38 protein-coding genes (1 of these 38 running past the window's edge) are annotated in these 57,671 nt (G+C 55.4%); 22 read left to right on the top strand and 16 right to left on the bottom strand.

Going from position 1 to position 57,671, the window contains the following annotated elements:
- The 5 genes from G438_RS0103710 to G438_RS0103690 form a co-directional block, all read left to right on the top strand.
- Window positions 1-284 carry the 3' portion of a response regulator transcription factor gene (locus G438_RS0103710; RefSeq protein WP_051259261.1) on the top strand. Its footprint begins 451 nt before the window's first position, so 284 of the gene's 735 nt are visible here — the last part of the coding sequence; its start codon lies off the left edge, out of view; its stop codon occupies window positions 282-284.
- Window positions 285-356: 72 nt separating this feature from the next.
- Window positions 357-1,988: a sensor histidine kinase gene (locus tag G438_RS10600; protein ID WP_165569223.1), complete on the top strand. Its 1,632-nt coding sequence runs from the start codon at window positions 357-359 to the stop codon at window positions 1,986-1,988.
- A 599-nt stretch (window positions 1,989-2,587) separates the two neighbouring features.
- Window positions 2,588-5,353, top strand: coding sequence for an MSCRAMM family protein (locus tag G438_RS0103700; protein WP_026460208.1), 2,766 nt, complete (start codon window positions 2,588-2,590; stop codon window positions 5,351-5,353).
- Between the two features lie 102 nt (window positions 5,354-5,455).
- On the top strand, window positions 5,456-7,066 hold the full coding sequence (locus G438_RS0103695) for a SpaH/EbpB family LPXTG-anchored major pilin (RefSeq protein ID WP_034285033.1): 1,611 nt from the start codon (window positions 5,456-5,458) through the stop codon (window positions 7,064-7,066).
- 537 nt (window positions 7,067-7,603) lie between these two features.
- Window positions 7,604-12,340, top strand: coding sequence for an SdrD B-like domain-containing protein (locus G438_RS0103690; RefSeq protein WP_026460206.1), 4,737 nt, complete (start codon window positions 7,604-7,606; stop codon window positions 12,338-12,340).
- 357 nt (window positions 12,341-12,697) lie between these two features.
- Here G438_RS0103690 and G438_RS10595 read toward each other — a convergent pair whose 3' ends face one another.
- Window positions 12,698-13,225, bottom strand: coding sequence for a GtrA family protein (locus G438_RS10595; protein WP_240470971.1), 528 nt, complete (start codon window positions 13,223-13,225; stop codon window positions 12,698-12,700).
- A gap of 266 nt (window positions 13,226-13,491) precedes the next feature.
- Window positions 13,492-14,655: a methyltransferase domain-containing protein gene (locus G438_RS0103680; protein ID WP_026460205.1), complete on the bottom strand. Its 1,164-nt coding sequence runs from the start codon at window positions 14,653-14,655 to the stop codon at window positions 13,492-13,494.
- Between the two features lie 360 nt (window positions 14,656-15,015).
- Between G438_RS0103680 and dnaK the strand changes: the two genes are divergently transcribed.
- Genes dnaK through G438_RS0103660 form a run of 4 tightly spaced genes read left to right on the top strand, consistent with a single transcriptional unit; the run spans window position 15,016 to window position 19,282 of the window.
- On the top strand, window positions 15,016-16,851 hold the full coding sequence (gene dnaK, locus G438_RS0103675) for a molecular chaperone DnaK (RefSeq protein WP_026460204.1): 1,836 nt from the start codon (window positions 15,016-15,018) through the stop codon (window positions 16,849-16,851).
- Window positions 16,848-17,633: a nucleotide exchange factor GrpE gene (locus G438_RS12620; RefSeq protein ID WP_051259258.1), complete on the top strand. Its 786-nt coding sequence runs from the start codon at window positions 16,848-16,850 to the stop codon at window positions 17,631-17,633. The genes dnaK and G438_RS12620 overlap by 4 nt, the downstream gene beginning before the upstream one ends.
- A gap of 37 nt (window positions 17,634-17,670) precedes the next feature.
- On the top strand, window positions 17,671-18,726 hold the full coding sequence (locus tag G438_RS0103665; protein WP_026460203.1) for a DnaJ C-terminal domain-containing protein: 1,056 nt from the start codon (window positions 17,671-17,673) through the stop codon (window positions 18,724-18,726).
- A gap of 1 nt (window position 18,727) precedes the next feature.
- Window positions 18,728-19,282 (top strand): heat shock protein transcriptional repressor HspR, encoded by a 555-nt coding sequence (locus G438_RS0103660; protein WP_026460202.1) that lies wholly within the window; start codon window positions 18,728-18,730, stop codon window positions 19,280-19,282.
- A gap of 622 nt (window positions 19,283-19,904) precedes the next feature.
- Here G438_RS0103660 and G438_RS12320 read toward each other — a convergent pair.
- Window positions 19,905-20,087 (bottom strand): hypothetical protein, encoded by a 183-nt coding sequence (locus G438_RS12320; RefSeq protein ID WP_131245749.1) that lies wholly within the window; start codon window positions 20,085-20,087, stop codon window positions 19,905-19,907.
- A gap of 193 nt (window positions 20,088-20,280) precedes the next feature.
- Between G438_RS12320 and G438_RS0103650 the strand changes: the two genes are divergently transcribed.
- The 8 genes from G438_RS0103650 (at window position 20,281) to G438_RS0103615 (ending at window position 35,282) form a co-directional block, all read left to right on the top strand.
- Window positions 20,281-20,604: a hypothetical protein gene (locus G438_RS0103650; RefSeq protein WP_026460201.1), complete on the top strand. Its 324-nt coding sequence runs from the start codon at window positions 20,281-20,283 to the stop codon at window positions 20,602-20,604.
- Window positions 20,604-22,064 (top strand): hypothetical protein, encoded by a 1,461-nt coding sequence (locus G438_RS11880; RefSeq protein WP_051259257.1) that lies wholly within the window; start codon window positions 20,604-20,606, stop codon window positions 22,062-22,064. Before G438_RS0103650 ends, G438_RS11880 begins: the two co-directional genes overlap by 1 nt.
- The gene (locus tag G438_RS0103640) at window positions 22,061-22,630 is read left to right on the top strand and encodes a hypothetical protein (RefSeq protein WP_051259256.1); all 570 of its coding nucleotides are present in this window, start codon (window positions 22,061-22,063) and stop codon (window positions 22,628-22,630) included. The genes G438_RS11880 and G438_RS0103640 overlap by 4 nt, the downstream gene beginning before the upstream one ends.
- A 239-nt stretch (window positions 22,631-22,869) precedes the next feature.
- Window positions 22,870-28,899: an Ig-like domain-containing protein gene (locus G438_RS10580; RefSeq protein WP_084403033.1), complete on the top strand. Its 6,030-nt coding sequence runs from the start codon at window positions 22,870-22,872 to the stop codon at window positions 28,897-28,899.
- A 39-nt stretch (window positions 28,900-28,938) separates the two neighbouring features.
- Window positions 28,939-29,904 (top strand): AAA family ATPase, encoded by a 966-nt coding sequence (locus G438_RS0103630; RefSeq protein ID WP_026460199.1) that lies wholly within the window; start codon window positions 28,939-28,941, stop codon window positions 29,902-29,904.
- Between the two features lie 37 nt (window positions 29,905-29,941).
- Window positions 29,942-31,159, top strand: coding sequence for a DUF58 domain-containing protein (locus G438_RS0103625; RefSeq protein ID WP_051259254.1), 1,218 nt, complete (start codon window positions 29,942-29,944; stop codon window positions 31,157-31,159).
- Window positions 31,159-33,645, top strand: coding sequence for a transglutaminase-like domain-containing protein (locus G438_RS10575; protein ID WP_051259253.1), 2,487 nt, complete (start codon window positions 31,159-31,161; stop codon window positions 33,643-33,645). Before G438_RS0103625 ends, G438_RS10575 begins: the two co-directional genes overlap by 1 nt.
- Entirely contained in the window at window positions 33,642-35,282 is a 1,641-nt protein-coding gene (locus G438_RS0103615; protein WP_026460197.1) for a serine/threonine-protein kinase, read from the top strand. Before G438_RS10575 ends, G438_RS0103615 begins: the two co-directional genes overlap by 4 nt.
- A gap of 58 nt (window positions 35,283-35,340) precedes the next feature.
- Here G438_RS0103615 and G438_RS0103610 read toward each other — a convergent pair whose 3' ends face one another.
- The 10 genes from G438_RS0103610 to eccD all read right to left on the bottom strand — a co-directional run bounded on the left by G438_RS0103610 (window position 35,341) and on the right by eccD (window position 46,448).
- Window positions 35,341-36,495, bottom strand: a complete 1,155-nt coding sequence (locus G438_RS0103610; protein WP_084403031.1) for an RDD family protein — start codon at window positions 36,493-36,495, stop codon at window positions 35,341-35,343.
- Between the two features lie 208 nt (window positions 36,496-36,703).
- The gene (locus G438_RS0103600) at window positions 36,704-37,207 is read right to left on the bottom strand and encodes a hypothetical protein (protein WP_026460195.1); all 504 of its coding nucleotides are present in this window, start codon (window positions 37,205-37,207) and stop codon (window positions 36,704-36,706) included.
- Window positions 37,204-38,607, bottom strand: coding sequence for a Tle-like phospholipase domain-containing protein (locus G438_RS11875; protein WP_026460194.1), 1,404 nt, complete (start codon window positions 38,605-38,607; stop codon window positions 37,204-37,206). The genes G438_RS0103600 and G438_RS11875 overlap by 4 nt, the downstream gene beginning before the upstream one ends.
- Window positions 38,594-38,905: a hypothetical protein gene (locus G438_RS0103590; RefSeq protein WP_131245747.1), complete on the bottom strand. Its 312-nt coding sequence runs from the start codon at window positions 38,903-38,905 to the stop codon at window positions 38,594-38,596. Before G438_RS0103590 ends, G438_RS11875 begins: the two co-directional genes overlap by 14 nt.
- Window positions 38,906-39,032: 127 nt before the next feature.
- A complete protein-coding gene (locus G438_RS10565) occupies window positions 39,033-40,487 on the bottom strand; it encodes a S8 family peptidase (protein ID WP_131245745.1) in 1,455 nt (484 codons plus the stop codon).
- A gap of 26 nt (window positions 40,488-40,513) precedes the next feature.
- Window positions 40,514-41,863 (bottom strand): hypothetical protein, encoded by a 1,350-nt coding sequence (locus tag G438_RS0103580; RefSeq protein WP_034285032.1) that lies wholly within the window; start codon window positions 41,861-41,863, stop codon window positions 40,514-40,516.
- A gap of 8 nt (window positions 41,864-41,871) precedes the next feature.
- On the bottom strand, window positions 41,872-42,303 hold the full coding sequence (locus G438_RS0103575) for a hypothetical protein (RefSeq protein ID WP_026460191.1): 432 nt from the start codon (window positions 42,301-42,303) through the stop codon (window positions 41,872-41,874).
- A gap of 184 nt (window positions 42,304-42,487) precedes the next feature.
- On the bottom strand, window positions 42,488-43,765 hold the full coding sequence (locus tag G438_RS10560; RefSeq protein WP_205618402.1) for a S8 family serine peptidase: 1,278 nt from the start codon (window positions 43,763-43,765) through the stop codon (window positions 42,488-42,490).
- Complete coding sequence (gene eccB / locus G438_RS0103565; RefSeq protein WP_026460190.1) at window positions 43,765-45,138, bottom strand: type VII secretion protein EccB; 1,374 nt, start codon at window positions 45,136-45,138, stop codon at window positions 43,765-43,767. The genes G438_RS10560 and eccB overlap by 1 nt, the downstream gene beginning before the upstream one ends.
- Window positions 45,138-46,448 (bottom strand): type VII secretion integral membrane protein EccD, encoded by a 1,311-nt coding sequence (eccD, locus tag G438_RS0103560; RefSeq protein WP_026460189.1) that lies wholly within the window; start codon window positions 46,446-46,448, stop codon window positions 45,138-45,140. The genes eccB and eccD overlap by 1 nt, the downstream gene beginning before the upstream one ends.
- A gap of 200 nt (window positions 46,449-46,648) precedes the next feature.
- On the opposite strand from eccD, the gene G438_RS0103555 reads away from it, so the two are divergent.
- Window positions 46,649-46,960 carry a WXG100 family type VII secretion target gene (locus G438_RS0103555; RefSeq protein ID WP_026460188.1) on the top strand — a complete coding sequence of 104 codons (312 nt, stop codon included), beginning with the start codon at window positions 46,649-46,651 and terminating at the stop codon, window positions 46,958-46,960.
- Window positions 46,961-46,983: 23 nt separating this feature from the next.
- Complete coding sequence (locus G438_RS0103550) at window positions 46,984-47,268, top strand: WXG100 family type VII secretion target (protein ID WP_026460187.1); 285 nt, start codon at window positions 46,984-46,986, stop codon at window positions 47,266-47,268.
- Between the two features lie 291 nt (window positions 47,269-47,559).
- On the opposite strand, the gene G438_RS0103545 is transcribed toward G438_RS0103550, so the two are convergent.
- Together G438_RS0103545 and G438_RS0103540 are read right to left on the bottom strand one after the other, a co-directional pair.
- Window positions 47,560-48,747, bottom strand: coding sequence for an FHA domain-containing protein (locus G438_RS0103545; RefSeq protein WP_026460186.1), 1,188 nt, complete (start codon window positions 48,745-48,747; stop codon window positions 47,560-47,562).
- The gene (locus G438_RS0103540; protein ID WP_026460185.1) at window positions 48,744-50,105 is read right to left on the bottom strand and encodes a hypothetical protein; all 1,362 of its coding nucleotides are present in this window, start codon (window positions 50,103-50,105) and stop codon (window positions 48,744-48,746) included. The genes G438_RS0103545 and G438_RS0103540 overlap by 4 nt, the downstream gene beginning before the upstream one ends.
- 156 nt (window positions 50,106-50,261) lie before the next feature.
- Here G438_RS0103540 and G438_RS0103535 point away from each other — a divergent pair, with 156 nt between their 5' ends.
- The 3 genes from G438_RS0103535 to G438_RS11870 all read left to right on the top strand — a co-directional run bounded on the left by G438_RS0103535 (window position 50,262) and on the right by G438_RS11870 (window position 56,566).
- The gene (locus G438_RS0103535) at window positions 50,262-54,263 is read left to right on the top strand and encodes a type VII secretion protein EccC (protein ID WP_026460184.1); all 4,002 of its coding nucleotides are present in this window, start codon (window positions 50,262-50,264) and stop codon (window positions 54,261-54,263) included.
- A gap of 146 nt (window positions 54,264-54,409) precedes the next feature.
- Entirely contained in the window at window positions 54,410-55,270 is an 861-nt protein-coding gene (locus G438_RS0103530; RefSeq protein ID WP_026460183.1) for a PP2C family protein-serine/threonine phosphatase, read from the top strand.
- A 15-nt stretch (window positions 55,271-55,285) separates the two neighbouring features.
- Window positions 55,286-56,566, top strand: coding sequence for an FHA domain-containing protein (locus tag G438_RS11870; RefSeq protein WP_051259250.1), 1,281 nt, complete (start codon window positions 55,286-55,288; stop codon window positions 56,564-56,566).
- Between the two features lie 31 nt (window positions 56,567-56,597).
- On the opposite strand, the gene G438_RS12440 is transcribed toward G438_RS11870, so the two are convergent.
- Window positions 56,598-57,671: hypothetical protein (locus G438_RS12440; protein WP_034285029.1), on the bottom strand; the 1,074-nt coding region annotated here is incomplete at its 5' end.

Below are 57,671 nucleotides of genomic sequence, written 5' to 3'. Positions count from 1 at the left end.
TCGTCCTTGACGAGGATTCACACGATGTCACTCGCGCCGGTGAAGCCATCGTGTTGACCAACACCGAATTTGAGGTGCTGCGCTACCTGATGGAAAACCCCAATGTTGTGCTCTCAAAGTCGCAGATCCTTGACCGCGTGTGGTCCTATGATTTTGGCGGACAAGCAAATGTGGTCGAGCTTTATATCTCGTACCTGCGCAAGAAGATTGAGGCAGATCGGCCAGCGATGATTCACACCGTTCGTGGCGCAGGGTATATTTTGCGGCCTGCGGCAGAAAAGTAATGGTCCAGCGCACGCCTTCGCTTGCGTCCTGCCAACATGTGCCCGTCATAGCAACAGATGAAAGGTGCCCTTGTGCCTGAGCCCAAAAATCGCCGCCGATGGACGCTGTCGGCGCGCTTATCCCTTTTTGTGGCGTTGATCGTCGCAACGGCACTGGCATTGATGGCGGCTGCGGCCACGGTTGCAATGGTGACGTGGATGATGCGCGAGGTTGATAGCAGTTTAGCTGAGCAGCTTCACCGTACTACTGAGCAGGTCGCACGTGGGGTGAGTGACCCGCTACAACAAGAAGTCAGTGAATACACGCAAGATGCGACGCTGCCCACCGACGATACCCAGTCTGAGGAGACCGCTGATAGCGACGGCCCGCCTCGTCCTCCCCACGGTCTGGAAGGTCCTGGGTCGAATGAAGGACAACTGCAGGTTGTTTCAAAAAATGGGCAAGTGAGTGCAGGTATTGTCTGGGGATTTGAAGTGGTATCTCTGGACGATGAGCAGGTGGAGAAGCTGACAGATATTAAGGCAGGGAAGCACCCTGTTACCGTCTCTATTGGCCAGTACGGACGCTTTCGTGTGCTGGCGGAACATGCAAGTGACGGCTCATTCATTGTGGTTGGTCAGTCGTTGAAACAAGTTGATGGCATTGCCCGGACCCTCTTGGCTGTCGAAGCAGGTGTGGCGCTGGTCATTATTGCGGCTGCGGCCTTTATTGGGCGCCGTTGGGTGAAACGGGAAATGAAGCCCCTGGGGGATGTCGCTGAGACTGCGCGTGAAATTAGTGACCTTGATTTGCAATCGACGGCGCAGATTGCGCCATTTGAACGAGTGTCGCATAAGGCATCCGAGGGTACTGAGGTAGGGGACGTCAGCCGAGCACTCAACGCGATGATTGACAACGTTGAAGGGGCCCTGCAGGCGCGCGCCGAATCAGAGCAACGGCTCCGCCAATTCGTTGCCGATGCCTCCCACGAATTGCGTACCCCTTTGGCGTCCATTGCGGGCTATACGCAGCTTTTGCAACGTGACTCAATTGATGCGCCGACCGCGCTGGCACGTATTGCCTCTGAGTCGTCGAGGATGTCGGGCCTCGTCGAAGACCTGTTATTGCTGGCCCGCTTGGACGCTGGTCGGGAACTTGCTGAAGACGCCATTGACGTAGTGCCGCTTGTGGTGGATGCCGTGATGGACGCACACGCAGCTGGTCCTGATCATCAGTGGATCCTTGATGTACCTGACGGGGAAGCGGCCACGCAGTGTATCGTGCGTGGAGACGAAGCTGCGCTGCGACAGGTGTTGGCGAATCTGGTCAACAATGCTCGGGTGCACACGGCTTCTGGTACGGCGGTCCGTGTGGGTGTACGCCTTGAGGCAGTGCGCGACAGTGATGTGGAGATTACGCAGAGCGGGCAGAGGCAGTGGCGAGCTGGCGTTGGACCGTCGGGTTCTGTGGTGCTTTCGGTGAGTGATGACGGCGAAGGCATCAGCGAGGAGTTACGCACCACCGTGTTTGATCGTTTTGTTCGCGGGGATACTTCGCGTACACGGGCAAATGGGAAAGGCTCATCTGGCCTTGGGCTCTCCATCGTTTCGTCGATTGCCGAGGCAATGGGCGGGCGTGTGGAAATGCGGACTGTATGTGCAGGCGAATTGAAGGAGCATCCCCAGGCACATGGCACGACATTTGAGGTGTATTTGCCGCGATAAATAATGCTCTTTTGCTGCTGTAAGTGGGATTCTCGGGTAGCGGTGTCGATTGTCGAGCAAAGGGTATTTAGTGGGGGCCTTGATGGCGAGGTGAGCTTCGCGTAGCAGTATCTTCATGGATAACTTGCCAGTAGGTGGCAATTTGTTTGCTTTTGACGGGTTTGAGAATAAAAAGAATGAAGAAGTGTCACGAGGTGCTGTATTTTCCGCCTTGCTGCAAGGGAGGTAGGTCAAAGGCGAAGGTAGTGAGGGCGGCATACTTCATTCGTCCAAATAGTGGAATTAATTAAAGTTAACGAAATTAGTTACCGGTTGGTAGGTGATTTGCGTCGTAGTATTCGGCAGGTTTTCAGCAAATATGCTTCCGGGGCTGTGTGGTTAACTTGACAGGAATGCAAGGCATAAAGCCAGGTGTCAGCCATGACTTGCGCAACAGTCCATCAAAACCCAGATAGATATGTCTTGAAATCGCTATGATTAAAACTGCTTGAACATAAGTAAATAAGTCAGCTTGTGGCAAATGCTTAGGTTTTGGCAAATAGCGTAAGTTAGATACTGGCCATCAGGTAAGTTTTGATGCTTGTCTGCAAGGAGGGATAATGCGTCCATTAGAACTTGGGCGCCGAAAGGGTGTCGTGGTGCGACATCGCTCGCTCGTTGCCCTGCTTTTACTTGCAGGTATATCAGGAAGTCTCGTCATGCCACTTCAGGCAGTGGCAAATGACGTAAGCCCTGAGCCTGTAGACGAGCCTATTGTTACGATAAACCAGCCGTCAGATGTACTGTCACAGGTGTCACCAGATGTTGAGGCATCGTCCACTGCCGACGATATGCAAGTAGTGGGCGTCGGTGATGACACTACTGCGGAAACTGCGCAGGAAATGGAAGCTGCCATCGCAGAAAATGCCCCGGAGATGACATCTTCCATGTCAACAGCTGACAGTGCCGAGACTCTTGCTCCTGAGACGGGAGGAACCACCTTTCGTTCAATGTCGGCGATGAACCTACGCAGCTCTGACGCGCTGAGCTGTGAAGACAATACGATGTATGGCTTAACGGCAAGCGGCAACATGAGGCGTCTGTCCATAGATCCTAACACCGGACAAGTAGGCGCTACCAGTGCGGATGTCTTTAGTTTTAATATCGATGCAATTGCAGAGGCTAGAACATCTTTCAATGGGCTTGCCATTGGAAATAACGGACAGCTTGCCTATGCCCTCACGCGGCGTCCACCCCTACCCGCAGGCTCAAATATTGCGCCCGAGCGTGCGCTACAGCTCTACATGTGGACATCAAGCACTAATCGTGTAGAACGACTGTGGGGAGCGTTTGATATTGGTAACTACGGTTCGAAAATACCGAATGCCTACCAAATTGTTGGTGGCGCAACAAATCCAGTGAAAGCGTCCCCGTACTATTTTGGTGGATTCTATGCTGAAGCAGGCAAGGAATACTTTGAACTCTTCCGTGTTGACACCGTGAACTTGAAGCGAATCGGCATTGTCGAAATCGGGCCAGTTAAATACGGCGCCGATGGGAAACGCCAAGGTCTAAACGGCGACATAGCCATGAACGCCCACGGTGACCTCTTTATCCTTTGGAATAATGGCAAAGGTGGCGACCAAGGTGTCGTTCCCGTTGCGGCGGCAGACTTAAATGCGGCTAATGGCAATGCCGTTATTCCTAGTGGTGAGTCACGCACCGAGAGAACTGAAGACCCTACGACTGACATCTATAACGGCATTGCCTTGGACTCTCGTGGTCGCGTGTACGTGCAAAACACGAGTAGCGCAACCAATCGATCCGTTATCAAAGCACTTGATCCGTTCACATATGAGCCGATTGCAAGAAGTTCAATCATTGATGAATATGTGGCAGCTCCGGGAGGCCTGTATAAGTCGGGAGATTTGGCATCCTGTGCTTCGCCGGTGACCATTGAGGTGAAGAAAAATATTGTTGGACGCGCTTTGCCGAGCGATCATTTCCAATATGGTATTAGTTTAGGTAACAAGAAACTGGCTACAGCAACCAGTGGAAATATCACAGGTATTCAACCGCAGGTAGCTGGTCCGCAGATCGTACTTTCAGGAACGACATATACCATCTGGGAAGCGGCGAACGATAGCAATACCAACATTAACGAGTACAAGTCCACGCTGACATGCGTGGTCCAAGACGGGACTAATACACCTGTAGAAACGATACGGCAGACACCGACACGCCATACATTGACTGTGCCATATGTCCGTCCCGGAACTGCCATCACCTGTACTTTCACTAATGAGCCTGCACTTGGGTCATTACGGTGGAATAAAGTGGAATCTGGAACAAATACACTGTTGCCCGGCAGTCAATGGCGTCTAAAAGACCAAAGCAATCCTTCCGCCGTCTACAGTGTCTCTGACAATGGAACTAATGATTCCGACCCTGCAGTTGGCAAGATCTTCGTTGAAGGCAAAATACCCCCAGGTACCTACACATTAGAAGAGATACAGGCCCCAGTGGGTTATGTTGCTGCACCAGAAAAGACGGGCATTGTCGTCACGCGCTCGTCGTATCACAACCCCATCAACCTAGGATCATTACCGAACCGTAAGATTAAAGCATCCGTTACCTGGAGGAAGGTCGGCGAAGCAAATGACGCATTAGCAGGGTCAATATGGACCTTCACGCCGACGAATCCTTCTGGGCCAGCACTTACCATCATGGACTGTACCCAAGCGCCCTGTGCGTCAACAGGATACGACACCGATGCGCGGCCCGGACATTTCACACTAGTCGACGTCATATTCGGCAGGTACACCCTGAGTGAACATACAGCCCCAACAGGGTACCTGCGTGATACGGCCATTCGAGACGTCAATGTGATGACCGATGGACAAACTATCGCATTGGGCAATATTCGCAACCTGAAAGCTGAAGGTGCCGTCACATGGCGAAAGACCGACAATCAAACGCCTGCTAATCTTCTCGGCGGCTCGGCATGGACCATCACACCTACGCAGCCGACAGGTACCGCGATCACCGTTGAAGATTGTATTGCTGCTCCCTGTAACGCAGCACTAAGGGACACCGACCCCACCAAGGGCGTCATACATGTGCGGGCACTGCCATTCGGCCGCTACACACTGGTCGAAGCGCGACCGCCCATTGGCTACAGTCTGTCATCCGAAACGAAAACCTTCGTCATTGATAGCCGCGACATCACAGTGAACGTAGGAAATATCGTTAACCATCCACGACAAGGAGTATCCATCCCTTTGACCGGCGGAATGGGTGCCGACTACTTCCTTGTCGCAGGTGCAGGCATAACTGCGCTGGCACTGCTGGTCGGGCATTGCGGAAGGAGGCGGATAACTTCCTGAGTAACTCAGGTTGACCTCAGATTCAATCCGTCTCTCACACGGGAATATAAAGGACAAGTACTGTAGCGTAACGCTGCATCTGAAAAGAAAGAGTGATCACATATGACCACCGTCACTCGCACACGCGCTGGGCGTCTGCTCGCCACCGCTGGTGCGCTTGCACTGGGTCTCACCACCGTCTTCGGGGGTGCTGCACTTGCGGTTGATCCGCACTACGGCGACATCAAGGTCAATGAACGAGGCACGATCCACGTTCACAAACACGAGCACCAGCCAGACGGCGCAAGTGCTACCTCAACACCAAAGGGTCCAGATAGCCTCACAACGGCAGGCGTTGATGGCGTAACATTTACTGCCTACAAGGTTAATGTCGACCTCACTACTGCCGCTGGGTGGGATAGCTTGGCTAAAGTTGCCAACAAGATTCCACTAGATGCATGTACATCCGGTAACCTCGGCCAGCAGGTGAACGCCACGCTGACCCCCGTTGGTACTCCTCAAGTCACGGCTGGTGGTGGTGAGGCGACTTTCTCTAATCTGGAGGTTGCCGCTTACCTGATCTGCGAAACGGCCACTCCTAATCATGTTGTGGATAAAGCAGCCCCCTTCGTCGTCACCATCCCATTCCCCGACACCATTTCCTCCGGTGGTAAATGGTTGTATGACGTACATGTCTACCCCAAGAACGCAGTGCAGACTGCGCCAACCAAAGCCGTTGAAGCGCCGGATGGTTTTGGTCTGGGGGCAAAAGTACAGTTCCCCGTGACCGCACTTTTGCCAAAACTCGCCGACAATTCGTACTACAAGTATTACTGGGTTCGTGACGTTCTGGACTCTCGCTTCAGCGAGGTGGCAGTCGAGTCAGTCAAGATTGGCGACGATGTACTGGTGCTCAACACTGACTACACAGTGACAGCTCAAAATAACGAACGGATCGTGAAGCTTACCGCTGCGGGTCTCATTAAAGCAAAGAACGGCAAGGGTAAGAACCTTGTGACGGTTTTCTCTGGTAAAGTCACTGGCGCGGTCGCTGAAGGCAAGATTCAAAACGGAGCGAGCATTGCCTCGGATACAAAACTCCTCGATACGCCACCGAATCCCGACACTCCACCGAACCCGGAAGAACCCCCAACAACTCCGCCGTATATCCCTACCAACAAGGTGGTCACCGCTTGGGGCGACGTCAAAGTGAAGAAGGTTGACGCGCACGATAACACCACAGGTCTGAATGGTGCACAATTCAAGGTGTACCTTGGGAAGCAAGAATTTGAGAATTGCACCAAGGAAAAGCACGCAGATAAAACCGACCCGGTCCAGGTGCTCGTTGGCAACCAGGTTGTTGACACTTTCACCTCAGTTAATGGCGTTGTCACCATCCCAGGTCTCTTCATCGACTCTGGTGTAGCCACTGGCACCGCCGACGCGGAGCCGCAGCACAATACCCGTTGCTACGTCCTTGAAGAAATTGCAGCCCCAACGGGGTACACGTTGCCTCAAGGCGACAATGCGCGTACGGCCCTGACGGTGAAGGTTGGCACCACGGATATTGCCATTGCACCGGATGCTCAAGTGACAAACACTAAGCAGTCGGTTCCAGCACTACCAATGACCGGTGCGAATGGGCAACTGCTCATGATGATCGCAGGCAGCGCTCTTGTGCTGTTCGCAATCGGCTCCGCCATGGTCACGCGACGTCGAGTCCATCGCAGCTAAATAGGCACGGGGGCAGATGTTCTTGGAACGTCTGCCCCTTGGTAAAGGGCCTGCATCAAAAGGTGTTTTCTGCACCGGAGATCCAACTGGAAGCCACATAAAATGGCGGATTTTTAAGGACTTTTGTTCTGAAAATCCGCCATTTTGGGTTTTGATACAGCCTTAATCGTCCAAAAGGGCCGAATATCTGGAAGAATCTGGCCAACATTGCGAAATATCACGACAACGAGAGTATTCGACTCAGGGGTGTTTTGGATTTGCTGTGCGTGTTGCCATGAGGTATCTGCGACGGTCTTCGACGAATGGGATGCTCCACCGCCGAATGTTGGGGACATGTCGTGTTAAGGGCATTGCGCAAAGATATCCGTGTGAAGTGTGCGTCATGTGCAAGAGGCATAGATATCAATACAGTATCCTGTTAGGATTACCTATGAAGTATCATGCTCATTTCTTTGAGGCGTTAGCGTTCATTGACTATTGAGTGAATCCCTGTTAGTGCACATATAGCGGCTTCTACGCCCGGCGAAAGAGGACTCCATGACTCCCAACGTCTTGTCTGGCCCCCTAAATTTGAGAAAGGGGGTTCTTGGTGTCCTCATCGCGGCCCTGTGTTTTGCTTTGGTCTTCATCGGGGCACGTCCAACCCTGGCTGACAATAATCCTAATATTGTGGTGAATAACGCGACCCTGGTAAAAACAGACGCCACCGGTTCCGGTGCTGTCGACGACCAGCTTTATGAATGGAATGTCGCGAAACTCGCATTTGACTGGAACGCGAGCAACGTTGCACCTATTACCAGCGGGATGTCGTTCAGCATTATTCTTCCTGACGCCTTCGATATTCGAGAAATCGGGCGTCAAGATGCGATGGTCGTTCCCGCGCCCAATGGTGTCTCCCATAACGTCGGTACCTGCGTGTCCGAACAGAAACAAATGGTGTGCACATTCAACGAAACTGCGGCTCAACTCTATGACAGTGGCTTTAGAGCCTTTCAAGGAAACGCTACAGTCCTACTGACCGCGATCGCTGCCACAACAACCTCAACGGTGCCTTTCAACCTCAACGGCGTTGTGACACAGGTACGTCTACCTGGTGGGCAACCGATTAGGCCCGAACCCTATGTTGGGTGGGAATTCGAAAAATGGGCCGAGCAGCTCACCCAGGGTGCGCGTACTGGTCAGTGGTCAATCGTGTGGGGTACGGATTATCTTGCACATTCCATACCTAGCGGAACCTTTATTGCTGACGGACATACACGCTCAACTCTCACTATTAAAGATGCGCTGGGGCCAGGCCAAACCTACGATGCGTCACGCCCATGGGATGCAACACTTATCCTCGGCAAGAGCGCTGCATCGCCTGCTCAATGGATCGTGCTCAGGGGTATCAACAACGTCTACAACTCGCCCGGCGAGAACTGGAGTCTTCAAATGACTCCGTCAGCCGACGGTACCAACGTTGATATCATCATCACCGGTGCCTTCCCTCCAAGCACCAATATGGTGGTTCGCGTGCCAGTTAAATTTGATACGCCAGTGCGCCCAGGCATCATCTACAGCAATACGGCTTCCGTGGTCGGTATTGATCAACAGATCACCCGTACCACCTTCTACACTGAAGCAGTGACGATCACCGTCCGTATGGAACGGGGCTTCGGTACATTCAATGTGGCCAAACTTGTTGATGGTAATGGGGCGTCATTGCTTCAAGATGGCACAACCTTCGACCTCGGTGTCGTATTCACCCTTCCACAGCATTTCACGCAATTCACGCCACAGTGGACACCACCGGCTGGTTTCGCAATGGATACGGATGGGGTGACAGGTCGAGGTGTAATGAAAATATCCCCTGGTAAAACTGCTTACTTCGACCCGATCGTTACGCTTCCTGTTGGAACCCGTGTTGCTGTAACGGAAGACCCGACTACGGTGTCACCCGCACCAAGCGGTACTGTCCAATGGGGAACACCTGAGATTGACAAAGTCAACTTCACCATTGGTGATCAACAGGTGACGACAGTAAATATCAAAAACACCGCTACAAAAGTCGCTGCTGTTTCCATCGGTGACTACGTCTGGGAAGACGTTAATGACGATGGTGTGCAAGATGCATCCGACCGCCCCATTAAGGACGTTACGCTCACCGTTTCGCGCAGCGATGGTAACACTGTCAATAATGCGGATGGAACGCCTCGACAAGACACCACAGAGACTACCAATGACCAGGGCAACTACCTGTTTTCTGGCCTGCAAATCCTGCCGCAGGGTGTGGACTACGTGGTCACCGTGACCCCGCCTGCGGGGATGCGTCCAGCGAAGGAAACCGCTGGTGCTGACACTGCCACGGACTCTTCGGCTGTTGCTGGCCATGCGACCGCATCGCCGCTTTTGACTGACGGTGCACAGGATCTCACCCTCGACTTCGGCTACGTACGTCACGCACCAAGTATTCAGGTCGAAAAGTACTCTGACGCGCTCGCCACAGGTGATGCCGACACGGCAGACGACGCAGTGGAACTCAAAGTCGACGAATCTAAGACCGTGACCTTTGAGGTCACCAATAATGGCAACGAAGATCTGCGGGAACTCACTTTCCGCGACGATACCGGTGACGGACCGAGCCTGACGAATCTGCGCTGCACCCTAGGAAGCACAGTTGTCACCGCCGCGAACGGTGTCGTTACTTTCGACCCCAATACGGTGCTGCCGGTTGGGCAAAGCTACACATGTACAGCTACCTTGCCCGGCATGCCAGCCAATAAGTCCCACGCTGACCAGGCTACGGTCACAGGTAAGGGCGTAGGTTCAGGCACGGTAGTAACCGACGACGACCCGTGGCATTCACGTACCCCAGGCTCTGTCACAGTGGGTGACTACGTATGGGAAGACGTCAACCGTGATGGCATCCAAGACGGCACCGATCGACCCATCGAAGGTGTTGTGCTCACGCTGACCAATTCAGCGGGCGCACAGGTAACGGACGTCAGGGGCAATCTTGTCGGACCTGCTACGACCGACGCCACAGGTAGGTACCTCTTCGAAAACCTGCCAACCTTTGGCCCGGACGACCACTACAAGGTGACGGTGACTGCTCCTGCTGGTTTCGTTGCCACCCAAGATGGGCAAGGAACCACCGCCACTGATTCTTCAGCTCAGGCGGGCTTTGCGACAACCACGGGCCTGGTTACTCATGGCGAAAAGGACCTCACGTTGGACTTCGGCTATGTGCGCGCGCAAGTTGCCGTAGGTGACTACGTGTGGGAAGACGTCAATGATGACGGTTTGCAGGACGCAACTGATCGCCCCATCAAAGACGTTACCCTCACCATTTCACGCACTGACGGAGCCACAGTGAAAAACGCTGATGGCACCAATGCTACGACAACAACGACCACTGGTACTGACGGTAAATACCTGTTCGCAGGCCTGGAGGTGCTGCCAGCCGGCACCCATTACGTTGTCACTGTGACCGCACCTGCTGGCTTTATTCCTGCGAAGGAAAATGCTGGCGCTGACGCGGCGAAGGATTCATCAGCTCAAGCTGGACGGGCCGAATCGAAGGATTTGATCGCCAACGGGGATGAAGATCTCACGTTGGACTTCGGGTACATCAAGGCTGCTCCTAGCATCTTGGTGGAGAAGTATTCCGATACCCTTGCCGTTGGTGATGCTGATACTGCTGATGCTGCGGTTCAACTTAAGGTTGAAGAATCTAAGACCGTTACCTTCGATGTGACCAATAATGGCAATGAAAGTCTGAAGGAACTTACTTTCTCAGATGCAACCACCACCGGTCCGACCCTTGCCGACCTCAAGTGCACACTGAAAGGCAACGAAGTTACCGCAACCAACGGCGTGGTCACCTTCGATGCTGCGACTGTCCTTGCAGTGGGAGAAAGCTATACGTGTACCGCCACACTCCAAGGTATGGCTGCAAATACTGTGCATGCTGATACTGTGACTGTTGGTGGTAAGGGTGTTGCTTCTGGCAAGCCTGTCACTGATGATGATCCATGGCATGCGAAGACTCCGGGTTCAGTTACCGTGGGTGACTACGTGTGGGAAGATCTTGACCGCGATGGCGTGCAAGATGATGGCGAGCCCGGTATTAAGGGTGTGACGTTGAGGATAGTTGGCCCTGGTGGTCAGCCTGTTACCGACGTCAAAGGTAACGCTGTAGGGCCGGTCTCCACTGATGATGATGGCAAGTATGTCTTCGCTCATCTGCCCATTTTGGGTGCGGGCGAGTCGTATACGGTTTCCGTCGTTGCTCCGCAAGGTTTCATTCCCACAACTGATACTCAAGGTGGTGACACTGCGAAGGATTCGTCGGCTGAGGCTGGTACGGTTGCTTCGACTGGTTTGAACCAACATGGTGACGAGGACCTTACCCTTGACTTCGGTTATGTGCGTCCACGTGTTTCGGTGGGTGACTATGTGTGGGAAGACCGTGACCGTGATGGTGTGCAGGATGATGACGAGCCTGGTATTAAGGGCGTGACGCTGACGATCGTTGGTCCTAATGATCAGGAGGTGCGCGATATTGCTGGGCAGCTTGTCGGTCCAACCACCACGGATGCCAATGGTAAGTACACCTTCGCTAATCTGCCGGTGTTGCCTGCTGGACAGCACTACACCGTGAACGTGACTGCTCCTGAGGGCTTCATTGCTACCACGGATGCTCAAGGCGGCGACACTGCGAAGGATTCCTCCGCCCAGGCTGGCAAGGCTGAGTCCACCGACCTGACCACTGACGGTGGCGAAGACCCAACGTTGGACTTCGGGTACATTCGTCCCAAGGTCAAAGTCGGCGACTACGTGTGGGAAGACACCAACAAGAATGGACGCCAAGATCCAGGCGAACCGGGTATCAAAGATGTCACGCTGAGCATCACTGACGTTGACGGTAACCTGATCAAGGATGTTGACGGCAATCCGGTGAACCCGGTGAAGACCGACGGCAATGGCTACTACGAGTTCCCGAACCTGGTGCCAGGCAAGTACAAGGTGACGGTGACGCCACCTGCGGGCTACGATGCGACGACACCCAAGCAAGGTGACGCCGCTGGGGATTCGTCAAGTGGATTTGAGGTCTCACGCGACCTTACCAACGACGGCGACGAAGACCTTACCCTCGACTTCGGCTACGTCAAGAAGGCACCATCGAAGGTCGCTAAGACCGGTACCGACGGTGTCACAATCGCAGGCTTTGGTATCGTGCTTCTCCTTGCTGGCGGAGCCACCATCGCCATCCGCCGACGCCTGAGCGCGTGACTATAGCGCCTGACCTCAGCGTCAAGTAACGGACAAGCCGCCCGCGGACAATCTCCGCGGGCGGCTTCGTGTCTACGTCACATCTTCAAATGCACACAATCGAGGGCGATTTCAGTGCCCGCAGCTAATATCACAAGCATTCCAGCTCGTACACAATTCATGCTGCACGCACTGGCTAGGTGGACTGTAATCGTGGCTGGGGGATCACCCCCTCAGCACACGAGGTGCCAGCGATCAGGCTACCGCTGCAACGGGGCCGGTGAGTAACCCCTCAGCGCACGAGGGGCAAACGATCAGCACGCGGGTGCCAGCGATCGCCGCACCGAGGACCAGTGATCAGCACGCGGGGAACACTGATTAGGCTGCCAGTACAACGGAGGCTGGGCGATGGAAGCGTCCTGCCACGGCCTCGGCGAAGGACGCAAGTTGTGAGCGTAGTGCCGCAAAAGCAGGTACGACATCGGCAGGGCTACCAAAGACAAAGAAGGTTTGCCCCAGGTAGTTCACCACGAAGAGCGACGTATTAGCAGTCAGACTTGCTAGCCATAACGGCAGGCCGACAGCAACCAGTGCCTGTATAGAAAGGTAGGACAGCATCATGACGCTTGATGCCATCACAGCGTATTTCAGGCCGGTGGACAACATCTTGCCTTGAGTTGCAAATACCTTCCGGTTCAGCAGGTAGTTCATCGTGCACGACGACACACGCGCAACCACAACGGGGAGGAACAGGCCGCCAACAGTAGCGTTCAGTCCAAGCAGGAGAGCGTAGTCCAGTCCGGTCGATGACAGTGACGAGGCGACGTACCGCAACGGTTGAGCGAAGCGTGTCACCAGAGCTATCAGCGTCGAGCGGACTGTGTTACGGGCTGCAGTGTTCTCCATGCCCATAACTATTGCGGCCACGGTTGTGGTGCCCTTATGCCAATGCTGTGCGTTAGCTGTGGAAGCTGAATATGAGGTGAAAAGGTCTATCCGTTGTCTTATGAGATATGCGTAGCGGTCACCGTGCGTAGTGGTCAGCGTGTGTGACCGTCAGCGTGCGTGACCGTTGGTGTGCGGGGTGTGCCGAGGCAATGTGACGGTTGCGGGGTAGGTGCCGGTGGGGTAGGGATGGCGGGAAATGCTGGAAAGCTGCCTGCCGTTGGGTATCACGCGCGATGTAATACGACAGCGACCTCCGCGTGGGAGGTATGAGGAAACATATCGAATAGGCGTGCCTGCGTTGCGCGATAGGCAGGCATTGCCTCTAAATCCTGCGCCAACGTCAAGGGGTTGCACGAAGAGTAGACCAGGCGAGGCACGGAGCTTTCGTTAATCCAGTTGGCAAGGTCACTTCCAATGCCGCGTCGCGGGGGATTAACGACCACGACATCGGGCTGGGCGAGGGCATCACGTGTGCGAGCCCACTCGGTAGCATCGGCAGCCAAAAAATCAGATCGCTTGCGTCCAATACCAGCGGCCTTGGCTGCTTCGCGTGCCGAGGCAATCGCCTCATGGCTGAGCTCCACGCCCGTGACGTATTCAAAGCCGCGCGCTGCACATGACAGGGCGAAACCGCCTACTCCACAGTACAAATCCCACATACTGTGCGGTGCCTCGCCACTGGGAAGAGCAAGGGCGGCCCATATGCTGACCTGCCGATACAACTCGCCAGCAACATGCGTATTCGTCTGGACAAATGATCGCGGACCCACCAGTAGTTCAACATCGCCCACCGAAAGTGGCACGGTTTTGCGTTTCGTCAGAATTATCTCATCAGGCCCTTCAAGGGTGGCTTCATGTCGAGGGTGAATATTTGCTGAGATGACCCTGGCTGAGGGGATTAACGTACGGATTAGTCCTAGCGCTGCCCGCACATCATTGAGACGCTCCCGACTGCGCAAGACAAATCGCAGCATCAACGCATCGTCGGTGCCAACGTTAATGTGGATATATTTCAATTCGCCACGTTTTTGAGTGATGTCATATGGTTGCAGGCGCAGCGCACGAATAATGCGTTTGAGTGCGGGAATAGCCGAATTAATGGCTGGGTGCTGGATGCGGCAGGTAGGCAGATCAACCCCCGCGCGTTCGTGATCCAGGGTCCCTAAGGTGGGGCGGCGTGGTGTGCCGCCCACAACTAGTTTCGCTTTGGTGCGAAAGGCCGTTTCGCTAGAGGTGGCAGGAGAAAGCCACTCGATTGCCGAGGCGTAGGGAAGTGCCGCTAACGCCTGCCGTGCGGCATCATCCTTCATCTGCACCTGTGTGTCCAGAGGAATATCTAGCCACGTGCACGAGCGGCATTCAGATCGCTCCCAGTGTTCGCAACGCATGGATTGATAGTGGCACAGATCGGGCGGTCTTGGCCATTAGGCCTCGTTGTCGTGGCTGTGTGCCCTAAAGTCAGCATCTTTGTGGTGTTGCGCCGCATGCCGCTATTGCGAGTGTGCGGGCAACCATAAGCGTATTTGCCAGTGTTAGTGCGGGGTGGCGTAAGAGTGGGGGCAGAGGATAAGTGCAGATCAAGTGGCTAACAGCTGAAAAAATTGAGCGTACTTGACTCAACTTTCGGCATTGAAGTTGCGCCTGTGTGGCACGGTGCGTAACATTGAGTCCATCAGACTCAAGTATGAATCGGTCCTCACCCGATTCTTCTCGCTCCGCCTCGTGCGGCGCACAGAAAGGAAACGTTTATGGCACGTGCAGTAGGTATTGACCTGGGTACCACCAACTCCGCAATCGCGGTACTCGAAGGTGGCGAACCCACGATTATCGCCAACGCAGAAGGTTTGCGTACCACCCCCTCAGTCGTGGCATTCTCCAAGACAGGCGAAGTACTCGTTGGCGAAATTGCAAAGCGTCAGGCTGTTACCAACGTTGACCGCACGATTTCTTCAGTCAAACGCCATATCGGCACCGACTGGACCGTCAAAATTGACGACAAAGACTACACCCCTCAGGAAATCTCCGCCCGTATCCTCACCAAACTCAAGCGGGACGCTGAAGAATACCTTGGTGAACCCGTGACCGACGCTGTCATTACCGTTCCCGCATACTTCAACGACGCTCAGCGTCAAGCAACAAAGGACGCCGGTCAAATTGCGGGCCTGAATGTCCAACGTATCGTCAATGAGCCAACCGCTGCGGCACTGGCCTACGGCCTCGAAAAAGGTAAAGAAGACGAACTCATCCTGGTTTTTGATCTCGGTGGCGGCACCTTCGATGTCTCGTTGCTGGAAATCGGTAAGGAAGATGACGGCTTCTCAACCATTCAGGTTCGCGCAACCGCAGGTGACAACCGCCTCGGTGGTGACGACTGGGATCAACGCATTGTTGACTGGCTGATTCAGCAAGTCAAGACTAAGACCGGTGCGGACCTGTCCAAAGATCCTGTCGCCTTGCAGCGCCTAAAGGAAGCCGCAGAGCAGGCCAAAAAGGAACTTTCCAGCGCAACAAGCACGAATATTTCCCTGCAGTACCTGTCAATGACGGCTGATGGCCCCATTCACCTCGATGAATCGCTGACTCGCGCCAAATTCGAAGAAATGACCTCCGACCTCATCGACCGCACCAAAAAGCCTTTCCATGATGTCATCCGTGACTCCGGTATTCAGGTTTCCGACATTGACCATGTCGTCCTGGTTGGCGGATCCACCCGTATGCCCGCAGTGACCGCTGTCGTTAAAGAACTCACCGGTGGCCGTGAACCCAATAAGGGCGTCAACCCCGACGAAGTCGTGGCAATCGGTGCTGCACTGCAGGCTGGTGTCATTAAGGGCGACCGCACAGATGTCCTCCTCATCGACGTCACACCACTGTCCCTGGGTATTGAAACCAAGGGCGGCATCATGACCAAGCTCATCGACCGCAACACCGCGATCCCGACCAAAGCCTCGGAAGTCTTCTCCACCGCGGAAGACGGACAGCCGTCAGTACTGATCCAAGTCTTCCAAGGTGAACGTGAATTCACCCGCGACAACAAGCCGCTGGGTACCTTCGAACTGTCCGGCATTGCGCCAGCTCCGCGTGGTATGCCGCAGATTGAAGTCACCTTCGATATTGACGCCAACGGCATCGTTCATGTCTCCGCAAAAGACCGCGGTACAGGTAAGGAACAATCTGTCACCATCACTGGTGGTTCGGCTCTGCCCAAGGAAGATATCGAACGCATGGTTCGCGAAGCTGAAGAGCACGCAGCCGAAGACAAGAAACGCCGTGAAGACGCAGAAACGCGCAACGGCGCCGAACAAGCAGCGTACTCCATCGAGAAGCTCCTCAAAGATAATGCCGACAAGGTGAGCGAAGATACCCGCGCTACCGTCCAGGCCGACGTCGACGCTGTCAAGGAAGCCCTTAAAGGTGACGACATTGAGGCAGTGAAAGCAGCTGTGGCCAAACTCAATGAGTCCAGCATGAAGGTCGGACAAGAGGTCTACCAGGCCCAGCAGGCTGAAGAAAACACTCAGACACCTGCAGCCGAAGATGAAGTCATTGACGCCGAGGTTGTGGACGAGGACGAAAAGAAGTGAGTCTCGACCACGCCGACTCGTCAACAGACCAGCCGCAGGACCTAAACGGCGCCGCCTCCACGGGCGGCGCCGCCGCGCCCGATGCTGGCGCTCACGGTGCATTTGACGAAACACAAGTAAACCCCAATAGCAGGGAATCTGCCTCGTCCAATACGCACTCCACCGCATGTGAAGACGTTGACGAGGCTACCCACGACGCGCGAGGCGATTACGCACAGGCCGCGCCAGAGGAGTCAGCCCACGCCGTGTCAGACGAAGCAACACAGGCCGAGCCAAGCGACGGTGACATCGACATGAGTGCCTTCGAGGACCAGTTAGGTGATTCAGACCTAGCTGCAGCCTTGGAAAAAATCGCCGAACTCGAAGACCAGGTGGCACGTACACGTGCGTCCCTGTATAACCTCGAACAGGAGTACGCCGGATACGTTCGACGTTCCAAGGAGGCAGCAGGGGCAACGCGTGACAGCGGTAAAACGGATGTCCTTGAAGCCCTTCTGCCGGTCTTAGACGACATACATGCAGCGCGAGAGGCTGGCGACCTTGAAGAAGGTCCCTTCGCTGCAATCGCGACCAAACTTGAAGACACACTCAATGTGCGTTTTGAATTGACACGCTTTGGGTCCGCGGGTGACGACTTCGACCCACAGTGCCACGAAGCGCTCATGGCCAACGTCAACCCTGAGGTTGACCGCCCGGTCATTGCCCAGGTCTTACAGCCGGGATACCGTCGGTCGGACAAGGTTTTGCGGGCCGTAAAAGTACTCGTCGACAACCCGGAGTGAACAACGAAAAGCAACACGCAAAAGGAGGTGACGCGCAATGAGCGGACAAGACTGGTTTGAAAAGGATTTCTACGCGATCCTTGGCGTGAGTAAAGACGCCGACAGCGCACAAATCCGCAAGGCTTACCGCAAACTTGCGCGCACCTGGCACCCCGACAAAAACCCGGGTGATACGCAAGCAGAAGAACGATTCAAAGAAATCGGTGAAGCCTACGCGGTCCTTTCGGACAAAGAGCAGCGCAAACAATACGATGCCATCCGTGCAATGGCAGGTGGTGGAGCGCGATTTGCAGCAGGCCCAGGTGGGGCAAGCGGCGGTTTCGAAGATATCTTCAGCTCAATGTTTGGCCAAGGACGCGCCAATGTGCGCTTCTCGACGTCAGGCAACGCAAGCGGCGCAGGCGGCCCCGGCCTTCATGATATTTTCTCAATGTTCGGTGGTGCGCAGGACTTCGCCGGCGCCTCGTCAAACCCCTTCGGGCAGAGCTACCGCGCAGGCACCTACGGTGGACAGCCCCATTACGGCGCGCATAGTGCCACCCCAGAACGAGGCGCCGACCAGAAAGCCAGCACCACGCTGAGTTTCAGGAAGGCGCTGTCGGGCGCCACCGTGCGTATGACCGTGGACGGTAAACAGATCTCGGCGCGCATCCCTGCCGGGGTCAAAGACGGTCAAACCGTGAAACTACCAGGCAAAGGCAAACCGGGCCGTAACGGGGGAGGGCCGGGCGATATTCTCCTCACCGTCCGGGTGCGCCCACACAAGCTCTACCGGCGCGACGGAAACCACCTGCGTTTTACTCTGCCGGTGACATTTGCCGAGGCGGCTCTGGGTGCGCAGGTAACTGTGCCACTTCTCGATGGCACCACCCAAATGGTGACGATCCCACAAGGGTCCTCCTCGGGCACTGAGGTGCGCGTACCCGGTGCGGGCGTGCACACCTCCAAGGGAACGGGCGACCTGATTGCTGAACTTCGCATTGAGGTCCCGCACTCGTTGACGGCCGAACAGGTTGCGGCAGTGAAAACCCTTGATGCAGCCCTGGGCCAGGTTGGTATCCGCGATGATCTCATGACGCAGGCGGAGAACTAGTATGGTGCGCAACCATCGACGTGGCGGCGCAGATGACGCAGGACTGACCTTCGTCATCTCCGTCGCTGCTGAACTCGCAGGTATGCACCCTCAGACGTTACGCCAATACGACCGTCTTGGCCTGGTAATTCCTCAACGCACCAAAGGGCGCGGACGACGCTATAGCGGGCGAGATATTCAGCGCCTCCGACAAATTCAGCGTTTAAGTCAGGACGAAGGCATCAATCTCGAAGGTATTAAACGCATCCTTGACCTTGAGCGACAAGTCGAGCACCTCGAAGCGGAATGCGCACTTATGCGCCGCCAACTCGATGAACTCGACGAACGTCAAAACCGTGTTTTCACTGCCTCCCCCACAGGTGAAGTCCATCCGGTGCGACGTGGCCAGCGCCTCGGCCTTCGCGATGCTGACGTGGCCCGAGGAGAAGTTGCTCTGTGGCGTGGCATCGCAACCACCTCACCCGTGTATGCGCCGCACCGCGTGCGTGCTGTCATTGAGGCAGGCCCTGCAGGTGTGCGTGTCCTTGAAGGCAGCGTTCGTATTATCGAGGCGTAGGCCCTTTGTTTTCCTGCGGCAGTGTAGCTGCATGTTGGCGATCGACGCCCCTGCACTAGGTAAAGATCAATGCTGCGCGTATGCTCTATCGGAGCTTTCTGCCCAGCTCTGTTTAGAAAATGCAGCCGACAACATCGCTGTGCAGGACGATGCTGTTGTCTAACGCGACAACGGCAAGCCGGGATTTGCGTTATTGAGAGTGTGAGTAGCCGACGATTCGGCTGAGCAACACGTCCTTGATGACACACAGATATTGTGAATTGCGGGCCCTGGTTGAGTGTTTGTGTCGCGTTTCTTGTCTAATTCTCTCCACCAGCCGTTAGCGGAGGCGATCGTCCGCTTGGCCTATCCGACAAGGCTTGATCGGCGGCGAGGATGCGATATTCAGCATTTTGGATCATTACGGCGAGCGTCAATCTGGGCGTTCGTCCAGTAGCCAGTGTGGGCTCGCTGGTGCTGATGGGGAACTTGATTCACCGACAGTAGTGCTGGTGTTGCAATCCCAATACCCGACATGAGCGTGACCCCGATGCGCTGCATGCCTGCTTGCAAACAAGCGGATATTTCATATTGGGGAGTTCTGCAGTCAGCATGCGCTGTGGCTCTTTATTTAGATCTCATTTTATGTTCGAGGACGTGGTTGAAGCGTTTGAGGGCACGCAACCCAGCAGATTTGGGATGCGGCAACGGCACTTAGGTGCTCAGCCTGCTCAGCTACATAATCCGAGCGGCGCACGTACGATGCGGTGATCTGGAAATACTGGGCGATCTGACGAATCGGCTCGCCACTAGTGCGAGCTATCATGACGACATCCTCGAGCCACTCTTTTAAGCAGGCCCTTGGAGTAATTAACACCGTTCCAGAACCCGACCGCGTGCGCTCACATCAGGTACCAGCACACTAGGCGACAGAGCCCTATGTCGTGTCGTTGTGTGCCAAGAAGATGACACGTATATTGTGTGAATAGACGCGCCGTGCGAACCGAAGGGAATCCTGAATGGACAATATCGATTGTGCACCAGAAGGATGGTTCAGTGTTTCCGAAAATCTCGATGTGATCGCCAGACGGTGCGGAGCGTTCGATTCGTTTCAACGCTGTAGAGTTCAACCTGATGCTTTCGGACAGGTTCTATCCCCAATTGTTGCGTCAGTTTATGACGACTTAGTCAGGGATGTTTGTGCAGGAAACAAAACCGTTGCATGCCGTATCGAGCGGGTTGCGGAGGCTTTGGAGGAAACGGCGCACGATTTTCTGCGAACTGAAGCTCAGATTTCTCGTCGGGCTGAAACAATGATCGCCAATATTGAGAGTTGTCAATAATGAATGATGTTGAGCGCGCGACGCAAGCACTTACTGATTTTGCAGAGAACGCACGTGTTTCTCATTGGGCTGAGAACGAAGATTTGAAACATTCGGGATATGTCAATACCAGTACTTATGGGGTGCCGGTGTGGTTATCAACGATGCTTTCACCGTTGTTGGAATTGGTCGAACGGTTGGATTTCGATCGGGCTTCAGTCGATGCGACGATTTTTGCTTGGCGGCGATTTGCTCAAGAACTTGAAGAGAACGCTGCTGACATTCGTACCTGTGTAGGTGTGCTTGATGGTGAGCAAGCTATGACTCTAACCGCATTTCGGAGTAGAACCAAGGAACTCTCCTCGCTCCTCACCGCGCACGCGCAGGCAGCGTATGGCGTGTCCGTGATTCTTGAAAAGCAGGCAAATATTGCGCAGGGGTTGCACAGTAATGCCAAAGCCGCCGTTGACGACGCGCTGGTTCATTTCACGCCACTGATATCGTCGGGAAACACGGTCCCAACTGTTGGAGAGCTAGCTCAGGTCACCAGTTGGGTAAGTGCGAAGACGACTCACATCCATACCCTCATTGAGAATGCCGCTGCGGCCTTCTCTTCCAGTGCGTACGTAATCAGCATGTATGGAGCTGCTATTGCTGGTTTGGGCGGTACACGCATTGCGGGACGCGCTTTGCTTGCTGACGCATGGAGGCGAGATTCACTTGGCGGTGCTCGTGACGGTCGAAAGGGCGCTGGTGAGCCGCAAGGCGAAGGGGAAACAGATAGTACTGGAGCGCCTTTTGGATTGGGTGAACCAGTTGCTGGTGAAGATGCGCCCATTCCAAAGATAACGCCCTGGAAGTACGGTGGTGATACACCTGAAGACGGTTCAGGGCCTCATGGGCAGTACTCTCCTACGATAGATGACCTACTGGTGCATGAGGTAGCATCGCAGGCAGCAAACGGTTTAAAGGCAGTGTGGCCTGATGCGTCAAAGAATCTGACGCATTTTCTTGGAAATAGTGGCAAACCGTTGGATGCTAATGTCGATCGGCTTCTAACTGAAGTACCGTCATTGCAGGGTAAAGTGGATGTGCGTCTGAATGCTGTTGCTGCTGATGCTGTCAAAGCAGCTCAAAATGCAGGAGCTAGTGGCCCTGTGACGTATCCGTTTACCACCGACTGGCAAAGCCACTATGCGCAGAAGTCGGAAAGTGAGAACTGGTACTACGCGACCGGTGGTTTTCAATACGCAGTCGCAGGTACGGTAACTGTTTATCCTCCCTCATCGCCTAACGGCGAGTGGTCTTCACGCTACGACTACCAGGTGCACATGGCTGACCGCTATAACTGGGATGGAAACAAAGGTGTGACTATCGGACCTGTGGCAGTGAGCGATGCGCAGCTGCAAGAATTGCACAGAGCGGGTATTGCGCAAGAATATGATCTGTCAGGCGTGTCAACCGTAAGGAGTGGGCCGTGAAGTTACGCGTGTTGATTACTGTGTTGATGGCTTCAGCATTGGTGGCGGCCTGTGGCCTCGTTTCAACAGATCGTGGTAACGACACCACTCATCCTGTTGCAGGTAACGCTGGGGCCGACGACGCTTCATCGCCAGTGACCAATGATGACTCGAAGGAGAGTGGAATTGTGGAGGAAGAATTGTTGGAGAATTTTCCCTACCCGGCGTCAGTAGCATATTTGGATAGTATTTTGGCCCTATCGCCAGGTGCCGACTTACCTGAGGGCGCCTACGACATTGAAGTACGTCCTGCGCTCAAATTTGCCGAATCGTATCCGGGAGGATGGGGGTACGTAATTTCGTTGAAGGCAGAGCCTGAGGCAATCGTTACCTACATCGAAAAACACACGGGTTTAGGAGCAGCGATAGATTCTTACGCCACTGTGACCCAAGAAGATACCCAGACACCTGATATTGATCTTTCTACGATTAGTCGCCCATGGAGTACCGGTTTTGGCAATGCCGAACTGATTGTGGAGCGCCCGTTAGGTCGTATGTGGATACAGATATTAGGAGCGCCCCGCTAGAAGAGTTACGCTGTTCCACTTGTGGCAGTGATGAAGACATCAAGAGGCACCCCGCCTACCGCGGTGTGTGGCTGGATATGACCGTGATCAGGTCGAATATCGCGTCGAAATGGACTAGGTCGTTTGCAGGTTGCATGCGGTGGATGTCAAAACTGTCTGTCAGGTAACAGCCTGAGCATGCCCTAGTCGACATGTGAGAAACTGACACTGCTGTAGTCCCCTCAGCCTCAGAGGTGTGAATGTCGTCTCGAAATAGTGTCGGGAAATACGCGATCAGGAGCCGCATACCGGCGGCTGTCATTCTGGTCGTGAGCCTGGTCATTTCTGTACTCGCGATCATTCACCAGGGTGTGACAACCACCGAGGTTGATGTTGATGACGGCGGCATTTGGGTGACCAATGGTTCAAAGCGTTTGGTCGGGCATCTTAACTACGATTCGCGGACACTTGATGCTGCGCTTCGGACCCAAACTACGGATTTTGATATTGGCCAGACCGCAGATGTCGTCACCCTTACCGATCGCACCACACACACTCTGGCACCCATTGACGTCGCACAGGTGACCGTCGAAGCAGCAACATCGCTGCCACAAGGTGCTGTGGTCCACCAAGGTGGACAACGCCTCGGCGTACTCGACACAGCCGAAGGAAATCTCTGGACTACGCAAGCAGATATGCCGTCGGCAATCTCATTTACCGACGAAGCTGCTGTTGCCACTGGACTTGACAGTGGTGTCGTAGTGACAGCGGTTGACGGGACCGTTTTCGCTGCTTCAGCACGCAACCAGCTGCTTACGTCTGTCACTATCGAAGGCACGCTTGAACGTGTCACTGAAACCTCGCTGGACAATGTTGATAGTGCAGCGACACTCGATGTTACTGCGGTGGGAAACCAACCGGTCATTTACAACCACACCGCCCATAGTCTGCGCTTACCTGACGGACGAGCGGTATCCCTGACCGAATACGACATTCCAAAAAACCTTGTTCTTCAAGAGGCTGGACCGAAGGCCGACACGGTGGCTTTGGCCAGTGATTCGGCGCTCATCCTGGTCCCACTCGATGGCTCCACGCCACAGATCATTGAAGCCAACACCACTTCGACGCCCGGCATTGCGGCACCCCCAGTTCGCCACAAGAGCTGCACCTATGCTGCGTGGGGACAGTCGGGATCGTATTTGCGTGCATGTGACAACACTGCGGACTCAGATTCTTTGCAAGTAGACTCACTGCAAAATGCGAGCGAACCCCGTTTCCGCACCAACCGTACCCGTATTGTTCTTAACGATGTACGAGGCGGAGCAGTCTGGCTTCCTGAAGAAAAAATGGTCCTCATGAATGACTGGGATCAAATTGAATCAGAGCTCGACAAGGACGAACAACTCGAAGACTCCCCAGATCTTACCGAGGAAATTGCTGACCCACAGCGTCGAGAACAAAATACGCCCCCAGAGGCTCAAGATGACACATTCGGGGTGCGTCCTGGACGAACGACCACACTGCCAGTACTGTCGAATGACAGTGATGCGGACGGCGACGTCCTGACAGCACGGAATATCTCTGACCCACATTTCGCTCAAGTTGTCCGAACGCGAGGTGGTCGTGCCCTCCAAATAACGGGTGTACCTGACCACGCGACAGGTTCCACCACATTCACCTACGAAGCATCCGACGGACAAGCAGTCGACACAGCAACGGTCACAGTCAATATCCACCCGTGGAGTGTCAACAGTGCACCAGAACAACTACGCGATGCATCCATCAAGATCGGCGCACAAGCACAGATCGAATATAACGTCATCACTGACTGGCTAGACCCAGATGGGGACCCTATTTTCCTCGCCAACGCCCAAGCGTCAGATGGCCTCGACGTGCAATTCCGCGAAGAAGGCACGCTCGTCATACGTGATCTTGGTGCGACGCCCGGCCCGCACGCCATCGCATTGGAAGTGTCCGATGGCAGACAAACAGGGTATGGAACGCTTACCGTCAATGTTCAACCTGCGGGCAATATTGCTCCGATCGCAAATGCCGACTTCGTCGTCGCCCGCGCAGGTGAAACACTCCTCATTGAGCCATTAGCTAACGACACAGACCCTAATGGCGACCCCATCGCCCTTGTTGCGGTATCGCCAGCTCCCCCTGGTTCCACACTCACACCTGATCTTGATTTGGACACGGTGACCTTTGGCGCGCAGGCGCCCGGGTCCTACCAATTCACGTACACGGTGACAGATGGTCCGGCGACCGCGGTCGGAATGATACGTGTCGATGTTGTGAACGCGGACGACCAGGCTACGCCTGTTGCAGAAGACGACCTGGTTGTCCTTCCTGCAGGGGGGTCAGCGCTCAGTGCTCCGCTGAATAACGACTCTGATCCAGCTGGTGGAGTACTTGTCGTACAAAGGATCGTGGTCCCACAAGATCTTGGACTCGAAGTGTCGCTGGTCGATCGGCATCTGCTTCGAATCACTGCACCTTCCGGCCTTGAAAATGCCGTGTCGTTCCAATACTGGGTGTCCAATGGGACGCATACAGCATCGGCCCTGGTAACGGTTGTGCCCACAAGTGCGCTCGATACGACCAAACCACCTGAACTTCAGCCCGACCATGCCCGCGTCCGTGTTGGCGACGTAGCCTCAGTAAATGTTCTCTCTAATGATCGGTCCCCAGCAGGCTTAGCACTCACGATTGATCCAGTCCTTCAATACACGCCTGACCCTGAAGTGGGTACGCCATTTGTTACCGGTAATCTTGTGCGCTTAGAGGCAGGTACGAAAGCAGGCACATTGCACGTGTCCTACGTTGTGCGCGACAGTGCAGGCAATATGGCCACTGCGCTCGTCACATTCCAAGTTGTGCCGCTACAAGAAACAAATGCTGCTCCACGCCCACAAGCACTCACCGCATGGGCTGTTGCAGGCGAATCCACGAAAATCCCAGTTCCGCTGAACAATATTGATCCCGACGGGGATTCAGTCAGCCTAGTAGGTATTGAACAGTCGCCAACCAAGGGCACTGTGACTCTGGGAGTTGACTGGCTTGAGTACACGCCTGCGACAGATGTGACGGGCACCGACGTCTTCACTTACATTGTGGAAGACCGCCTAGGAAAACAGGCTGTCGCCAGGGTACGCGTCGGCATCGCCGCTCCAGGAGAATATAACGCGTCTCCTATCGCGGTACCTGACACTGTTTTGGCGCGACCTGAACGTCGCCTCACGGTACCTGTCCTGGCTAATGACATTGACACTGACGGTGACCCCATTTCCTTGCTGCCTGAAGTTGAGACAAATACGCCAGAAATAGACGCGCGCGTCAATCACGCCAGTATCACAATGACCACACCCGCTCAGGCGGGCACGTACCTCGTGTCGTACACCGTGAGCGATGGAAGAGGCGGTCTGGGCACTGGAACACTCACTGTCAATGTTGCTCCAGATGCAGAGCTGCAGCCACCTGTAGCACGCGACGACATTGTCTCTCTTGCCGATCTGCCTCCCGAAGGTGGTGACGTCACCGTTTCAGTGTTGGCCAACGACACCGATCCCGACGGCGATGCGGGTGCTCTCGTCGTGTCAACCCACACTGATGACGTCAACGTTGTTGACAACAAACTGGTTATTGTCCCGCAAGCGCAGCGTCGCCTCGTCGTGTACACAGTGACAGACCCCGATGGATTGAGCGCATCGGCACTGGTATCCGTCGCAGGTATCGACCGCACAAACCCCACCATTGACGCCTCCAAGGTCCCACTGAAAATGCGCTCCGGCGAATCAATGACGATCGATATTGGCGAATATGTTGTGGTCAGGCAAGGACGCAGCCCACGCATCCTTGACGCAACCACTGTGCGTCGATCAGTTGGCATCGAACCAGATATTTCGGTGTCAGGCGACAGGAGTATTACCTTCACCGCAACACCCGAATGGTCGGGGAAAACCTCAGTGTCATTCGCTGTCAGCGATGGGCCTCGTGATGACGATTCGGCATTGTCGGCAGTGCTGACAATGCCCATTGAAGTAACGGCAACAGAAAACCAACCCCCGTCATTGCGACCCACCCCCATTAGCGTGGCACCCGGTGAAGAACCCGCCACCTTCGACTTGTCGTTAATGGTCACCGACCCTGACGGCGCAGACCCCCGCGACTTCACCTACGCTTTGGCAGGTTCTCCTCAGGGGATTGACGTGACGTTGAATGAGCACACGCTTGAGGTTTCGGCTGGTGTAGACCACCCGAAGGGGCCAGCGGGCAATGTGGTGATTTCTGTTGATGACGGGTCAGGTGCAGTGGAAACGCAGATCCCGATTACAGTCATCGCGTCAACGCGCCCACTTATCCAGACATCTGACGCCATTGTCGAGGCCGCGCAGGCGGGTGGTACACAACGGATCGATCTGACCCACTACACAATGAACCCATTCCCCGATGTGCCGGTGCGGATAATGGATGCCTCGGTTCAATTGGGTGAAGGCACAGTGGATCCGCAGGGTTCGACACTGAATATCACCCCGTCAGCAGCATTCCGTGGTGAGATGACGGTGGTGTATCGACTGATGGATGCCACCGGTGATCCAGCTCGTATCGTTCAAGGTAAGGTTCGTTTGGCGGTAAAAGACCGTCCTGACGCTCCGACGATTACGGATGTCACACCAACAGGTCCGGGGACCGCAGTCGTTACTTTCCGACAAGGGGCTGATAACGGTTCGACAATTACGGGCTACACCCTGACCGCTACGTCGAGCGGCGCCACCTTTGAATGTGTAACGACCACTTGTACCGCAACCGGCCTTGAAAACGGGAATCGCCATTCCTTTACCGTGGTGGCACACAATCGCATGGGCACATCTGACCCTTCACCTGCGTCAGCCCCTGTTCTTGTCGATGTGCAGCCAGGGGAACCAACCGGTGTGGTGGCAATACCGGGTGACACTCAAATGACCGTGACATGGCAGGCCGCAGAGACGAAGGGCTCAGCCATCACGAAGTATGTCCTATTCATCAACGGAGGATCTGGAGGCAGCCGCACTGTTGAGGTTGATGGGCGTACGACTACGCACGTGGTAAGTGGCCTTGAAAATGGTGTTCCTTATGAGGTGTCAATCCAGGCCCACAATCGCTCCGAACAGCCATCAGCAGTATCGCAACCAGCACGAACCGTGCCCTATGGCGTGCCTGCTGGTGTGTCGTGGATCGGAGTGTCCGCCACCCAAGGAAATGGCGCTCAGTCGACCGTCACATTGAACTGGGATTACCTCAGTTCTAACGGCCCGGCATTGACCACTGTCCATGTGACCGTGGCTGGACAAACCCGCACATATTCCTCCGATGTTTCAACCTTGCCCACGTCAGATTCCTTCACCATCGATGCCGGCGAAAGTGTCGATGCCACATTCGTGGTGACAAACGGCGGTGGTGCAACTTCGATACCGCAAACCTTCCAATTCCAAGCCCTCGGCACACCTGCCGCACTTACAGGTACTCCTCGTCTGACACCAACCGGCACACACGGCCAGTTGCGTGTCGCTGGAGTCTCACTGCGACCAGGGAATGGGTACTCAGCAAGTCAATTAGCCTTGCAATACAGTCTTGATCAGGCCACATGGTTACCGCTGCAGAGCTCAACGATTCAGGTGAACTCTGACCAACTCACGACCGTGTACTTCCGGCAAGCCTCGACGGCTGCTGGCAGCAATACTGCAAGCCCAGCGATAAGCGCCACCGCACAGCCAACAGGGCCAATGGGGGCGGTGAACGTTACTCTGGTTCCAGGCGAACGGAAAGTGAGTGCATCGTGGACCGCAGATCCGGGTGCCGATTTTGCAGGGATCGAACGTATCCAGGTTTACGTTAATGGCGCACTCTTCCACACTGCTCAAGGGCCAATAAGTGCCACAGGTTCAATTGACATACCCGCCCAGCCTGGAACACCACTCACTGTGAAGGTGACCGGTACCAACAGGTCTGGAAATACGGCAACCTCACCAGAAAAAAGCGCCTACCCGTATGGGACGGTCACTGCTTCGGCCCGCGCCTGCACAGCTCAGGAACAGGAAAATCCTGCAATGACATGCGCACTGCTTGAAGTAAGCAGTCGTGACTGGCATGCTGTGACCGAATTGCGTTGCACAGTGACCGCTGGTCCAGCCAATGGGCAAACCTTCATCGTTGCGGCCAATAAGGAAAAAGCGTTGCCAACTCCGCTCATTCGCCTACCTTACGGTGACACCGCTTTGACAACCTCACTATCGTGTCGCCCGCGTTAAGACCTTGACTCACACCCCATCACCTTCAGGAGATAAACGATGGCAATCACCGCCGAAGATGCAGGCCGCTTTTCCCAGACATTCAACGGCCTTGTGCAAGGAGTGTCCCAAGCTTTGCTTGACAAAGAGCATGTGATTCGGCTTGCACTCACCACAATGTTTGCTGGCGGGCATTTGCTTCTTGAGGACGCTCCAGGGACAGGCAAGACCGCGCTTGCGCGAGCAATCGCAGCCACTATCTCCGGTACGAATTCACGTATTCAATTCACTCCAGACATGTTGCCAAGTGATATTACCGGCGTGAATATGTACGACCAACAAAGCAACCAGTGGCGTTTCCACAACGGCCCGATCTTTGCTGAAATCGTCCTTGCTGACGAAATTAACCGCGCGTCGCCGAAAACCCAGTCGGCACTCCTTGAGGTGATGGAAGAAGCTCAGGTGACCGTTGACGGTGTGGCACATGCGGCGCCAACTCCCTTCATGGTGATCGCGACACAGAACCCGGTGGAACAAGCTGGAACATATCCGTTGCCTGAAGCGCAACTTGACCGCTTCCTAATGAAGACATCTGTGGGGTACCCATCCCGAGGGGCCATGGTCGATATCCTCGAAGGCGCAGCAACCCCTGACCGCTCAAAGTTCCTCAAATCATTACTTGCCACAGAACATGTGGCACGTTTAGCTGCGCTGGCAGCACACAACCATATGGACCGGGCTGTTTTGGATTACGTTGCGGCCCTTGCAGAGGCAACGCGTGAAGATGAGACGAGTCTCCTAGGTGTATCCACACGCGGTGCGATTGGCATGGTGCGCTGTGCTAGAGTGTGGGCAGCCGCTCAGGGCCGTAACTTCGTTCTTCCTGACGACGTGAAAGCACTAGCAGCACCTGTGTGGGCACACCGCATTGTCGTCGACCCGGATGCCTCATTTTCAGGGGCAACCGCATCAGGTATTATCGCGCGGGCATTGGCAACCGTGCCATCTCCTGCAGTGGGCGTGTGATCTGGTGAATCAGCTCAAGAGAATTCATCGCCTCGTAATGCTGCGGCATGCGCTGCGGCAGGCTGGCGACCGAATTGTCAGCATCGGATGGATCGCTTGGGTACGTACACGCCTGGCGTGGGTGAGCCTCACAGGTTGGGCGGTACTGGCCTGCGCCATACTCGCGGCGCTGATCGCTCAGTGGTTCGGATGGGTCGAGGCTTATGCTTTAGCGATCTTCGCTCTTTTGTTGTTGTTTGTAGCGGCAGTGTGGGTCTTTGTTCCAAGCCCACATGCAGTGAAGGTGAGGCTACCGCAGTCCCGTATCGTTGCGGGACAAAGCGCGATGGGTGAGGTACGTGTCCGTAATACCCGTCATCGCCGCAGTTCGACCGGTGTGGTCGAACTCCCCGTTGGTTCCTCAGCGGTAGGCTTCATTGTTCCGCCGCTTCGTGGTCAACAAGAGTGGGAGGAGATTTTTTCAGTCGAGGCCCGCAAACGAGGCGTGATAACGATCGGACCGCCTCGCACCGTAAGAACCGATGCGTTGGGTCTACTACGCCGCTTACGTCAGTGGTCTCACGCGCAGCGCCTTCACGTGCATCCGAAAACAATCCGTGTCCCTTTTGACGCCACGGGTGCGTTGGTTGATGTTGAGGGTGTGACGACGGCACGTTTATCGTCTTCAGACGTGTCCTTCCACGCGCTGCGAGACTACGTCCCAGGCGACGATCGGCGAAATGTGCACTGGCCGACGACTGCGCGCACCGGACGCCTTGTGGTGCGGGTTTTTGAAGAAACCCGCCGAAGCCACCATCTCATCATGCTTGACACGCGTGTAGAACACTGGGCAGGGGAGGATTTTGAACTGGCAGTGTCCGTTGCTGCATCGTTAGGCTTGTCAGGCTTTACTGCTTCGCGCAAAATATCCTTCGCAACGTCACAGGGCTGGATTTCCACCTCGTCGCCTATGCGAATGCTTGACGAACTTGCCGAGCTTGAGGTGAGGATTGGCGCCAGCCTTCGACGTCGGCTACGTGAAGTGATCACGGCACGGCCCGATATTTCTGTGCTGACCCTGGTGGTTGGTCCGCTGACAACCGATGAAGAAATTGCGCGACTCAACGCGGTGATTGGTGCCAATATTGTCTGTGGCGTGCTTCGAATCGCCCCAGGAACTGCGATGCGTCGGCACCGACTTGGCGCAGTGTCCGTGGTGGATTGCCCGAGTCTGGATCACCTTGGTCGAATAGTGGCATTAGGAGCGTTATCGTAATGTTCCGTCGCCGTATAGTGCCTCAGCCGGGGTGGGTTTTTCTGGTTTTACTGGCCCTATTTGTCCCTGTCATCGTCGTCCACGAACCAGTTTTTGGTGGTTTCGTGGGCTTACGAGCGGCAGGATGCGGCGTCGTGGTTGGCTTGGCCATAGCAGCCGCAGCGCGTTGGTGGCGTTGGGATGCACTTTCGACCATTGCGGCTGTCCTTGCCTCATATTTCCTGCTGGGAGGTGTAGCCGCGCTCCCTGAAACAACACTTTTCGGTGTATTGCCTACGGCTCACACGCTCCAGCTCCTTGTGGTTCAGTCCGCTTATGCCTGGATGGACCTGTTGACGCTGACACCTCCGGCTGGGACCTACGTAGGTCCCGCGGTTCTTCCGTGGATCACGGGACTCGTCTGTGCCACCGTTTCGGGTCTTCTTACGGCCCGAGGCAAAATGATCGCTGGGACGATACCGGTGGCGCTCATGGGTATTGTCGGTATCGCATGGGGGGAATCGTCCAGCGAGCCGAGGCCGTTGCTGGCGATTGGGTGGGCCGCCTCGGTAATTCTGTGGTGGGCCTGGGCAGCGCAGCGACGGCGTTTCGACCGTGGTGTTGATGTGCGTATCGGCAGAGGTAACGGGGAGCATACGGGTAACACTGGTATTCATCAAGGCGCGTCGCGTAACGCGGTGCGCGCCGGACAACGCGTCATGGCGGGGATCCTTACGGTCCTCGTTGTTGGTGCTGGGTCCTTAGGTTACGTTGGCTACGTCAACGGGCCAACGAACCGCATTGTGCTGCGCGACCTCGTCGACCCTCCGTTGGATGTTCAGGAATATCCGACACCCTTAGCAGCCTTTAGACACTATTCAACCGACCTTGAACGTGAAACGATTGCGACCGTCGAGGGATTACCTAAAGACGCTCGCCTACGCATTGGCGTCATGGATGTGTATGACGGCACTGCCATGCGCATAAGCCCAGTGGGTGTGTACGACAATGGTGGATATACCAAGGTTGGGACCGAATTTCCTGAGCGAAATGTTCCTGAGGGTTCCGTTGAAGCGACCATTCACGTGACAACACATCGTCTCCTTGGCCCGTGGGTACCGTTGACCGGAACAGTGTCATCTCTGATCTTTGATGGAGCAGATGCTCGGAAGCAACAAAATGGCTTGCATGTGGACTTGTGGGCAGATGCAGCGGTGACGACGGCGCCGCAGGGTCCTTTGTCATACACGATGGAGACGATGATCGCTCCTACGTGGACTGATGGTCAACTTTCTGGCGTACAAGCAACACCGTACGTGGGAACCGAAACAGGTGTGCCGCCAGCGGTTGCGGAACTCGCCTCGACAATTGCCTCCAAAGAACAAGGCGCGCTAGCCCGCGCACGAGCGATTGAACGATACCTTGCTGAGGAAGGATTTTTCTCGAATGAGGGCAGCGCACAGTCGCGACCGGGGCACCGCACCGATCGACTGACACGGATGCTTGACAATGCGCAACTCATCGGAGATGACGAACAGTACTCAGTGCTGATGGCATTAATGTTGCACTCATTAGGTATTAACGCGCGTGTCGTGATGGGCGCGTATGCGCCGCAGGAAAGCGGTACGGTGGAGTTCCAGGGCGAGGATATACGTTCCTGGGTTGAAGTTCACTTTGACGGCGTCGGCTGGGCGGTATTTGATCCGACACCGCCGCGCGACCAAGTTCCGCAAACGGATGTGCCGAAACCGCGGTCAGTGCCACGTCCGCAGGTGCTGCAACCACCTGAGCCGCCAGAAGAGCCTGCCGAGATGTTGCCGACGATGGCTGATAAGGACGCTGACCCACAAGATGACGAGACCGCTCATCTGCCGTGGGCACTGATCGCAGTCAGTGGCAGCGCGCTCGTCCTGTTCCTGCTTCCCCTGCTCCTTATCCTTGTGTTTAAAGCGCGGAGACGTTCACGTCGCCGTAAAGCACCAGCGAGGGCAGCCATTGAAGGTTCATGGGCCGAGGTGGTGGACATGGCGATCGATGCAGGCCACACCGTCCAACCAGAGCTGACACGCCAAGAGACTGCGTGGATTCTGTCTCAAACATTGTGGGCCAGCCACACTGTGGAGGAGGCCCCATCGGCTCATACCTCTTCACGGTGGAGTATCGAAGGAACTGCGTTGCCCGGCACGGTGGCAGTTGCCAGGGCTGCTGATCGCGCGGATTTTGGGCCAGATGAGCCGACGACAGAAGTTGCCCACGCAACATGGAGTCAAGTGGAACAGTTGTCAGCTGAGCTTACTGGCGCATCGTCGTTGTGGGAGCGTCTTAGGTATACATTCTCTATTCGTTCGTTGCGCGAATATCACAAGCGTCAACGTGAACAGCGTAAGAAAGAACGACTACGCGACCGCACACAACGCCTCGACCATCAACGGCGTCATGCAGTTACCGCGGACGCGATGGGAACGCGGTCGAGGCGTAGGTGGTCAAAGAAGGGGAAGACACGATGACATCGCAGGGAGCAGTTGCACCTGAATTGAACGGGTATACGTGGGTTCGTCTGCTTGGCTCAGGTGGATTCGCGGATGTTCACCTGTATCGTCAGCATGTGCCTGCCAGGGATGTCGCCATTAAGGTGGCGCGTTTTGGCGGTGAATCCTCGGGTATTCGGGAGCTTCGCCGTGAGGCGAATGCGATGGCCACCGTGGCAGGGCATCCAGCGGTTGTTGAGCTGTTTTCGGCAGGAACCGCAGGTGACGGACGACCGTATTTGGTGATGGAATATTGTCCGGTTGCCAATATTGGTGCTCAAGTACGTGCACGTCCCATGGCTGTTGATCGAGCGATAGACACGATTATTCGCTTATGCGGTGGCGTTGAGATGATGCACAGGTCAGGGTTGGTACATCGTGACATCAAGCCCGGCAATGTTATGCTCGATTCCTACGGCAAACCAGTGCTTGGCGATTTCGGCGTTGCGGCGGAAATCGGCATGCTGAGCCCGGGTGGGCTAGACGGTTTTTCGGTGTTGTGGGCGCCGCCAGAACAACAACATGCGTCCACACACGCCCATCCCACGCAGGACGTGTGGGCTTTAGCGGCAACGTTGTGGACACTGTTGGTTGGCCGTAGCCCATTTGAAGACCCTGTTGGCGATAATTCTGCGGTGGCTATTGCGACGCGGGTGCGTTCAGGTGCTCTTCGTGCATTAGGACGTGGGGATGCGCCGCCTCATCTTGAAGTGGTGTTACGTGAGGCAATGCGTGTAGATCCATTGACACGTACACCGAGTGCTTTTGAGTTTGGTCGTGCGTTACAGCAGGTCCAAGAGATCATGGGCCGCCAAGTGACGCAGATGGAGCTCCGTGACCTGCCAATTGCTGGACGAGGTGGAGTCCCTGGAGGGTTGAGTGCCGACTCTTTTGACGATGCGACGCGGTTGCGTGGCATTGCGTCAATCGATGCAGAACGCACGCGCGTGAGTGACATTCCGGTTGTTGACTTTGCTGCTCATGTTCCTTCGGTTGTGGAAGACCAATGGACAGTACGTGAGGTGACGCGCGACCCTATTGACGACCGCAGAAACGGTAGTGTTAGCCAAACGAAGCATAGGAGGAGCTTGCTGACCGTGCTACTTCTTGTTGTGCTGGGTGCGGTCATTGCAGCAGGTTTGATCGTGGCGATGTTGACTGGTGGCGGTGGTATTGTTCTGCCCACTAGTGGGGATACCTCACCAGCGGAGGAGTCGTTGGAAGATATTGCTGCGCCTGCGCCAGCACCTGTGCGTGACATTAGTGGTGTTGTCCAAGAAACAGAGATTCATTGGACGTGGAAACGTGGCGAGGCGGTACCTGGCGAAGTGGAGACAGTGCCGACAGAGGACACGGCGGGTGTCGCGGGTGCTGATGAGCAAATAGCCGATATCCAAAATCAGGGTGTTGACGAGACTGCAGTGACCGTTGCGGGTGAAGTGAAAACGTATCTGTACACCGTTACGCGTCCCGACGGTGAAGAGGTTACGCGGTCAGTCAATGTCAACTACGCGAGTACCGAGGCGATGAGTGGCGAACATTGTATTGAGGTGATTGCAGTTGGCGAATCTGGGCGTCAGTCCAGTCCGGCAAGTACCTGCATTCAGGTCCCATAAGCGCTATCCGAACACCGTATTTTAGGGCCGAGTAGTAGGACCTCTGTCCCTTGGCATCTTAGTGTCGAGGCGCCGCATCGGAGGTGAGGAGCATCGACCGTTCACCTGCCAGGATTGTCGTGCCGGGGGGAATTTGGATTTTTGTTCCTGGTGTCAGGGGGATTTTTTCGCCGCTGGGATAACGCACGCAGGTGCCGTTAGCGGAATATGTGTCTTCAATGGTGACCCCATCACCAGACGGCCGTAGCAAGAAGTGAGAGCGCGATAGTGTTCGTGTGGAATCGGGGATTGCAACAATGGTTGCCTGAGGATCGACGTTACTGGGGTTACGGCCAACGATGAGGGGAGTGCTGATCTCTTCACATTGCCCGCTATCGACAACGAGCCGTAGCCTACCGGCTGGGATTTGGCTTGACCTGTGGTGTACGTGAGCTGCGGGAACAATCCGTGGTGTCGACCATGATGATGCGGTATGTCCGTCGGAGCCTGAGATAGCAACGATGGTGGGCATTAACACGGTGGGCATAGGATCGACGAAGTGCGCGCGGTCGTGTTCCTTTTGGGGTGAAGGTGTTGGCAAAGGACCCTGTGGAATAGTGGTTGCCATATGGGCAGCGGTGGGTTTGGCGTGCGTGGGAGCGGGCCAAGGCGTCGGGGTGCGACGAACCTGTGTGTGAACGGCCGGTGGCTCTGCGGCCAAGTGCGTGTTGCTTACGGTCGGGGAGGGACGATAAGTGGGGTGAGGTGTACTGGTGATGTCATTGGCTGCGATCATCCACGTTCCGCACAGGCGGTCAACCCAGTCTTTGCCACCTATGCCAAAGATGATACTGATGGCAGGGCCGATAATCGTGGTGTGAAGGAAGAGTGTGACAAGTGTCCGGGCGAGTTGGCGAGCAAAACCTGGTGGCTGGGTAGTGTTGGTGCGTGCTGCACGAATACCTGTGAGGGCACCACCAAGGGTGTAGCCGGTAAATGCCCTCAGAAGGGTACCCCCAATGATGATGCCGCCTGCTGGGAGGGATGCTAGCCATAAGGGGTAATTCACTAACAGTAAGGTCAGCGTCGGGATGAGAACGCATAGGAGGTCTACCATGTATGCGCACAGTCGTGCCCACATTGTCGCTGGGCGCATGCCATTACCATGATCAGGACGTTGTCGTGGCTGTGCTGGTCCTAGCGGCTCCCACGGTGGTTGGGATGGTGTTGACATAGATCCCCCTAGTGGTTGCTCACAATGCTTCGATCATACCGAAGTGATGAATATACAGGGTGATGAATCCGATGGGTAGCAAAGGTCCTTGTGTGATGGGCTGTGAAGCATTCACTCCGTGATCGTATGTTTTTTGCCGAAGGTATGTCGGATGGTGACGTCATTGAAGCAGGAAGGTATGCGCAGGCTCATGTTTGTGTGGTGGGCTTTAGTTGTTGAGGGGTGTGGCGCGTACGGCTTTGGCTATTTCGATGAGTTCTTCATCGTTAAACCAGTTGATGCCGTCGGGGATGCGACTAAACCGAATGGGTACGCCTGCGGCGCGTGCTGCGTCTTGGATGTGGATTCTGGTGCCGTCTTGTCTTTCGATTCTGATGAGGCCGGAGCTGAAAGTGAAGTTGACGTGTTCGTCGAGGGTTAACACAATGTCTCGGACAAGTTGAGGGCTGACTTCCTGGGTTGAAACGGTGACTGCTAAGGTCAGTCCAGTCCCGATTTCTCCGAGGTCGGAGTGAACTAAGAAGACGTCGGTGATGGGGGCGCCGATGTCCATGATTGCTGTTTTGATTTCTTCGATTTTTTCTGGCGGTGCTACTGCGTTACATCCAGCCAGCGTGCTCACCCCAAGGAGGAAGGCCAGTGCGGTAGCAACAAGCCGACGCACAGAGAATCCGGCACGCCGTGTGGGGTAAAGGCAGGGCGAAGGAGTCATCGTGGTATCCCCCAATCGTGCGCAAGTTTATCAAGCATAGGTCTTACCCCATGGGCTTCTAGTGTTTGTTTGATCAGTATGGATAATGTCTGAGCATCCACGGCAGACTTGACCTGTGGCGGGACGTACCGGTGAGTATCACGATACTCACCAGCAGCAGCTTCCGGGGACCCAGGCGGATCGACCTCTATCCTGGTGCCGAAAGCATCAGGTGCCCGAGACCCGCCCTGGGCACGGCTGAGCGGATCATCGACCGAAGTGAAAGCTTCAATACGCTGTGCGGCTAGCTGACGGTCGTCGGCATCCGGGTCACCAAAAGAGCTATTACGTGCAGAAAAAGCTGCCTCAAGCGCAAGGTCAGAACTCCCTGCCGCATTAAAGGTTGTTGCCGCGCTACCTGTTGCCACACTTGCCAGCGCCGCAAGGCCACCACCTAAAGAATGCCCAGTAAAATGCAGGCGGTCCATCCCTATACCCGCGCTTTCAAGAGCAGAGCGCACGCGCATAGCCACATCTATCGCTTGAATTTGTTGGGGCGACACACTCAGCGACCCCGCCAGATTATTCGGCCAGTCAATACCCTCATCTGACCCCCGAAAAGCCACAACAAAATCACCATTTTCATGCCGAAATAATGCCGCAGTGAACCCTGTTACTGGATCCACAAAATCACTAGGATCCAACCCCATATGCCTTAACTCATCAACCCCAACCTCAGACCACCCTTTCGGAAGGTTATGGGCGCGGGTGAGGTGGTCTTGGTATATGGCATAGGAAATATCGCCAAGATCCAACACCCGCTGATGAGGCTCCGCCTTGGTGATGCGCCCATCAAGTGCACCATCTCCGGCACCCAACGGGGATTCCTGGCCTCGAATAATCCTCAATAAGCCCGACCGGTAGTTGTGATCGACCTGTTCAGCAAGTGCATGCACCTCTGCCACCATCAGCATTAAGTCATCACGCGCGCTAGTGCGGACAGCCATTTCTGCCACCGAATGATAGTCTGATTCAAACGGATTCCTGTACCCGTCCTCAGGATCCTCCGATGGCATAACACAATGCACATTTCCTTCACTGTCAAGCGTCAAATAGTCTCGCTGATCAGCAAAATCTTGGCACCGAAACACCCGACGCCTCACCTCACGCACGCCATCACCTGCAGCAGATGTGAGCGCAGCCAACTGCGCCAACTGCTGCGCATACCACTCCGCTCGGAGCCTCACACGGCCCGAAGCAGCCAACATCGCACTTAACGCCATTCCCGAACCGTGCACCTGATTCTCTGCACGCCACACTTCCTCAACCGCATGCTCAACCCGCAGACGATACGCAGCAATATCGCGCCCCAACTGCTCTAATGCACGAGGATCCCACCGCGCAATATCAGACCATCTCATTGAGTACACCTACACACGACAACAACGCATTGGCAGCCTGATCATCGCTATAAGCAAATGCCGCACCACAAGCATGCGCATTAGCAGCAATATCCTTCATTGCTGCCACCAGGTCCGCATTCGATTCTTCAAGAACTCCAACAGCACCGATAAAAGCAGCCAAAGACTCTGCCCCCGGCATCGACGCACTGACAAGTGCACCATCGCCCAATGGGGCATCAACATATACCTGCGCTACATCATCCAAGCGCGAGGCAAAATAAAACAATTCAGGCGGATCAACCTCTAATACCGACATTGCGCACATCCCTTCCACGGGTGGCAATTTCCCGCCAAGAAACACGAATGGTCACCACCGCTCACAGACCTCCTTCTGCCGCAACGACACGCACGACCCCCGTCACATGAAACCGCTCCCACACCTGCTATGCAGGAGGCGTCTGCTGGTCAGGGTGAGCCGACGGTGGTGGCCATGTGGGGGAGGCAGACCCTGTTGGTGATGGCGTTGATGGTGGGTAAGGCGAGGCCTGGGGTGCGTGGAGTGGCGGAATTGTCGATGCCTGTGAAGGAGGAATATGCGCATATGGTGATGCTGGCACAGGGAGCGTTTGACGGCCAGCACCTTTGTTTCGGCTAAAAAACCGCACCACTATCGCTAGGGTGATCACTGTGCCTAGACCAACGAGTACCCATACCCACACAGGCACCCCCGCATCAGTGTCTGAAGTAGCTTGCGAATTGGCATATCGAGGTGAGGTGCCGGGCTGTGAAATCTCTGGGTAGAGTGCGATGATTAACTCGTCAGTACCACGATAAATGTACGTCGTGTCACCTTCAAGGTAGTAGGGGGAAGTCAACCCATCCTCATAGTCATCAATATCAGCTTGAGTCAACTCAATAGAAAGTCCATTACGACCAAGCAGTGGCGTTGTGTCGGGCATCGTCGTTGGATCGGTGTTCAACAAGCCCTCAACGGACATCCCCCCATACCCAAGCTGCGGTGTCCATCCATCTGAGTCACTGATAGCGGTACGCATCAACGAATAAATCAACTGCCGTCCAGTAGCATCAGGCCACTTCGACTTCGCTGCCGCCATCGCGCCAGTGACCATCGGCGCCGAATACGAGGTGCCTTGCTTTCCAGGAGAAGGTGTCGAGTACCCACTATCGTCAAAACTGCGTAAAGTGATGCCTTCCCCAAATGCAAGAACCGTTAATCCATCGCCGTAGTTAGAAAAACTCGACAAATACCCTTCAGCGTTAATTGAACCAACACCCACCACAGTGCTGAGCCTGGCATAGGAGGCATCAGGATTTTCACGGCTATCATTCCCCATCGACGCGATGACAGGAACGTCCACCGCTGCAGCGCGAGCAATCGCAGCCTCATCAAACTCTGTGAGACTTTCACCTAAAGACATGGAAATAATGTCAACACCGTCATTTAGCGCTTGATGAATCGCGTACGCTACCGGATGGATTCCCCTACAGCTCGTGGGGGGTTTTCTAAACCCAGACGACACTGAGGGTTCTCCATCGGGGAGTGCATAGTTAATGATTTTTGCTTGGGGGACCCACCCCCAGTCTTTAGCGACAAGAATTGACGCAATCGCAGTGCCGTGGGCGAGTTCACTAGCGTTGTTCGTATCCTCTTCGTCGCACATGTACTTCACTTCGATGTCCGCGCCTTGTAGCTCTGGCGCAGTAACATCCACTGGGCCGTCAATCACTCCGATGGTGACACCTTGCCCGTCATACCCCTTTGCGCGCAGCTGATCAATCGCGTAAGCAGACACGTAACTTTGAGTATCAATATACCCCTCATGCACATACCCTTGCGCATAAGCCGATACGCCCGCCGATAGCATTATGCACGTCACCAACGCGGTGCTCCATAATGTGCGCCTCACCAACGGTCACCTCGCTCATCGTCACCCAATGGTGTTAACTCAGCAGCACAGCCTGATCCACATGCATCGCCAGCCACTACTGCACCTTCTGAAGCGTCATCGACGCGCACTACATGATAGCCCACACGCCGCCGACTCGGATCAGTTTCTTTAGTCGACGAAGAGGTGCCGACACCTGGCATCAACGCACCCCCTCGCGATGCGCCAGACCCCCCAGCAGGCACAGAAGAAGACGTGCTTGCCGCGGAAGCCGAAAGCAGCGACCCTGAAGCTCCCTGCGACGCCCCTGCTGCACGCACCAGTTGAGGTGTCACACCAGCAGCAGAGGACCCCTTTAAAGGCGTAGTGGACGAAATCGCTAAACCAGCAATACCGGGCCCGGTCGACACCCGTGCCACCGCAAGACCCGCCCCAGAGGCTACGATTCCACCCTGGAATATGCCCGACGCTGGCGATGATAAGTCCCCAATGTGATAACTTGACCGCCACCTCGGATCGTGAAAATCAGCTACACGCGGCGGCACATACCCCACTGCGTTACTATTAGGCACCATAGACGGTACAGGCGCCCCGCGGACAAGCCTGTCCCCCGGAACAAGGCGATCGTTAGGGACTGGAGCCACGCGCGAAGGATCACCTCCACCAAAATGGTACGCTCGAGGATCTGCAGCGCCCGATCCTCCTCCCTCACCAAAGGAGGGCACCTGTTCCACAGCACGAGGAGTCCACGGAGAAACGGCACCGCCAACACCTCGCCCCATCACCCCAGCATCCCTTAACCCACCACCCGGCACGTCATCGCCCTCATCATTCCCAGGAAAGTCGTACCTTTGGTAGTCGTCAGTGTTCATCGACAGGCGGCTGAGACTTTTTATTTCCGCATTCATCTGGTCAAGGATGCCCTGTGCGATGTGCTCGCGCTCCTGATTCCGCTCATCACGGATATACCCCAACCACACCGACACAGGCACCGAGACCGTCGGCATCGTCACCATCGATACCGTCGCACCCAAAAACTGCTCCGCAGGCGTCAGCAGCTCAGACGGCAACTCACTGAAACGATCACGCGCAGCCTCCATTACACTACGCACAACACTATGACGGGTAAGCATTGTCTGCAACATTCCTTGAAGATGCTGAACTTTTACTCGTCTTTCACTCACCCACCGTTGCACAGCCTCCTCAACCTGGCCCACAAAGCCAGAAGCACCACCAAACTGGGCCAGGCGACGGTCAATATCAGCCAGCTGAGCAATAGCACTGCGGACCGCCGACTCCTCGGCGACGTCGCCATAAACTAAGTTATGGACTGCACGCAGCATCTCATACGCGGGACTACCAGCCACTATGCCCCCTACTGAATCTCATTACTCAACAAATCAGCAACCGAAACACCCGACGTTGCATCACTAGGTCGGTGATTCACTGAACCGTCACCTTGCGCAACATCTTGTCCTGCCCGCTCAAGGTCACCATTTAACCCGTCGGCAAAAGCAGCCCATGCGGTATCAAGATCAGCAAACTCTTCCCGTACCTGACGCATACCCGCCTCAAATGTTGCAAGATCTGATTCCAAACCACCAATAGAGTTCATGACATCTTGCAGCGCCATTGAATATACGGACTGAAAAGCTCGCGGACCAACTTGTACCCCCCACTTCGCCGCAGTCTGTTCCTGGTAGGCGGTATCCAGGCGAGCTACTGCCTGCGCGGCGTCCTGTTCTGCTAAAAGAACTTGTTGGCACGCCTGAGCGTTCTGCTCGACATCCACCGAAACTTCAGACATATGACCTCCAAGGAAGAAGGCAACTACCACACCACCCACAGCCTACACGCCGCGGCAAGAAGACGGTACAGTGTCCCGAACCAACGCGAAGATTTGCCGGTACTGAAACGCACAGCCACGGGAGTGCTGCCGACTATTCTGAACAGTTGCATCACTGTGGTGCGGTGCCGCCAGTTTCGCGCATTTAATCGGCCCGATTTCGCCTGATCAAAATCGAGACCAGAAGCGTCGCAATAACTATCGCAGTACCACCACCGGCAATCACATAAGGCAACAACCCCACAATCACTTGGCCTGAATCGCTATTCTGTGTCCGCGACATCACTGGCAATACCTGTGTGCCAGGTTCAGAAAACCGAGGGTTATCAGGGCCTGGTAGCATCCCATCATTGACAAAATTGATGGCATCAAAAGGGGCAATAATGCCCCACCCCAACGCCGTATCATGTAGTGCACCTGCTGGGCGCAAAGCCGTCGCCAGCATCCGGTACTTCCAATCTGCTGGTGACTCCGCCGGATGAGCGCTCGCCACCAAAGCGGCAACGCCTGAGGCGTAGGCTGTGGCGTAGGAGGTCATTGGCTCATTGGGTGAAAATATGCAGTCGCCATACCCCATGTAGGTTGTCAACACGTCTTGTCCGGGCGCCGCTACCTCAACATGGGTCCCATGAAGGACTGTGTCACTTGGTAGTCCTGCTGAGGTTACTGCTGTCACCGACAATGATTGAGGGTACGCGGCAGGGAAGCGAATTGACGTGTCTACCGTCTGATCGTCAACGTTGCCCGCTGATGCCACCACCAACGAACCTCGGTCGTGCGCATATGTCACCGCTTCGCGTAATGCGGTGACATCAGTAGCGGTGGACATCGCTATCACGATAATGGCGGCACCATAATCAGCTGCCCAGCGGATCCCCTCAGCTGTGCGTAAAGGATCAGGCGCAATCCCGGCCTGAATGGCCTCGTGAGTCGTATCGACATACACCCTCACCGGCAGAATCCGTGCCTGGGGTGCGACACCGACAAGCCCAGATCCTTCAACCTTGCGAGCGGCGATGATCCCGGCAATCGCAGTTCCGTGACCGTGGGTATCAGTTTGCCCGTCTCCGCCAGTGACCAGATCAATACCAGGAAGTACAGCGTCGCGCAGGTGGGGATTGATCGCTGCCACTCCTGAATCAACTACCGCGACTGTAACGTCGCCCAATGACAGATCCCAGGCTTGCGGAATTCCCAATTGGGCAAGCGCATGAGGCGGTTGGTCAATGAAGCTCGTGTTTCCTGGCGTACAGGCTTCCTCCTGAAGGGCGTCAACGCCAAGCACACTACCAGCAAAAGACACCACCTTGGACGATGGTTCAACTGAAGTATCCGAGGATGCTGGCAATGCGCCCAGTAGCGAGGCGCCAAACAGTAACGCCGCAATCACCCCAATGTGCGTTTGACGACGTGACATCCGCATCATTGCTCCCTCACAGTGTTCCACACCGCCTCAGGATCAAGCGGGGTACCTTGGGGCAATAGGTTCGTCCATGCAGAAGGAATCGTGGCGACGTCATCACTCGTGTACCCTAAACGCATCAATGTGTTGTCAGGATCCGCCCCCAACCCGTGAATCGTTCCGGCATCAGATACCAGCATGACAGCGCCGAAGCTACCGCCTGAAGTCGCGCGAACCAGTGCTCCTGAGCCGCCTCGAATCGTACTGGCACGAAGCACACGTGGAGTAGACAGATCCACGCCCAGTTCCTTTTCAGCGTGTGCTTGCGTCAAGGACACGAGTCTTGTCACGGGGAGTCCTTCGACGGTTGCCACCAGTTGTGCGCACGGAAGCGAGTCGGAGGTAATAGGAGCCGATATTGACACGGGCCATTGAGGTGGAACCGGACCAATAGTATCGACAGTCACGTCAGTGAGGTCAGCTACCGCAACCGACAGGGGGCTGCCCAAATGCATGCCCGCCTCGCTAATTCGAAAAAGTCGTTCAGCCACGTCACTCAGTGGTGCGATGCGTCCATTGCCAGTGACAATATAACGACGAATCGATGAAGACTCCTTTACTTCAATTACCGTACCCACCACAGCGGTCGCCAGAGAGGCTGGCATCCCCGACACAGACGCACCAACATTGTGGATCTCGAAAGGAACAAGTGCAGGACCCTGCTCAAATAAACTCAACCATTGCCCAGTGACAGGAGTGGGGGTAAGCGTTTCCAAGCCAAGCGCGAAAAGCACACCATTTCGGTGTTGGGTTGGAATCTCATAACGGAATCCTCCTGAAATCAGGAAGGTTGCGCCCTCATTCGACACAATCGCAGCGTCGTGTGGTTGCACATTATCTGGGACTGCGGCCACCCATGTGTGCGCGATATCGTGTATCGCGCAACTCAACCACTGGTCAGAGTTCAGGGCCTGCGCGGCCGGAACGTCGTCAGGCACATCGGTGAGACCAACGAGGGACCCACGCTCAATACCTTCGAGCAGCGAGGCTGATACCTCGCTGGTCTTATACGACCCTGCGTCAGATAAAAGCCGTGCTGACGTAATATTCGTTACTGGTCGCAGCACGCCATCAATGGTGAAATAACGCGCACCGGTGCCTTTCACAACGATGAGGGTGGAGTTCTCCCATCCATTTGGTAACACCGGAGAAAAACGACCCATCACGGCAGCAATGGCAAGCATGACCACCGAGATCACAATGCCAACGAGGAGCGGGGCAAAGAGTGAACGCGATTCGAGTTCTTTCCCACCTGGCGTGCCTGAAGAAAACGCGGTTACGAGGCGACGCCGGTTGTAACGCTGAGCCTCAAGTATTTCCTTATTTGACGCCATTAGAAAACACCCCACAGTAAGACGGTGAGTGGGATGATGCTGATCAATGCCGCACTTGTCAGGGCGTCAGCACATCGCGTTAACCAGGGTCGTAGCTTCGGGGTAATGACATTGATGCCGAGGAGGAGGATCGCTGCCGTGAGCATGCCCCCAATGACCCACGGAAGTGTCCATGGGGCGACGGTGGGTGCAGCTACAACCGCGATGAGGCTAAGGGCCATGCCTCCAATAACACCGATCACTACCTCGACACGTGAGCGCAAAGCCCTGGTGGTGAGCATCAATGCGACACCGATGGCGCCAAGTAATGCCATACCCAATGTCGAAGTTGCCAGCGCCGGAGCGAAGGTCACAAGTGCTAACGTGGCGCCAGCCTTCAGCGCGATTGTAAAGATATGCCCACCCTCCACAACGGCTCCCACAACAGTCGGATCGATCTGCTCCAGGTCACGGTTAGTGCCAACGGTAGTGGGAAACGCTGCCATTGCGACCCACGGTGCACCCAAGGAAATGATCGCAAGTAATGCGCAGGAGAGTGCCACTGCTCGTGTAGTCGGCACGTCGAAGACAAAGGTAAGGATACCTGTGAGCAGATAGGCAAGGCCGACGGTCAGCGGACCTACAGCCGAGGGCCAGTTTCGTCGAGGCAGCACCAGGAGAACTGTCGCTGACGCTGCGATGGCACTACCCGCGGCAAGCAGTGGCATACCCACCCATCCGCCTGGGGTTAATGCAAAGGCCGCAGCCCCCAATATCACTGGCACAGTATGGACGAGCGATAATGCACCGGGGGTGCTACCTGATTTGTTGACCACCATTGCCGCCAAGGTGGTGAGTATCGCGCCAACAATACCTACCCCAGCCGAAATGACGCTCATAGTTTGGTCAAGGGTGAGCAGCGCAGCAGCGACAAGAATGAGGAGCGCAGCAGCATGGGCGGATAATTGCAGCGAATGCTGTGCCTCCCATGGCTGTTGATCGCGCTCGGCGATGGTACTCACTGCTTCAACGAGATCGTCATAGCGTTGCTCTTCAGCAGTTGTGCCATGCGGATGCAGCGTAAGGACGGATCCTGGTCGAACTGTTTGTTCTCTTAAGGATTTTGTGAGGTCGAGGCGGCGCCCGCTTGCCGTTGATACAGAAAAGCCCAGGGAGGCATTCTGCGCGTCAAGTGGTGCGAGGCGCGAAACCAACGCCGGGAGCAGTTCCGCCAGAGCAATTGTCGCCGGAACGGTGACATCCGCACTTTGGGTGTTAAGTGACACCGTCAGCGGTAGTAGCGCTGTGTTGCGAGAAGTCGAACTGAGCATGCTTGTCCTTTGAGAACAGTCGCCGGTGTGAAGGTCCGATCTTAAGGCTACATGGCTGACGCAAACATGCTTGCCACAACCTCCTGTGGATTCGCTTCGTGGCGCACGTAGACGAAAGGGCATTTGAGTGGGTAGTGTGAGAGCTGTCATGTTGGGCACGGCTACCGTGGCCGACCTCGACCCACAACATGGAGGACATAATGGCAGGTCATATTCTTGCTGAAGACGGTGCAATTATTCGTGGTGCAGATGTCGTTGCAGCGTCACGCGAAGAGCTTGCAAAGCATATCGCGGAGGTTGAAGCGGTCGTAAGCCGCATCGGTTCCGGGTGGACTGGTGAAGCAGCGCTTGCATTCCACCGTTTGATGGAGACGTGGAATGCGTCCACGCGAAAGGTGAACGGGGCTCTCGAAGGTTTCGAACAAAACCTGCGCGGTACACAAGCCGATTTCGATGCGACCGATCAACAGCAGCAGGAAGCGCTTAACCGTCTTGCTGCACGTCTAGGCTGAATCATCACTGAAGGAGAACGAAGATGACACTGAGGGTTGATTTTGCAACCGTGGCCACCACCTCTGCTGATATTGCGTCGGGCGCTGCCAAAATCGAAAATACGATGGCAACGATGACCCGGGACCTTGAGATACTCAGGACGTCCTGGGAAGGTGATGCACAGCAGGCGTATGCGGCAGCGAAGGCGCAGTGGGACGAAGGGATGTCCGGTATGCGCGAAGTTCTGGCAAGCATCGCACAAATGGTGGATGCCGCTGGCCAAGACTACTCGTCAATGGATCGCCGTGGAGCGGTTCGCTTCGACTGAACGTGCGATGCCTAAGCGTCACCAACACTGAAAGCGGCTGTGTCAACAGGCGTTTTCTCGCACTTCAATAGCCACACGAAATGGCGGATTTTCAAGGATTTGTGTCCTGAAAATCCGCCATTTTCGGCTACTGATACGCCACTTTCGTCCAATACCTCGCCCGTTCTACTCGCGTATCGTCTACCCGAATGACACTCGGCCAAGAGGTCCGACATTTTGCCAACTCACTTAAGTAACGTCTTGGGCGACACGGTGCGATGGTTGTGGCGCAAAAGACACGACGACTGATACTCACAAAGATGCAGTGCCAGACGCTTCAATGACGAGTGTACGCTCGCCCATGATGACCTTTGCACCAACTTCAGCGGTCACCTTTCGACCAGGTTCCAGCTTGACAAGATGTCCATTGGACACTTGAAGCGACGAGCCATTTGCTGAATGGGTGTCTTCAACCCACACAGTTGCGTCAGAGAATCCGATACGCAGATGTGTGCGCGACAAAGAGCGGGTCGCGTCCTGTATGACGACCGTCGTGTAACCCGGCTGATCAGTTGGTGCCCGCCCGATAACAATGGGGGTTGTTAAAGGGATACGTTCCCCAGTGTCCAACGCAACTACAGGTGGAGACACCGGAGTTGCTGCAGCAGGAAGAGGTGCTGGTGGAGTAAGCGCGGGCGGTATCGTACTGGTTGTAGGTGGCACAGTGGTGGCGGCCAGTGGGGTATTGCTGGTCGTAGGTGGCAAAGTGCTAATAGGAGACGCCTCACTGGCGTGAGCGGGGCTTGGTGGGGTAGAAGTTGGCCCATATCCAACGGTCCACTGCTGCGCGCGCGCAGTGGCAGCGCGCTGCACCTCGGCCCGGGTAGGAAGTGGAACGTCTGGCCGCGCAACGCTCGAACGGCGGTCAACGTCTACTTGACCCTGCCTTGGATCAACCGACAACTGACCAGCAGACACACCATGTGAATGCTGAAGTGCAGCGTCATAATTCCGGCCAAAGGGATGACGCATGTCAACCGTCGTCGTGCCCACAAGAGAATCAAGCCACGTCCGTCCAGCCTTACTCAACACCAAAGACAACAACGGACCGATGAGTGTGATGTGGAATAGGGTCCACACGCTCCAGTAGGCGAATGCTCGCTTTAAACCTGGGGCAACAGAGGAACCGGACTGGACTGACGCGATGCGTGAAACCCACGCACCAACCGTGCGACCTGTCCTCGCCCACACCAATGCCATCACAACAACAAGCTCAGCGGCGACAATGGCGACAATGGGGAGCGATGGAACAAAGAGCCATGTGCCTAATAGGGCGAGCGAGAAAGACGCAGAATCAACGACATAGGCGAGTATCCGCTGGCCAGGCTGAGCAAAGTTCTCTGGGAGAGTCTCGTCATGGAGACCACGCCGCTTCGAATGCGCTGCAACGGTTGGCATAAATGCTTGCCCGAATTGCGAATGATGTGCTGGAGAAGTCATGAGGCCACCTGCCTGACAAGATGGAATAGCTCGGTGCTGGCAACTGCGGTTGGAATCACGCAGGTTAAGGCGATACTTTGGAAGATATCGCCGACACGTCCCAGCAGTGCCGATTGTCCGATACGTATGTGAAGAATATGTCCGCCGATCACCACGGTTGCCAAGGCGAACAACAGCACCGGTGCCAGCCTAATCCCTACTTCCTCCTGTACAGGAGGCGACGCGAAGAACATTACGACAATAAGCAACGCGACAATGCGTGGGAAAACGCGCAGCAGGGGAGCTCGCCAGGTGCGCGGTACTAAAAACAGTCCGCCAGCGGCACATAACATTGCGCCTGCACCTGCAATACCGGACCAACTATGAAAATCGACGATGCCGCTAAGTGCGGGTATGCAACCAATAACGAGGAGCATAGATGCTGTCATCAGCACCAACGCGCGTGTATCTGCAGTGGTCCGCGAATACTCCACCCTGCGGGAGGTGATGCGCGATGGGGCGGTGGTCTTAAAAAAGCGTACACGTGGCGCCGAAGTGAGGACCAACGGAAGATCGATCAGCTGAGACTGTGGGATACGCAGCGCTGCCGACGGTTGTAAAGGCAACGTTGCAACGATTAGCGCCAGCACAATAGGCGCCCAGATCGTGTATGCAATGGACGTGGCAACAATCGCTGTAGAAACGGCAGCAAGCGTCGCGAAGACGGCACCTGAAGCGGCATCAGCTTCGTTGCGGCCAAAAGACCACAGGATCACAGAGGCTACCAATGCGACCCAGAAAACGACAGGAAATGCCAGCAAGAACGAGGTTGGTGACTTTGGGTCCAACAAAGCAAGTGCGGAAATCCCCACAGTGAGAGGGAAAAACAGGCTCGTTAGCGGATAGGCACGCAGGCGAGTATATGCCGCGCATGCTAACGCAGCGGTGAAAAGCGCAACCGCTAGGCGAAGCGGAACGGGCAGAGGCGCCTCGGCAATCAAGGACCCGTAAACGGCGGGCAGCGCAAGAGGGACTACGAGCACGAGCAGCTGCAGAGAATACATAAGAAACAGTAGAGACACTGCAGCTAATAGTGGTCGCAAAGAGCGTCCTGAAACATTGCCACCAGCAGTGATGCGGTCGCCATGTGGGGCAGGACGATCAACCACAGCCAATACGGAGCCGGCAGGAATATCGCGACCAATCACACTGGAAAGATCACAAGGGGTGCCATCGGAAAGCGTGAGGTGAGTCCCAGGCTGAGAGGCATTCAACTTCAACATTGCCATTATCCCAGCAACAGTTGTCCCACGCGGCACTGCGACGTCGGTACGTTGTTCGCCGTCAACGATCGTCGCTGAAGCCATCGCACTGCCCACAGGGTCCTCCGTGTCTGCTCAGGATGTGTGTTGTGGAGGGATATACATCTAGACTCAGTACTCTACTCGCAAGAAGTCGCCGCTGCGACGATAGGATGAGTACCGAGCTATGCATCTTCAGCGCGTAGCCGCACATACCTGCGCAGGAGAATTGGAATGGCCCGGTTTGGTACCCAAAGCACCCAACATACGGCACCAGAGCTACCCACAGGGACCATCCCAATACAACCGCCACCTGATCAAGTTGAATCTGGCGGCATGGGCAATATCCTTGCCACGATGATCCCGATGGTTGGTTCCATGGGCGTCATGGTGTTCATGGCGATGTCTCAAGGAACGAATACACGCATGCTTCTGATGGCAGGCGCCATGGTTGTCGCAATGGTGTCAATGATCGGATTCAATATCTATCGGCAAATCAGCAGCCATCGGCGCAAGGTAAACGATAGTCGACGGGAATATCTGGCCTACCTGGCCGAAACGCGCACAAGCGTGCGCACTATTGCCACACAACAGCGCCGATACATCAACTGGTTCCTTCCCAGCCCTGATGCTCTTGTCCTTATTGCCCACGAACAGTCCCGCCTGTGGGAACGCGAAGTCGGCGATGATGCTGCGCTCAAGGTGCGTATTGGAACATCGACCCAAACACTGTCAATGGAATTGGAAGAACCGCAGCTTCCACCACTGGCGCAGCCTGACGTTGTATGCCACTCAGCAATGAAGCGGTTCCTTGACGCATTCTCCACCGTTGACGACCTTCCTTTTGGTATCGTCATCGGTGATTTTTCCACCATCGAAGTCGCAGGATCAGACGACGTTACCCGCAGCCAAATTCGGGCAATGGTGTCGCACCTGTGTACCTTCGTTCCACCGACTTCGCTAAAAATTGCCGTCTTGTGCACCGAAGATAACCTTGACCAATGGGAATGGGTGAAATGGCTTCCTCATGCACGATCAGCCCACGTCAGTGACGCCTTAGGTCCAGCACGTATGGTGTGCACAGATGCCGCTGACCTTTATGACATGCTCGGCGAAGAATATTCCCAACGTCCAGCCTTCAGGCCACGGTCAGCAGATACCGACTGGCCACACCTTGTGCTCATCACTGATGGTGCGAATTTGCCGCTGACTCAGCGTCTCGGCTCAACTGAAGGCACTGCTGGCGTAACAGTTATTAAAGCAATGAGTACCTGGGGGCCACTCACATCACGAGCGACATTGCGCATGATCCTTCATCCCGCTCAACACCAAGATGACCCCGGCAAAATGGAACTTGTTCTCGTCGACCAAGAACCCATCATCGCATCCCCAGACACTATGGGTATCGCACATGCAGAGGCAATCGCACGTCGGATGACCGCGTGGGACGAGACAGAACTTCCTGGCTCCGATACACCCCTTGGCACATCGGACCCGAAACGTTCAGCGGACCTTTTGGAATTACTTGGCTTGGGGGATATCAGAGATTTCGATCCCGATACCCAATGGCGACGGCGTGAAGGGCGTGATCGCCTGCGTGTCCCCTTTGGGGTCACCCCCGAAGGCCTGCCAGTCGTCATCGACATCAAAGAGTCAGCGCAGCTTGGTATGGGTCCGCACGGATTGCTTATCGGCGCCACAGGTTCAGGCAAATCCGAAGTGCTCCGCACGATGGTGATCGCTATGGCGCTGACGCATTCGCCGGAGCAACTAAATTTTGTGCTGGTGGACTTTAAAGGCGGCGCAACCTTCGCAGGCATGGCTGATCTTCCCCATGTTTCAGCAATGATCTCTAACCTTGAATCAGAGTTGTCGCTGGTCGATCGCATGGAAGATGCTCTTCGCGGAGAGATGCTTCGTCGACAAGAGCTTCTACGGGACGCTGGGAACTATGCCAATGTCACCACTTATGAAGCGGATCGACTGAGCGGAAAACACAGTTTTCCGCCGCTTCCTGCCTTATTCATCATTCTGGATGAGTTCTCGGAACTCCTCACCGCAAAACCAGAGTTTTTGGAACTTTTTACCACGGTGGGCCGCGTTGGTCGCTCAATGTCAATCCATCTTCTGCTCGCATCACAACGCCTTGAGTCGGGGCGCTTACGTGGACTTGATTCACATTTGTCCTATCGAATTGGTTTACGTACCTTCTCGATCGGTGAATCCCGCGAAGTCCTCGGCGTGCCCGATGCGTATGAGTTGCCGTCATTTCCTGGTGTCGGCTACCTCAAGCCCGGTACTGACGAAATGATTCGCTTCAGGGCATCCTATGTGGCTGCCCCGCCACCGCCTCGGAAAGAAGCTGCCACCCAGCAAGCGGGGATGGCGGCAGCACCCATCAGGGTCCTACCTTTTACGACTGCCCCCGTCCTGCAACGAGATCCAGTGGACGCCCCCCAAGTAAGCGAAACGATTGAACTTCCAGGCGATGCCCAGTGGGCTGATATGACGCAGATGGACATTGCGGTGGCACGCATGGTTGGAAAAGGAACACCAGCTCATCAGGTGTGGCTACCACCATTGGATGTGCCCGATACGCTTGATTCGCTGATGCCTGACCTTCAAATAGTTGACGGCCACGGTTTGCTGTCTCCTTCCTGGCGCTCACGTGGCCCGCTGAGGATTCCACTGGGCGTCGTGGACGTGCCGCTTGAACAGCGCCGTGATGTGCTCACCTTTGATTTTTCTGGTGCTAACGGGCACATGGCAGTAATCGGTAGTGCCTTGTCAGGCAAATCGACAACGCTGCGCAGCGTCGTCATGGCGCTGTCACTTGTGCACACACCACAGGAAGTACAGTTTTACATCATTGACTTAGGTGGCGGTTCATTCACCCCCTTCGACAGTGCCGCACATATTGCAGCGGTGGCCACTCGTGACCGTAAAGACCTAGTGAACCGAATGCTGGCAGAGATCGAAGGCATCATCGCTGATCGCGAAGCTTACTTCCGGCGTCACAAGATCGACTCAATGAGTGCCTACCGGAAAGGACGCGCCGAAGGTCGATGGGACGACGGTTATGGGGATGTATTCCTCGTTGTTGACGGCTGGGCCGCAATGCGTGTGGAATTCGACGGCCTTGATGTGCGCATACAAGAATTACTCACCCGAGCCCTGTCATATGGTGTGCACCTTATCCTGGCGACCAGTCGATGGAATGATATTCGAATGCAGATGGATGACTCATTTGGGTCCGTCATCGAATTGCGTATGGGCGATGCTGCCGACTCCAGGATTGACCGTAAGCGGGCAGAACTCATTCCAGCGGAACGACCAGGTAGGGGAATTAACACCGCCAAACTCAACATACTGGTTGGACTGCCAAGGATTGACGGCGACCATGACCCAAATACCCTGTCCGAAGGTGTGGCGCACTGTCTGGAACAGATTGCTGCCCACACCGTGGCTGGCCCGAAACTACGTCTGCTTCCAGAGCGGGTTACTAGTGAAGATGTGCGGGCGAAGGCCAACGTGGCTGACAAGGCCATCATTTTGGGTATCGAAGAAAACCGCTTGGGGCCATTACTTTTCGACACTGCACGCGAGTCCCATATGTATCTTTTTGGTGACTCCAAGTCTGGTCGGACGACTTTCCTGTGTTCGTTGGCCTCAGAAATCATGCGTACACATACGCCTGAACAGGCGGCAATTATCCTGATTGACCCACGGCGCACAATGATGGGGCATATCAGCGACGACTACCTTCTCAGCACCCACACCACACGCGATAGCGCAGCCGAAGGTATCGCGCAATTAGCGCTGTACCTACAGTCACGCCTACCAGGAGATGATGTTTCCCCAGCACAGCTTCGCGACCGATCCTGGTGGTCAGGCGCCGACATATGGGTACTGGTCGATGACTACGACCTCATTTCCTCGACAGGGAACAACCCGTTGTCACCGCTAGTACCATTATTGGCGCAAGCCTCCGATATTGGTCTGCACCTTGTGACCGCACGCAGAAGCGGAGGTGCTGGCCGCACACTCTATGAGCCTGTGGTGCAGACACTTGGCGAATTGGGTGCAACGTGCATCCTGCTATCAGGTGATCCAGTTGAAGGTGCGATCGCGGGCGGTGTCAAGCCAATGAAACTACCCCCAGGACGTGCGCAAATCGTGTCCCGCGACAATGGAAAGTTCATGGCACAAATGTTGTGGACGCCTCGGCAAATGTGAATCCGTCACCTGAATGCTCGTACCCACTTTGCGACGCCACGCTGGGATGGGCTGCGACATGACACTTGTGGATAAGTGCCCGCTGCCGCACGCGGAAGGCTGTATCGTAGTACCTTGTGCAGGCCAGCAATACTGAGGGGGTTTGGATGGACGTATCCAGACTCGGATCGGTGGTAGCAACACGGTGGGGTGCTGCGTCCGATATTGGTCCCGTGCGCTCAATGAACGAGGACGCGTGGGTTGCTGCCTCGCCGCTATTTGCTGTCGCCGACGGTATGGGCGGACATGCGGGCGGTGAACGGGCATCTCAGACGGGCTTGCGGGTGCTTCGGCAACGGCTGGGGCAAGAAGCGCTCGAAGGCAAGGTGCCGACAGTTGACGATGTCGAAGCGGCGATTACCGAGGCGGCGCAGCAGGTTGCAGCTTTGGCGCACTCTTCGGATCCCTACCGTTCTCCAGGTACGACGTTAACGGGGGCGATGGCGCTCCTGGGACCGCCTGTGCCATACTGGCTAATTTTTAATATCGGCGATTCGCGAACTTACTTGGTTGCCGATGGCAATATTCAGCAAATCACTAAAGATCATTCGGCCCGACAAGAGGCGCGCGATTTCGAAGCTGCCACCGGAATATCTGTTCCTTTACCGCCTAGCAATGTCGTCACGCGTGCCTTAGGGGCGGGGATGGCTGGGATCCCCAGTGCTGATTATTTTCGGGTGCCGATGCGCCAAGGCGATTACCTGGTGATCTCCTCCGACGGTATGCACGGTGCTGTCACCGACGAGGTGATTGCTGAGGTAGTGACACAAGGGCAAGATCCGCAGAGCATTGCTGCTGAACTAATACGACGGGCATTGGGTGCAGGAACGCGCGATAACGCCACTGTCATCGTCGTCGAGGCGCAACGTGTGGTGGGGGATCACTCTTTGGTCACGATCCAAGGTACTGCGCGTCCCATTTACTCTGTCACTCCTATTCCCACTGCGACGGTTCGTCGCAAAGCCTAAGAAGGCGGAATAAATATGTTGCACATCAGTCAATACATGACCCGAGGCGCCGGTTCTGTGGCTGTCTACGGGGTGTCTGGCGTCGCCCTTGTCCCCGTTTTTGTTGCGGCGAGTGCACAACAGGTGTTGAACGGGCGGGAAGATGTTGTTGGGTGGTTACAGCACCACAGGGCCTTAGGGACACCGCTTGCGTTCCTCGATACGTCGCACCCTGTGGCGTATCTTAGTGTGTTTGGAGGAGCGACCGTGCAATTGGTTCCTGCCTCTGGTGCTCCTGTACAGGTGCGAGATCATCTTTGGGGGGAGCCCATTGATCCAGCCCTGTACGACTGCATCATGATGCGTATCGGCGACCCCAGTCTGGCTGCATGGATGCCTGTGATTCAATCTGGTACGCACGCGAATGAGGTGTGTATCGGTACTCCCACTGGTAATACGGCGCCTTTGATGAATACGTCAACCGTTGCAGGGCCGACTCCGACTACGCAACCTATCGCAGACCAGGGTGTGCCTGGTGCTGAATCATTGTCACCCATTGAATCTGCTGTAGTTGCGCCGACTGCATGGTCTTCAGTGGATTTCGCTCCACCAACTGGTCATCCAGTGGCATTTACCCCGCCTTCCTCACCTGCTCCAGGCCCGGCACAGCCATCGTCCTTCGCTCCACCAACGGGTGTCTTCCACGAGGCGGTAGAGCTGCCTGTTCCTGCGCCGCAGTTATGGGTGCCCGATGACGTTGCGCCCAATCCCGTGCTGCCACAGATGGAGGTCGAACCACCAGCGAGCAACCAAACAGCAACTTCGACAAGCGAGCCGTTGGCAAATCCGGAAGCATTGGAAGCTACGATCACCCCACAGGCATTGGAAAACGCATGGAACAGTATGCAACACCAGATAGATGTCGAAGCGACCGTGATGCGGCGGCCAGAGGCACTACCTGTGGCGCAGTCCAGTGCTTTTCTGATTTACGCGGGATCGGCACCAGTGGAGGTTTTACGAGATGTGGTGATTGGGCGAGCCCCGGATACGCATAAGCTTCCTGGGCGAATGGAGGCAATTGCCTTAAAAGTCCCTAGCCCCGACAATGAAATTTCGCGTTCGCACTGCGCAGTGTTGGCACTTGACCCAGGGGCATGGTCGTTGATGGACCTAGGGTCGGTCAATGGAACGCTTCTGCGGCGAGCACAGGGGGTATTGGAAGAAGTGGCTCCCATGAATACCGTGACCCTGGCTGATGGAGACGTCATTGATCTTGGTGAAGGCGTATCCATAGAGTTCCGCATTCGTTGGACATAGGTGGCGCTTGCGGATCTTTGCGTGCTGGGCGTTACGGTGTGGGGGTGGTCCAGGTGATGGTGTTGAGGATGTCGTAGATTTCGGGTGGGAGTGTGGTGTCATTTAGCGCTGATCTGAGTTGGATGGTCCATAGTCCGTCGTGGCGACCTAACTCCCATATTTCGGTGCGGTGGGATATGCCGTCAACGGTTTCAGTGAAAGAGCAGCCGCGTGCAGTGGCGCCGCCAATGGTACGTGTGCCAAGGTCAGTGGCATCTGAGTTGTTTTCATTTCTCCATATGTCAGCGAATCTGTTGCCGAAGATGTTGTCGAGGTTGAAGGTGTCGGGTGTGGCTTGCTTGTAAGAGAATGAAAGATTTTCTGGGTCAGAACGGAATAGGCTGATGGATGGTGCGGAGGTGTCGTTTGTTCCGTTGGGTGAGGCGACGTAGCTTGCGGGATCGTATTGTCCTTGGGGGATTTCTTTCCATCCGACCGGAAGTGTCGCGGTGACGGTGTCGGCGGTCATGGTGGTGGCTGTAAATAGGGTGGGTGTCGGTGTGGCCCAGGTGATGGTGTTGAGGATGTCGTAGATTTCGGGTGGGAATGTGGTGTCGTTGTCTGCTGACCTAAGTTGGACATCCCATAGTCCGTCGTGGCGACCTACATGCCATTTTTCGGTGCGGTGGGATACACCATCATCGGTATAAACATAGACGTAGCCTCTGGCTGGGGCACCGCCAATGGTGCGGGTGCCAAGGTCAGTGAGGTTCGAATACTGGGTGTCTTTTCGCAAATCGAATAATGAACGGTTGACAATGGCGTCGAGGTCGTAGGTGTCGGGTGCGATTTGGCCGTAACTTAATGAGATATTTTGTGGGTCAAACTGGATCAGGCTGATGGATGGTACGGAAGTGTCGTTTGTTCCGTTGGGTGAGGCGACGTAGCTTCCGAGGCCGTATTGTCCTTGGGGGATTTCTTTCCATCCGACCGGCAGTGTCGCGGTGACGGTGTCGGCGGTCATGGTGGTGGCTGTAAATAGGACGGGGGTGGGTGTTTCCTCTTCTTGTGCTGCTGGGGTGGTGGTACATGCCGAAAGTACGACAAGAAGAGCAGCAGCAAGGAC

Origin of the sequence: Schaalia suimastitidis DSM 15538, assembly GCF_000429105.1 — a bacterium.
GTDB classification, from domain to species: Bacteria; Actinomycetota; Actinomycetes; order Actinomycetales; family Actinomycetaceae; genus Pauljensenia; species Pauljensenia suimastitidis.
Note: the sequence above shows the minus strand (reverse complement) of the source record. Positions and strands in the feature narration are given on the sequence as shown.

What these genes read in the sequence shown, in the direction of transcription:
- G438_RS0103700 (WP_026460208.1), top strand. Translation starts at nt 2,588, where the DNA reads ATGCGTCCATTAGAACTTGGGCGCCGAAAGGGTGTCGTGGTGCGACAT.
- G438_RS0103695 (WP_034285033.1), top strand. Translation starts at nt 5,456, where the DNA reads ATGACCACCGTCACTCGCACACGCGCTGGGCGTCTGCTCGCCACCGCT.
- G438_RS0103690 (WP_026460206.1), top strand. Translation starts at nt 7,604, where the DNA reads ATGACTCCCAACGTCTTGTCTGGCCCCCTAAATTTGAGAAAGGGGGTT.
- G438_RS10595 (WP_240470971.1), bottom strand. Translation starts at nt 13,225, where the DNA reads ATGGAGAACACTGCAGCCCGTAACACAGTCCGCTCGACGCTGATAGCT.
- G438_RS0103680 (WP_026460205.1), bottom strand. Translation starts at nt 14,655, where the DNA reads ATGCGTTGCGAACACTGGGAGCGATCTGAATGCCGCTCGTGCACGTGG.
- dnaK (WP_026460204.1), top strand. Translation starts at nt 15,016, where the DNA reads ATGGCACGTGCAGTAGGTATTGACCTGGGTACCACCAACTCCGCAATC.
- G438_RS0103665 (WP_026460203.1), top strand. Translation starts at nt 17,671, where the DNA reads ATGAGCGGACAAGACTGGTTTGAAAAGGATTTCTACGCGATCCTTGGC.
- G438_RS0103660 (WP_026460202.1), top strand. Translation starts at nt 18,728, where the DNA reads ATGGTGCGCAACCATCGACGTGGCGGCGCAGATGACGCAGGACTGACC.
- G438_RS12320 (WP_131245749.1), bottom strand. Translation starts at nt 20,087, where the DNA reads ATGATAGCTCGCACTAGTGGCGAGCCGATTCGTCAGATCGCCCAGTAT.
- G438_RS0103650 (WP_026460201.1), top strand. Translation starts at nt 20,281, where the DNA reads ATGGACAATATCGATTGTGCACCAGAAGGATGGTTCAGTGTTTCCGAA.
- G438_RS11880 (WP_051259257.1), top strand. Translation starts at nt 20,604, where the DNA reads ATGAATGATGTTGAGCGCGCGACGCAAGCACTTACTGATTTTGCAGAG.
- G438_RS10580 (WP_084403033.1), top strand. Translation starts at nt 22,870, where the DNA reads ATGTCGTCTCGAAATAGTGTCGGGAAATACGCGATCAGGAGCCGCATA.
- G438_RS0103630 (WP_026460199.1), top strand. Translation starts at nt 28,939, where the DNA reads ATGGCAATCACCGCCGAAGATGCAGGCCGCTTTTCCCAGACATTCAAC.
- G438_RS0103625 (WP_051259254.1), top strand. Translation starts at nt 29,942, where the DNA reads ATGCTGCGGCATGCGCTGCGGCAGGCTGGCGACCGAATTGTCAGCATC.
- G438_RS10575 (WP_051259253.1), top strand. Translation starts at nt 31,159, where the DNA reads ATGTTCCGTCGCCGTATAGTGCCTCAGCCGGGGTGGGTTTTTCTGGTT.
- G438_RS0103615 (WP_026460197.1), top strand. Translation starts at nt 33,642, where the DNA reads ATGACATCGCAGGGAGCAGTTGCACCTGAATTGAACGGGTATACGTGG.
- G438_RS0103610 (WP_084403031.1), bottom strand. Translation starts at nt 36,495, where the DNA reads ATGTCAACACCATCCCAACCACCGTGGGAGCCGCTAGGACCAGCACAG.
- G438_RS0103600 (WP_026460195.1), bottom strand. Translation starts at nt 37,207, where the DNA reads ATGACTCCTTCGCCCTGCCTTTACCCCACACGGCGTGCCGGATTCTCT.
- G438_RS11875 (WP_026460194.1), bottom strand. Translation starts at nt 38,607, where the DNA reads ATGAGATGGTCTGATATTGCGCGGTGGGATCCTCGTGCATTAGAGCAG.
- G438_RS0103590 (WP_131245747.1), bottom strand. Translation starts at nt 38,905, where the DNA reads ATGTCGGTATTAGAGGTTGATCCGCCTGAATTGTTTTATTTTGCCTCG.
- G438_RS0103575 (WP_026460191.1), bottom strand. Translation starts at nt 42,303, where the DNA reads ATGTCTGAAGTTTCGGTGGATGTCGAGCAGAACGCTCAGGCGTGCCAA.
- G438_RS10560 (WP_205618402.1), bottom strand. Translation starts at nt 43,765, where the DNA reads ATGCGGATGTCACGTCGTCAAACGCACATTGGGGTGATTGCGGCGTTA.
- eccB (WP_026460190.1), bottom strand. Translation starts at nt 45,138, where the DNA reads ATGGCGTCAAATAAGGAAATACTTGAGGCTCAGCGTTACAACCGGCGT.
- eccD (WP_026460189.1), bottom strand. Translation starts at nt 46,448, where the DNA reads ATGCTCAGTTCGACTTCTCGCAACACAGCGCTACTACCGCTGACGGTG.
- G438_RS0103555 (WP_026460188.1), top strand. Translation starts at nt 46,649, where the DNA reads ATGGCAGGTCATATTCTTGCTGAAGACGGTGCAATTATTCGTGGTGCA.
- G438_RS0103550 (WP_026460187.1), top strand. Translation starts at nt 46,984, where the DNA reads ATGACACTGAGGGTTGATTTTGCAACCGTGGCCACCACCTCTGCTGAT.
- G438_RS0103545 (WP_026460186.1), bottom strand. Translation starts at nt 48,747, where the DNA reads ATGACTTCTCCAGCACATCATTCGCAATTCGGGCAAGCATTTATGCCA.
- G438_RS0103535 (WP_026460184.1), top strand. Translation starts at nt 50,262, where the DNA reads ATGGCCCGGTTTGGTACCCAAAGCACCCAACATACGGCACCAGAGCTA.
- G438_RS0103530 (WP_026460183.1), top strand. Translation starts at nt 54,410, where the DNA reads ATGGACGTATCCAGACTCGGATCGGTGGTAGCAACACGGTGGGGTGCT.
- G438_RS11870 (WP_051259250.1), top strand. Translation starts at nt 55,286, where the DNA reads ATGTTGCACATCAGTCAATACATGACCCGAGGCGCCGGTTCTGTGGCT.